The sequence below is a fragment of the Pectobacterium atrosepticum genome, from assembly GCF_000740965.1.
GTDB lineage: Bacteria > Pseudomonadota > Gammaproteobacteria > Enterobacterales > Enterobacteriaceae > Pectobacterium > Pectobacterium atrosepticum.
Genome location: NZ_CP009125.1, coordinates 864463 through 922133 on the forward strand (window position 1 = coordinate 864463; position 57671 = coordinate 922133).

The 57671-nt window shown below is 51.8% G+C and carries 46 protein-coding genes and 1 riboswitch (1 of these 47 running past the window's edge); of the genes, 23 read left to right on the forward strand and 23 right to left on the reverse strand.

Translation table 11 applies throughout. The annotated features are described in order from the left end of the window. The 3 genes from GZ59_RS03885 to mtr all read left to right on the forward strand — a co-directional run. Positions 1-209, forward strand: the 3' end of a protein-coding gene (locus GZ59_RS03885) for a sugar-binding transcriptional regulator (protein ID WP_011092473.1). Its footprint begins 754 nt before the window's first position; the window shows 209 of its 963 coding nt (coding positions 755-963); its start codon lies off the left edge, out of view; its stop codon occupies positions 207-209. Positions 210-463: 254 nt separating this feature from the next. Further along, entirely contained in the window at positions 464-2743 is a 2280-nt protein-coding gene (gene maeB / locus GZ59_RS03890; protein WP_039290262.1) for an NADP-dependent oxaloacetate-decarboxylating malate dehydrogenase, read from the forward strand. A gap of 397 nt (positions 2744-3140) precedes the next feature. Then, entirely contained in the window at positions 3141-4415 is a 1275-nt protein-coding gene (gene mtr / locus GZ59_RS03895) for a tryptophan permease (protein ID WP_039290264.1), read from the forward strand. A gap of 78 nt (positions 4416-4493) precedes the next feature. On the opposite strand, the gene GZ59_RS03900 is transcribed toward mtr, so the two are convergent. Together GZ59_RS03900 and hemF are read right to left on the reverse strand one after the other, a co-directional pair. After that, complete coding sequence (locus tag GZ59_RS03900) at positions 4494-4946, reverse strand: YaiI/YqxD family protein (protein WP_039290266.1); 453 nt, start codon at positions 4944-4946, stop codon at positions 4494-4496. A gap of 3 nt (positions 4947-4949) precedes the next feature. Next, on the reverse strand, positions 4950-5882 hold the full coding sequence (gene hemF / locus GZ59_RS03905) for an oxygen-dependent coproporphyrinogen oxidase (protein WP_039290268.1): 933 nt from the start codon (positions 5880-5882) through the stop codon (positions 4950-4952). Positions 5883-6063: 181 nt separating this feature from the next. Between hemF and GZ59_RS03910 the strand changes: the two genes are divergently transcribed. Further along, positions 6064-6489, forward strand: a complete 426-nt coding sequence (locus GZ59_RS03910) for a GNAT family acetyltransferase (RefSeq protein WP_011092478.1) — start codon at positions 6064-6066, stop codon at positions 6487-6489. 106 nt (positions 6490-6595) lie between these two features. Here the strand turns inward: GZ59_RS03910 and GZ59_RS03915 are convergent, their stop codons facing one another. Continuing rightward, complete coding sequence (locus tag GZ59_RS03915) at positions 6596-8794, reverse strand: TonB-dependent receptor (RefSeq protein ID WP_039290271.1); 2199 nt, start codon at positions 8792-8794, stop codon at positions 6596-6598. Between the two features lie 650 nt (positions 8795-9444). On the opposite strand from GZ59_RS03915, the gene GZ59_RS03920 reads away from it, so the two are divergent. From GZ59_RS03920 to cysM, 10 genes are all read left to right on the forward strand, one after another. Beyond that, positions 9445-10407, forward strand: coding sequence for a TonB family protein (locus GZ59_RS03920; protein WP_039290274.1), 963 nt, complete (start codon positions 9445-9447; stop codon positions 10405-10407). A 76-nt stretch (positions 10408-10483) separates the two neighbouring features. After that, a complete protein-coding gene (locus tag GZ59_RS03925; protein WP_039290276.1) occupies positions 10484-13075 on the forward strand; it encodes a TonB-dependent receptor plug domain-containing protein in 2592 nt (863 codons plus the stop codon). Between the two features lie 105 nt (positions 13076-13180). After that, the gene (locus GZ59_RS03930) at positions 13181-15955 is read left to right on the forward strand and encodes a M16 family metallopeptidase (protein ID WP_011092482.1); all 2775 of its coding nucleotides are present in this window, start codon (positions 13181-13183) and stop codon (positions 15953-15955) included. Beyond that, positions 15952-17625, forward strand: coding sequence for an ABC transporter ATP-binding protein/permease (locus GZ59_RS03935; RefSeq protein ID WP_039290280.1), 1674 nt, complete (start codon positions 15952-15954; stop codon positions 17623-17625). Before GZ59_RS03930 ends, GZ59_RS03935 begins: the two co-directional genes overlap by 4 nt. Positions 17626-17813: 188 nt before the next feature. Continuing rightward, positions 17814-18413: an RpoE-regulated lipoprotein gene (locus GZ59_RS03940; protein WP_011092484.1), complete on the forward strand. Its 600-nt coding sequence runs from the start codon at positions 17814-17816 to the stop codon at positions 18411-18413. A gap of 166 nt (positions 18414-18579) precedes the next feature. Next, positions 18580-19479, forward strand: coding sequence for a Dyp-type peroxidase (locus GZ59_RS03945; protein ID WP_011092485.1), 900 nt, complete (start codon positions 18580-18582; stop codon positions 19477-19479). A 282-nt stretch (positions 19480-19761) separates the two neighbouring features. Then, a complete protein-coding gene (locus GZ59_RS03950; protein WP_011092486.1) occupies positions 19762-20790 on the forward strand; it encodes a sulfate ABC transporter substrate-binding protein in 1029 nt (342 codons plus the stop codon). Then, positions 20790-21644, forward strand: a complete 855-nt coding sequence (cysT, locus tag GZ59_RS03955) for a sulfate/thiosulfate ABC transporter permease CysT (protein ID WP_011092487.1) — start codon at positions 20790-20792, stop codon at positions 21642-21644. The genes GZ59_RS03950 and cysT overlap by 1 nt, the downstream gene beginning before the upstream one ends. Then, positions 21644-22537, forward strand: a complete 894-nt coding sequence (cysW, locus tag GZ59_RS03960; RefSeq protein WP_011092488.1) for a sulfate/thiosulfate ABC transporter permease CysW — start codon at positions 21644-21646, stop codon at positions 22535-22537. Before cysT ends, cysW begins: the two co-directional genes overlap by 1 nt. 174 nt (positions 22538-22711) lie before the next feature. Continuing rightward, a complete protein-coding gene (gene cysM, locus GZ59_RS03965) occupies positions 22712-23593 on the forward strand; it encodes a cysteine synthase CysM (protein ID WP_011092489.1) in 882 nt (293 codons plus the stop codon). Positions 23594-23635: 42 nt separating this feature from the next. Here the strand turns inward: cysM and GZ59_RS03970 are convergent, their stop codons facing one another. Continuing rightward, a complete protein-coding gene (locus tag GZ59_RS03970) occupies positions 23636-25588 on the reverse strand; it encodes a MacB family efflux pump subunit (RefSeq protein ID WP_039290286.1) in 1953 nt (650 codons plus the stop codon). Between the two features lie 3 nt (positions 25589-25591). Beyond that, the gene (locus GZ59_RS03975; protein ID WP_039290289.1) at positions 25592-26788 is read right to left on the reverse strand and encodes an efflux RND transporter periplasmic adaptor subunit; all 1197 of its coding nucleotides are present in this window, start codon (positions 26786-26788) and stop codon (positions 25592-25594) included. 250 nt (positions 26789-27038) lie between these two features. On the opposite strand from GZ59_RS03975, the gene GZ59_RS03980 reads away from it, so the two are divergent. Then, on the forward strand, positions 27039-27719 hold the full coding sequence (locus GZ59_RS03980; protein WP_039290292.1) for a response regulator transcription factor: 681 nt from the start codon (positions 27039-27041) through the stop codon (positions 27717-27719). After that, positions 27719-29086: an ATP-binding protein gene (locus GZ59_RS03985; RefSeq protein ID WP_039290295.1), complete on the forward strand. Its 1368-nt coding sequence runs from the start codon at positions 27719-27721 to the stop codon at positions 29084-29086. Before GZ59_RS03980 ends, GZ59_RS03985 begins: the two co-directional genes overlap by 1 nt. A 66-nt stretch (positions 29087-29152) precedes the next feature. Here GZ59_RS03985 and crr read toward each other — a convergent pair whose 3' ends face one another. From crr to cysZ, 5 genes are all read right to left on the reverse strand, one after another. Then, entirely contained in the window at positions 29153-29662 is a 510-nt protein-coding gene (gene crr, locus GZ59_RS03990; protein WP_011092494.1) for a PTS glucose transporter subunit IIA, read from the reverse strand. A 149-nt stretch (positions 29663-29811) separates the two neighbouring features. Further along, positions 29812-31539, reverse strand: coding sequence for a phosphoenolpyruvate-protein phosphotransferase PtsI (gene ptsI, locus GZ59_RS03995; RefSeq protein WP_039290298.1), 1728 nt, complete (start codon positions 31537-31539; stop codon positions 29812-29814). 45 nt (positions 31540-31584) lie between these two features. Next, entirely contained in the window at positions 31585-31842 is a 258-nt protein-coding gene (ptsH, locus tag GZ59_RS04000) for a phosphocarrier protein Hpr (RefSeq protein WP_002441228.1), read from the reverse strand. A 453-nt stretch (positions 31843-32295) separates the two neighbouring features. Beyond that, positions 32296-33264 (reverse strand): cysteine synthase A, encoded by a 969-nt coding sequence (gene cysK, locus GZ59_RS04005; protein ID WP_011092496.1) that lies wholly within the window; start codon positions 33262-33264, stop codon positions 32296-32298. Between the two features lie 162 nt (positions 33265-33426). Then, positions 33427-34254, reverse strand: coding sequence for a sulfate transporter CysZ (gene cysZ, locus GZ59_RS04010; protein WP_011092497.1), 828 nt, complete (start codon positions 34252-34254; stop codon positions 33427-33429). A gap of 225 nt (positions 34255-34479) precedes the next feature. Here cysZ and zipA point away from each other — a divergent pair, with 225 nt between their 5' ends. Together zipA and yjeH are read left to right on the forward strand one after the other, a co-directional pair. Next, on the forward strand, positions 34480-35478 hold the full coding sequence (gene zipA / locus GZ59_RS04015) for a cell division protein ZipA (protein ID WP_181023444.1): 999 nt from the start codon (positions 34480-34482) through the stop codon (positions 35476-35478). Positions 35479-35606: 128 nt separating this feature from the next. Beyond that, entirely contained in the window at positions 35607-36860 is a 1254-nt protein-coding gene (gene yjeH, locus GZ59_RS04020; protein WP_039290307.1) for an L-methionine/branched-chain amino acid transporter, read from the forward strand. Positions 36861-36933: 73 nt separating this feature from the next. On the opposite strand, the gene ubiK is transcribed toward yjeH, so the two are convergent. Further along, positions 36934-37227 (reverse strand): ubiquinone biosynthesis accessory factor UbiK, encoded by a 294-nt coding sequence (gene ubiK / locus GZ59_RS04025; protein ID WP_039290308.1) that lies wholly within the window; start codon positions 37225-37227, stop codon positions 36934-36936. 311 nt (positions 37228-37538) lie between these two features. Continuing rightward, a riboswitch (FMN riboswitch) is annotated at positions 37539-37739 on the forward strand. 127 nt (positions 37740-37866) lie between these two features. Between ubiK and ribB the strand changes: the two genes are divergently transcribed. After that, positions 37867-38520, forward strand: coding sequence for a 3,4-dihydroxy-2-butanone-4-phosphate synthase (ribB, locus tag GZ59_RS04030; protein ID WP_039290310.1), 654 nt, complete (start codon positions 37867-37869; stop codon positions 38518-38520). Positions 38521-38604: 84 nt separating this feature from the next. Here the strand turns inward: ribB and tehB are convergent, their stop codons facing one another. From tehB to norV, 3 genes are all read right to left on the reverse strand, one after another. Beyond that, positions 38605-39465, reverse strand: coding sequence for an SAM-dependent methyltransferase TehB (gene tehB, locus GZ59_RS04035; protein WP_039290314.1), 861 nt, complete (start codon positions 39463-39465; stop codon positions 38605-38607). A gap of 371 nt (positions 39466-39836) precedes the next feature. Beyond that, a complete protein-coding gene (norW, locus tag GZ59_RS04040; protein WP_039290317.1) occupies positions 39837-40973 on the reverse strand; it encodes an NADH:flavorubredoxin reductase NorW in 1137 nt (378 codons plus the stop codon). 10 nt (positions 40974-40983) lie between these two features. Continuing rightward, positions 40984-42501, reverse strand: coding sequence for an anaerobic nitric oxide reductase flavorubredoxin (gene norV, locus GZ59_RS04045; protein WP_039290319.1), 1518 nt, complete (start codon positions 42499-42501; stop codon positions 40984-40986). A gap of 167 nt (positions 42502-42668) precedes the next feature. On the opposite strand from norV, the gene norR reads away from it, so the two are divergent. After that, complete coding sequence (gene norR, locus GZ59_RS04050) at positions 42669-44207, forward strand: nitric oxide reductase transcriptional regulator NorR (RefSeq protein ID WP_039290323.1); 1539 nt, start codon at positions 42669-42671, stop codon at positions 44205-44207. A 258-nt stretch (positions 44208-44465) separates the two neighbouring features. Here the strand turns inward: norR and fumA are convergent, their stop codons facing one another. Together fumA and GZ59_RS04060 are read right to left on the reverse strand one after the other, a co-directional pair. Then, positions 44466-46109 (reverse strand): class I fumarate hydratase FumA, encoded by a 1644-nt coding sequence (gene fumA / locus GZ59_RS04055; protein ID WP_039290325.1) that lies wholly within the window; start codon positions 46107-46109, stop codon positions 44466-44468. Between the two features lie 448 nt (positions 46110-46557). Next, positions 46558-47436: a LysR family transcriptional regulator gene (locus tag GZ59_RS04060; RefSeq protein ID WP_011092507.1), complete on the reverse strand. Its 879-nt coding sequence runs from the start codon at positions 47434-47436 to the stop codon at positions 46558-46560. Positions 47437-47700: 264 nt separating this feature from the next. Here GZ59_RS04060 and GZ59_RS04065 point away from each other — a divergent pair, with 264 nt between their 5' ends. After that, positions 47701-48171 (forward strand): multidrug/biocide efflux PACE transporter, encoded by a 471-nt coding sequence (locus GZ59_RS04065; protein ID WP_039290329.1) that lies wholly within the window; start codon positions 47701-47703, stop codon positions 48169-48171. 9 nt (positions 48172-48180) lie between these two features. On the opposite strand, the gene GZ59_RS04070 is transcribed toward GZ59_RS04065, so the two are convergent. Then, complete coding sequence (locus GZ59_RS04070; RefSeq protein WP_039290333.1) at positions 48181-48843, reverse strand: DNA-3-methyladenine glycosylase family protein; 663 nt, start codon at positions 48841-48843, stop codon at positions 48181-48183. 223 nt (positions 48844-49066) lie between these two features. Between GZ59_RS04070 and ada the strand changes: the two genes are divergently transcribed. Both ada and alkB read left to right on the forward strand, forming a co-directional pair. Then, complete coding sequence (gene ada, locus GZ59_RS04075; protein WP_039290337.1) at positions 49067-50182, forward strand: bifunctional DNA-binding transcriptional regulator/O6-methylguanine-DNA methyltransferase Ada; 1116 nt, start codon at positions 49067-49069, stop codon at positions 50180-50182. Beyond that, a complete protein-coding gene (gene alkB, locus GZ59_RS04080) occupies positions 50179-50835 on the forward strand; it encodes a DNA oxidative demethylase AlkB (protein ID WP_039290340.1) in 657 nt (218 codons plus the stop codon). The genes ada and alkB overlap by 4 nt, the downstream gene beginning before the upstream one ends. Before the next feature lie 229 nt (positions 50836-51064). On the opposite strand, the gene GZ59_RS04085 is transcribed toward alkB, so the two are convergent. The 6 genes from GZ59_RS04085 to GZ59_RS04110 all read right to left on the reverse strand — a co-directional run bounded on the left by GZ59_RS04085 (position 51065) and on the right by GZ59_RS04110 (position 57639). Then, positions 51065-52594 carry an FAD-dependent oxidoreductase gene (locus GZ59_RS04085; protein ID WP_039290343.1) on the reverse strand — a complete coding sequence of 510 codons (1530 nt, stop codon included), beginning with the start codon at positions 52592-52594 and terminating at the stop codon, positions 51065-51067. Positions 52595-52704: 110 nt separating this feature from the next. After that, positions 52705-53052, reverse strand: coding sequence for an FMN-binding protein (locus GZ59_RS04090; RefSeq protein WP_039294719.1), 348 nt, complete (start codon positions 53050-53052; stop codon positions 52705-52707). Positions 53053-53109: 57 nt separating this feature from the next. Continuing rightward, on the reverse strand, positions 53110-54486 hold the full coding sequence (locus GZ59_RS04095; RefSeq protein ID WP_039290346.1) for an MFS transporter: 1377 nt from the start codon (positions 54484-54486) through the stop codon (positions 53110-53112). Next, on the reverse strand, positions 54487-55449 hold the full coding sequence (gene nrfD, locus GZ59_RS04100) for a cytochrome c nitrite reductase subunit NrfD (RefSeq protein WP_039290349.1): 963 nt from the start codon (positions 55447-55449) through the stop codon (positions 54487-54489). After that, a complete protein-coding gene (locus GZ59_RS04105; RefSeq protein WP_011092516.1) occupies positions 55442-56140 on the reverse strand; it encodes a 4Fe-4S dicluster domain-containing protein in 699 nt (232 codons plus the stop codon). Before GZ59_RS04105 ends, nrfD begins: the two co-directional genes overlap by 8 nt. A 533-nt stretch (positions 56141-56673) precedes the next feature. Continuing rightward, positions 56674-57639 carry an alpha/beta hydrolase gene (locus GZ59_RS04110; RefSeq protein ID WP_011092517.1) on the reverse strand — a complete coding sequence of 322 codons (966 nt, stop codon included), beginning with the start codon at positions 57637-57639 and terminating at the stop codon, positions 56674-56676. Positions 57640-57671: the final 32 nt, after the last annotated feature.

The window sequence follows — 57671 nt, forward strand, 5'->3', positions numbered from 1 at the left end:
ACGCGCAGGGCCTGCATGTCGATACGGTGATGAACGAACGGGTGATTGGTGTGAGTATTGAAGAGTTACATAAAATCCCCTGTGTGATTGCGATTGCCTCTGAAAACACCAAAGCCTTAGCGATTCTCGGCGCGCTGCGCACGGGAGCCATCGATATTGTCGCCACCAGCGCAGGTAACATTCGTACTATTCTGAATATGACGCAGTAACCTCTCTTTCTCCGTTGCGTGGTGTGTTCACATCACGCGACGATCTTCCCCGTTTTCTCTGTATCTCTCCCGATTATCCTGCTCGGCGTATCTGACACTGACTGCAAGCTGAACAAAAAATCGTCAAATAAAATAACTATATTAACCAGCATTGCCCCTCAGTTTTTGCCATCCTCGGTAGTTTAGCCATTGGCAAACACTATACTGGGTACTCTTTACCCTACAGACACAACAAAACCGAAAAGGTACATAAAATGGATGAACAGCTAAAGCAAAGCGCCCTTGATTTCCATCAGTATCCGATTCCCGGCAAAATTCAGGTTTCCCCAACGAAGCCGCTGGCAACGCAGCGCGATCTGGCGCTGGCGTATTCCCCAGGTGTCGCTGCACCCTGTCTGGAAATTGCGGCGGATCCGCTGGCCGCTTACAAATACACCGCGCGCGGCAATCTGGTCGCTGTTATTTCTAACGGAACCGCCGTTCTGGGTCTCGGCAATATCGGTGCACTGGCCGGTAAACCGGTAATGGAAGGCAAGGGCGTTCTGTTTAAAAAATTCTCCGGCATTGATGTTTTCGATATCGAAGTCGACGAGCTGGATCCTGACAAGCTGATCGATGTGATCGCCTCTCTGGAGCCGACGTTCGGCGGTATCAATCTGGAAGACATCAAGGCACCTGAGTGTTTCTACATCGAGAAGAAACTGCGCGAGCGGATGAAGATTCCCGTCTTCCACGACGATCAGCACGGTACTGCGATCATCTGTACCGCCGCCGTTCTGAACGGTCTGCGCGTCGTAGAGAAGAATATTTCTGATGTGCGTCTGGTGGTGTCCGGTGCGGGCGCGGCGTCTATCGCTTGTCTGAATCTGCTGGTGGCGCTGGGTCTTCAGAAGCACAACATCGTGGTGTGTGATTCGCGCGGCGTAATTTTCCATGGTCGTGATGAAAATATGGAAGAAACCAAGGCCGCTTACGCGATTGAAGACAATGGCGCACGCAAGCTGGCTGACGTAATCCCTGATGCGGATATCTTCCTTGGCTGTTCCGGCCCCGGCGTACTGACGCCAGACATGGTGAAAACCATGGCACCACGCCCGTTGATCATGGCGCTGGCTAACCCGGAACCGGAGATTCTGCCGCCGCTGGCGAAAGCAGTACGCCCGGATGCGATTATCTGTACTGGTCGTTCAGACTATCCAAATCAGGTGAACAACGTACTGTGCTTCCCGTTCATCTTCCGTGGCGCACTGGATGTCGGCGCGACCACGATTAACGAAGAGATGAAGCTGGCCTGCGTGCACGCGATTGCCGATCTGGCGCTGGCAGAGCAGAGTGAAGTTGTCGCCTCTGCCTATGGCGATCAGGAGCTGTCATTTGGCCCGGATTATCTGATTCCAAAACCGTTCGATCCGCGTCTGATCATCAAGATCGCACCAGCGGTAGCGAAAGCGGCGATGGATTCCGGTGTGGCGACGCGTCCGATCGAAGATTTCGATGCCTATGTCGAAAAACTGACTCAGTTCGTCTACAAAACTAACCTGTTCATGAAGCCGGTCTTCGCACAGGCACGTCAGCAGCCGAAACGCGTGGTATTCGCCGAAGGTGAAGATGCTCGCGTATTGCACGCCACGCAGGAACTGGTGACGCTGGGGCTGGCGTTCCCGATTCTGATTGGTCGTCCGAGCGTCATTGAAATGCGTCTGCAAAAGCTAGGGCTGCAACTGACCATCGGTAAAGATTTCGAAGTGGTTAATAACGAATCCGATCCGCGCTTCAAAGAGTACTGGAGCGAGTATTTCGAACTCATGAAGCGTCGCGGCGTGTCGCAGGAAAAAGCGCAGCGTGCGGTGATCGGCAATCCAACGCTGATTGGTTCGATCATGGTTCACCGTGGTGAAGCGGATGCGCTGATTTGTGGCACGATTGGCACGTATGAAGAGCACTTCGACGTCGTCGAGAAAGTGTTCGGCTACCGCGAGGGCGTACATACGGCGGGGGCGATGAACGCGCTGATGCTGCCGAGCGGCAACACCTTTATCGCCGATACCTACGTCAATGCGGATCCGACACCGGAACAACTGGCGGAAATTACCCTGATGGCGGCAGAAAGCGTACGTCGTTTCGGTATTGAACCGAAAGTCGCGCTGCTGTCTCACTCCAGCTTCGGCACCTCTGATTCTCCGACGGCGCAGAAAATGCGTGCAACGCTGGCGCTGGTGAACAAGCTGGCACCGGAACTGGAAATCGACGGTGAAATGCACGGCGACGCCGCGCTGGTGGAAGCGATCCGCCGCGAGCAAATGCCGGACAGCCCGCTGAAAGGCTCTGCCAACATTCTGATCATGCCGAACATGGAGTCTGCGCGTATCAGCTATAACCTGCTGCGCGTGTCGTCTTCAGAAGGTGTGACGGTTGGGCCGGTGCTGATGGGGATCTCGAAACCGGTACATATCCTGACGCCGATTGCTTCGGTACGCCGGATTGTGAACATGGTCGCGCTGGCGGTGGTGGAAGCACAAACTCAGCCGCTGTAAGTTATTGCCATTAATACAGACAAACCCAGTCGATTGTTGGCTGGGTTTTTTATTTACCGCAGTTTAGACCCTAAATAATTCGAGTTTCAGGCAGGCGGCAAGAGAAGGAATCCCGATGAGCTTACTCAGGTAAGTGATTCGGGTGAGTGACAAATCTGTTAAAAGCAGATTTGAACGCTGCTTGCAGCGGCCCCTACGGGGCGAGGCTCACGTCAGTGTGCCGAGTATCGTAGCCAACGCACATGCAACTTGAAGTATGACGGGTATATCGACCAAATAATCGTCTAACCTGTACGAATCAATGGAATAATTTTCGTTTTATGCCATGATCCCGCCTCGTCTGTAGGAGCCCCTTTTCCCCAGACTTGATAAAAAAACCAACGAGCGAATATCGGCTATGGCAACACGTGCAGTGAAAAAAAATACAGTAGAAAAAAACGGTACAGAAAAGCGTCTTCCTTCGCTGTTTGGCGGGTCGATGATTATTGCAGGGACGATTATTGGCGCTGGGATGTTTTCCCTGCCGGTGGTGATGTCGGGCGCCTGGTTTTTTTGGTCATTTGCCGTGTTGGTCTTCACCTGGTTTTGCATGTATCACTCGGGATTAATGATTCTGGAGGCTAACCTTAATTATCAGGCGGGTGCCAGCTTCGATACGTTGACCAAAGATCTGTTGGGTAAGGGTTGGAATGTAATTAACGGCATATCGATTGCCTTTGTTCTCTACATTCTGACCTACGCCTACATCTCGGCGAGCGGTTCAATTATCCATCACACGCTTACTGAGATGTCGATCGATTTCTCTGCCCGCGTCGGCGGCTGCCTGTTCGCACTGTTTGTTGCGTTTACCGTATGGCTGAGCACGGCGGCGGTGAGCCGCATGACCGCCTTTTTTCTGGCAGCAAAGGTACTGACCTTTTTCATGACGTTTGGCAGCCTGCTGTGGAATGTGAAGCCGGTTGTTTTACTCAATGTCGCGGAAGAAGCACCCAGCTACCTTCCGTATGTGTTGATGACATTGCCATTTTGTCTGGCCTCTTTCGGTTTTCATGGCAACGTTCCCAGTTTGGTGAAGCATTACGGTCACAAGCCACAGGTAATCAAGCGTTGTCTGTTTATTGGCAGCGCGCTGGCGCTGGTGATGTATGCCATCTGGCTGATTGGTACGATGGGAAATATTGCTCGTCCAGATTTTATCGGGATTGCAGAGCGGGGCGGTAATATTGACGTTCTGGTACAGACGTTGGCCGGCGTGCTGAATAGCCCTTATCTGGACGTGTTGCTCACGGTCTTTTCCAACTTCGCCGTCGCCTGTTCGTTTCTTGGGGTAACGCTGGGGCTGTTTGATTATCTGGCAGATTTGCTGAAATTTGACGATAGCCGAATGGGTAGAGCTAAAACGGCGCTGGTAACCTTTCTGCCGCCTATTATTGGCGGGCTGGTCTATCCGAACGGTTTTATTTACGCGATTGGGTTTGCTGGATTAGCCGCTACCATATGGGCGGTGATTACGCCTGCGCTGCTGGCGCTTGCATCGCGTCGCCGCTTCGGTAGCCCGATGTTCCGCGTGCGGGGTGGTAATGCGATGGTGGCGCTGGTGCTGCTATTTGGCGTCGGCACCGCGCTGATACATATTCTTTCCAGCCTCGACTTGCTGCCGGTTTATCGCTAGTCGATATCGCCATCCCAGTTACCTGCGAAAGCAGAAGAGACAGGATGGCGAACGTTCCAGGTAACGACTCTCGGATAGCTATGACTTCCGCACCTGCTGCAACCACTTATCCAGTTCATTGGCAAACTGCTGACGATCCCGCTGGTTCAAGGTACTGGGGCCGCCGGTCTGTATCCCGCTGGCACGCATGGTATCCATAAAATCCCGCATATTCAGCCGTTCCCGAATGGTATCCGGCGTATAGCGCTCGCCGCGTGGATTCAACGCGATGCCACCCTTTTCTATCACTTCTGATGCCAGCGGAATATCTGCGGTGATCACCAGATCGCCTGATTCAACGCGGCGTACAATCTCATTGTCGGCGACATCAAAGCCTGCCGAGACGCGTAGCGTGCTAATAAAGCGTGATGGCGGCACTTTTATGGTCTGGTTGGCGACCAGCGTGACCTGCATTTGTGTGCGATCCGCCGCGCGAAATAACACTTCTTTAATAACGTTAGGACAGGCGTCGGCGTCGACCCAAATCTGCATGACTTATGCTTCCTTGTTGTGCGTATTACTTTCTGCCAGCCAGTCTCTGGCGGGCAGGAAATCTCGATAAAGTGCGGCTTCCGGGCTATCCGGTTCAGGCTGATGCTGGTATTCCCAGCGTGCCAGCGGCGGCATGGACATTAAAATGGACTCGGTGCGTCCGCCGCTTTGCAGGCCAAACAGCGTACCGCGATCCCAAATCAGGTTGAATTCCACATAGCGGCCACGGCGATAGAGCTGGAAGTCGCGTTCGCGCTCTCCCCACGCCAGATCTTTACGCCGTTCGACGATGGGCAGATAACCATCGAGAAATCCATTACCCACGGCACGGATGAAAGCAAAGCTGGTAGCAAAATTTGGCTCGTTCAGATCGTCAAAAAAGAGCCCGCCGATGCCGCGTGCTTCGTTACGATGCTTTAGAAAGAAGTAATCGTCGCACCACTTTTTGTAGCGCGGATACACATCGTCGCCGAACGGTTGGCACAGGTCGTGAGCAGTCTGATGCCAGTGCACCGCGTCTTCTTTAAAACCATAATAGGGCGTCAGATCGAACCCACCACCAAACCACCAAACCGGCTCTTCTCCCGGTTTTTCGGCGACGAACAGGCGCACGTTGGCGTGGCTGGTGGGAATATAAGGACTTAGCGGGTGAATCACCAGCGACACGCCCATCGCCTGAAAACTACGACCTGCTAGATCCGGTCGATGTGTGCTGGCGGAAGGGGGTAATGACTTGCCGGTCACGTGGGAAAAGTTTACGCCAGCGCGTTCAAAAATGCGCCCGCCCGACAGCACGCGACTGCATCCACCGCCGCCTTCTGCACGTTGCCATTCATCCTCGGCGAAATCGGCTCCGCCATCGGTCGCCGCAAGCTGCTGACAGATATCTTTCTGTAAGCTAAGCAGAAAATGTTTTACCGCGTTGATGTCAGACATAGTGGGTATCTCGTTTCCATAGCGATGGTGGCACAGCAATAAGGCGCGCAGTATACCATCAATAAAATCGATTCCCGGACACTCGTTGTGTGATTCCTGATGGCGGCGCGCAATTTGAGATTGCGTCTAATAAAAATCACGCGATAATCACGATTTACCTTATTGCAAAATGGCGACTGTGATGGAAATCCGCATATTCAGGCAGGATGACTTTGAAGCCGTGATCACCCTCTGGGAACGCTGCGATTTGCTGCGCCCGTGGAACGATCCTGAAATGGACATCGAACGTAAGCTCAATCACGATCCCGATCTATTTCTGGTCGCAGAGGTGAACGGTGAAATCGTGGGATCGGTAATGGGTGGTTACGATGGCCACCGCGGTTCGGCGTACTATCTGGGCGTACACCCTGATTTTCGCGGGCGCGGCATTGCGAATGCATTGATTAGCCGGTTGGAGAAAAAGCTGATTGCCCGCGGCTGTCCGAAGATCCACCTGATGGTGCGTGAAGACAACGACGCCGTGATCGGCATGTATGAAAAACTCGAGTATGAGACCGTCGATTGCATCACGCTGGGAAAGCGTCTGATTGAAGATCGGGAATATTGATCTCGGTTTGCTTTTTGTTGCTGTTTAACGGCACTACATTTCGTGAGCCTTGTGAGATCATGGTCAGGAAGGATTGCCCGACGCCCGCCGGACAATCAGGACTGGTTTAAAAAATCACTGAATAGTTAACGCCAAACGTTCGTCCACGGCCTTTGTAGTCGTACAGTGAGGTAGAACCGTAGGTTGGGCTATAAAGTAGCGGTGCTCGCTGACCCCAAACGGTGGTGTATTCTTTGTCCAATAGGTTTTCGATGCTGAAGCTCAATGTACCCACAGGGAGTTGGTAGCTACCGATAAAATCAACAGTGTTGTAACCGTTGATTTTATTGCCTTTTGCGTCAGTTAAGTCAAAGGATTGGGTGCTTTGTACGCGTAGGTTCCACGGATCGGGCGCCCAGCCGATATAGGCAGTTGCTTTGGACGGGCTGGCGTAAATCACATCCCATTTCTGCCATTTCCCGCTTACTTTGGTTTCAGATTTCAGCACGTTGAAGTTGACGCCTGTGCTCCAGACCGTATCTGGAATAATGTAATCCACCGCACCTTCCAATCCATAAATACGGCGCTTATCGTCATTGACGTTAATAGTCATATCACTGCGGTTAATCGAAATGGACTTATCAGAGAGCGAGTAGTATGCGGCAAGCTGCGTACGCAGCGCATCACCGGTGTAGCGCCAGCCTAGCTCGTAGGAGTCAACTTTGATTCCCTGTAGTTTGGACTGTCCTACATTGACGCTGTTAACCAACTGATAGTGGCCGTTGACCAGACGATAGGTACCGTTGCCATAGTATTTACCGGGATCCGGCAACTCCACGCCCTGAGAGAAGTTAAGCCACGTTTGTTGACGGTCGGTTATGTGCATCAATATACCGGCGTTATACAGAACGTTGTCATAATCGGTTGACCCGCCAGGAATTGTATCTGCGGAGGTCGCTTGACCGTTAGCGATGGCCTGTTGTTGCGCGTAGCCAACGAAATCATCAATTTTGTTCTGAGTATGCTGGTAACGTACGCCACCGCTCAGGGTTATGGTGTCGTTAATGTCATAGTTTGACTGGAGGAAGGCAGCCAGATTGGTCATTTCATAACCCGGATAACGCCCCGTAGTGTAGATGCTTTGATTGTTCAGGCCTCCAGACGCGTTAGCTTTTGCTAAATCGAAGAACATCTGGTTTGAGGTAAAGCGTTCGTGATCGGCATCCAGACCGTAGGTAAGCTGTAGACTGTCCAATGGCTTACTGTTTAGCGTCAATTTAGCGCCATATTGGTCGGTATCTTGTTGAGAAGAGGAAAGGCTACTGACTCTATTGCTGGATACAGTAGGGAACGGATAGAACGACAGAGACTCATCGCGGTAATAGAATTGGCTTACCAATTCTTGCCCGAAGAAATCCGTGTTGGAGTATTGCATGCTGATCAAGTGACGCTCTGTACCTGGAACCCGGTCAGAATTTAGTCCTTTACTGGCGTAGGCGGTTCCGTTACCCGTCACCGCAGAGAAATTGTTGCCGAGAAACAGGCCGTAGTTATCGTCACCTTGGCTCTTGTAGTATTGCGTTACCAGTTGCAGTTGCTGAGTTTCATCAATATTCAGCGTACCGGTGCCCATCAGATCGAGACGATCGGAATACTGAAGGCCGGTTTGTGTGTTATCAAGTAGTGTGGCGTTACCATTGCCGTCGTACCAACCGCCAAACTTCTGGTAAGCAATAGACATTCGTCCGGAAATACGTTCGTTACCGCCGGAGAAGGCGCTGGCAATACGCTCATCATGATCTTTGTTTCTATTGAAACCGCTTTTGGTTCCGACCTCAAATTCTGTCTCAATTTCCGGTTGGCCTTTTTTGGTGACGATGTTGATTAAGCCTCCCGTACTGCCTCCTCCGTAAAGTGAAGTGGCGCCGGAGATGACTTCGATATGCGCAATATTGAACGGATCAATAGCGTCCAACTGACGGCTATCGGTACGGGATGAGTTCAGCCGCACACCGTCAATCAGCACGACAATCGCGCGCCCACGCATATTCATACCGTAGTTGGTACGGCTCTGGCTGCTGACATCGAGGCCGGGAATCAATTGCGCTAATGCATCTTTTAACTCTTTGCCACCATGGATTTGTTGCTCCAGTTCAGTGCCTTCGATTACCCAGGTGGTTTGTGCCATTTCTGTGACAGTTCGGTGGGTTCTGCTTGCGGAAACTACCATTTCATCTTCACCTGTTTGCTGTGCAGTGACAGGGGCGATCATGACTAGAAATAACGGATTAAGTGTCCAACGCGTGTATTTTTTTATGTTCATCATTCTTCCTTTAATCAGGTGAAACATTTACCCCAGAGGCGCGATAATGCTGAGCAGGCAATAAGTTACGTCGAGTTGAATTGCCTGTGATACGTACAGGAGAACCATCAAATCAATTTGCCAGTATTGGTGAATCTGCAATTGTGGAATCACGGGAACGTAAAGTCAGAATACCCACACTACTTGTCAGTGTTTTATGCGGCAAAGTCATCATCAAACAGCGTTTATGTGGTGTGATAATGCGAATTATGTCGATAATGACTCTTATCATCAATCTCGGTTTTTCGACTAGACATAATAGATGTTGAAAATAGCCAAGCTAAATTAGCGGCTTACTGCGCTGTGAGAGGGCAAACCTCAACCTCGATACCCGTTTCATCGTGATAAGGAATGTGCTGGTTTCTTATAATTCTTAACTGATATCAATGAATTACATCTTGTTGTAATGATATTACTGAAATTTTGTCAATCTTTATTAGTAATAGTTTTCATTTGTAAAACGATTATCATTTGTATTATTATTTATTAATGTTGCTCGACCGACCTTGACACGTTTTTTGGTGTTCCGATCTTGCTTACATTTTTATCGCCTGGAAGATTGTGATTGCACGACTGACACCAGGAAGTTGACGTTCAAGAGACGGAGTTGGATTGTGAGTCGTGAAAATCTTCATGGGGCTTTATTGGGTGCGAATCGCACCGGCAGCAGTGTATTGCTGGCTCCTCTTACTCATTCCTATTCAACAACAGCGCTAACCTCCGATGTGCCTAACTGGCGCTCGCTGGCCTTTTTTGTTTTGTCCTGCGTGGCGCATGCGGCGCTGGCAGTTTTCTTTTTATTGCACTATTCCCCGAAAGAAAGCATTGAAGAGATGGCGGGAAACGCAGGCGGAAGCATGCAGGTGACGATGATGGCTGCGGCGATGTCACAGGCTGCTGATACGTCGCCACCTGTAGCCGACCCTCCCGTTGCTCAACCGACTCCCGTCGTGATGCCGATTTTAACGCCATTGCCAGAACACCCCAATCCTGTCATTAAACAGCCAGTCATCGAGCGTAAGCCTGTCACTCCCGTTACGGAAAAAAAGCCTCCCGTGCGTGAGAGAAAGCCGCTTGAAAAGAAACCGGAAGATAAACCGAAAGAACAGCAGCAGGCCCGATCGCAGCAGACACAGCAAACACAGCAGGCAGAGAAGAAAAGTGAGTCTCCGGTAGCGACAGCTCAAACCGGTGACGCACCGTCTCCAATGCCATCTTCTGTTGGCATGCCGGGTAGTGCGTCAACGGCCAAAGCAGGAGAAAGCGATAGCGGTCAGGCGGTTCGTGGTGCAGGGAAAAGCAATAGTCAAAATTTCAAAGCGCTGCATCGCCGCGTGAATTATCCCTCTCGGGCAAAAGCGCTGGGCGTGGAAGGAAACGTGCGCGTCAAATTCGATATTACCGGTAGCGGCACAGTCACTAATGTAAAAATTCTGTCTGAAACGCCAGACGGCGTATTTGGCGATGACGTGATGAAGGACATGGCACGTTGGCGCTATCGGACGGAGGCACCGGTTGAGAATCAGGTGGTTTCCATCGTTTTCAAGCTTAATGGGCACATTCAGGTTGACGATTAGTCGTAAGCATTACATGCAGTACATACAACAATAATTTTATTTCTTAATAATTGGGTTCATTGGGGATTTTGAATAAATGAATAAGAACGTCTATTTAATGATGCTACTGTCATTATTATCAGGGCCTGCACTCGCACAGCAAAATGACACCTCTGCCGATGAAAATCAGCAGAAAAACAATGCAGAAACCGAAGAAGAACAGCAAAGCGATTCATCTTCGGGAAATAGTGAAGATACCATTTTAGTTCGCTCAACCCCGACCAGCCAGTCGATGGGGACGCAGATCATTAATGCAGAGCAGATTAAAAAAATGCCTACCGGAAACGGTTCAGTGCCGGAGTTATTAAAAAATAACCCAGCAGTACAATTCTCTAATACGGCGAATAGCAGCAATACGCCAGGTGAATTAGCGCCGGAAAATGTCTCGTTCCACGGCGAGAAGTTTTACAACAATAACTTTATGATTGATGGGTTATCGAACAATAGTAATATCAATCCCGGAGCCAATAAGGGTGAATTGGGCTCGAATCCTGATGGATACAGCCCGACCGATTTACCTGCTGGTGGCACGCAATCGTTCTGGATTAACTCGGAGCTGATTGAATCACTGGAGGTTTTTGATAGTAATATTTCGGCTAAGTACGGTGATTTTACCGGTGGTGTGGTGGATGCCAGACTAATGGATCCCAAGCTGGATAAAGCCTCTGGTAAGATTTCTTATCGCACCTCGCGTGACAGTTGGACCAGCTATCACGTCGATGAGAGTATTAGCGACGAATTTTATTCTGGTACCAACTTGTACTACCAACCAAAATTTAAGAAGCAGTTTTATTCGGCCACTTTTAATCAACCGTTGAGTGATAAAGCCGGCTTTATTTTTGCCTATAACCGCCAGCAGTCAGATATCCCCCATTATCAGGAGTTCTTGCGGCAGTGGAGCGATCAGGAACGGATTAGCGAAACCTACCTGCTCAAAGGCTCCTATCTGGCGGACAACGGCGATATTGTCCGCATGACGGGCATGTATTCCCCGCATGAATCTAAATATTACAAAAAAAATGTGAAGAACGGGTCTTATACCAATAACGGCGGTGGCCATCGCTTTAATATGGAATGGGAACACAATGCCCGTTGGGGGAAAATGACCAGTCTGGCGGGATATCAGTTTGAACAAAATAAAATTGAGCATGAATCTAATGAGTTTATTAGCTGGTTCCACACTGTTCCTGGGTTAAATTTTACTTCCCCATCACTGGGGTGGCAGACTACAAACAGAAATTCACAGGTTGGTGGCTATGGAACGTTTACGACAGAAAAAAAGACTACCACGCTGAAGCAGGATTATGAACTTAACCCCGTCTTCTTGCTAGGGATGACCCATCAGGTCGATTTTGGCTGGCAGACTGACTTTGCTAGTGCGCAGTATATCCGTTCTCAAAATGCCAATTTTGCCAGCGTTGCGGCGAATGCTATCTACATTAATCCCAATGTTGTATGCCTACCCGGTGACACGACGTGTATTCCCGGTGAGCAGTTTGCTGGCACTAACATAGTTTACCCAGCCCGTTCCGTACAGGTTAGTAATATTAACTATGCAGTTTATTTGCAAGACAGCATGGCATGGGGGCGTTTAGAAGTGACTCCAGGCGTGCGTGTCACATATGATGACTTCTTGGAAAATCTGAACGTTGCCCCTCGTTTTGCCGCCTCTTATGATGTATTCGGTGATCGATCAACTCGCGTATTCGGCGGAGCCAACCGCTACTATGCGACAAATCTGCTGACATATAAGTTGCGTCAGGGGATTGGTACAAATACTGTGCAAAACCGCAGGTCACCTACTGCACCATGGACTGCAGCTTCGGAAAGAACGGGAACCAATTACGCCGTTTCTGATTTAAATACGCCTTATAGCGATGAAGTGACGCTAGGGTTATCACAGCGCGTGATGGATACAGTTTGGACGGCAAAATGGGTTAACCGTCAGGGGAAGGATCAGTTTGGTCGCGAAACGACCACGATTGATGGCCAAAGTTACCGCGTGATGAATAATGATGGTCGGACAGAGGGGAATACACTGTCTTTAGAAGTGGAGCCAATTAGCCCGCACCGTTTTAGCTTTGCTGAAGTGAACTGGAAATTGGGTGCTAGCATCACGAAAAATAAAGCTAATTCGATCGCTTACTACGAGGATACGAATACAGACGAGAGTCGGGTGATTGTTGACGGTAAGTTGATGTATAAGGGCGATATGGATGCGATGGATTTCAATACTCCATGGCGGGCCTTCCTGAGTGTGGATACTTACTTCCCTGCGGCTCGTCTCAACTGGGGGCAGAGCGTGGGCTATATCGCGGGTTACAAAGGCTATACAACCTTGTCATCCGCGACGGTGTGCCCCGGCGGTAGCCCTGCGTGTAATGCTGAACCTAGCTTTACAGGAAGCGCTATAGAATATATCTCGACCCAATATGACGACTTTATCTCCTACGACTGGCGTTTCTCCTACTCGCAGCCGGTATACAAAACTCAGACGCTGGATATCACTCTGGATGTACTGAACGTTTTAGATAACGTGGTCGAAACATCGCAAAAAACTGCTTCTGGTAGTGCCGTCACCTACAAACCCGGCCGTCAGTTCTGGCTTGGCGTCGCTTACACCTGGTAAATCCTATGCCCTGTCATTCGTCACATGCTGACGTATGACGGGGCATTTTGCATTGATGCACTCAAAGAATTGCCTTACGGCAAAAATAAAAACGAAAAGGTTGTTATGAACTGGAAGAAATGTTGCTGGTTATCGCTAACGGCTGTCGGTCTGTTAGCGGGAAGCGTTGTAAGCCAGGCTGAAGAAATAAAAAGTCCGTTGCCGGTTTTTAAAGAAGGAACGCTGGCGAATGGATTTCGTTACACCCTCGTGCAGCTGGAAGGGCCGAAGACGCGAGTGGATATTCGCCTGATTGTTGATGTCGGGTCGATTGATGAGAAAGACAATGAATCCGGCGTGGCGCACATGGTGGAGCATATGGTGTTCCGCGCCAGCGACGCGTTTCCTCAAGGTGTGAGTACGGAACTGCATAAACAAGGCTGGGGACGCGGTCAGAGCTATAACGCCGTAACCAACTATGAACGCACCATGTACATGATGAGCCCGCCGAAAGGTAACCTCGATCTGGGAGCGACTTTGCAGGCGCTGAGCCAGATGACGGGCCATGCCAAGCTGTTGCAAAGCGATCTCGACGACGAGCGCAAAATCATTCTGGAAGAGTGGCGCGGCAAGCTGGGTGTAGCGGAACGCATGAACCAGCAGCGCGTACAGGCTATTCGGCATGACTCCCGTTATCCTTCCCGCCCGGTAATTGGCACGGAAGAGTCGATTAACGATACGCCGGCCAGCGTGCTGCAGGATTTCTATCAGCGTTGGTATCACCCGTCGAATATGCGTTTGATGATTATTGGTGATATCACGCCTGCGGATGCGGAGCGCGAAATTCAACGCTATTTTGCAGCGCTGCCGAATGTCGCGGTGCCTACACGTGATTACTACGAACCGTTACTGAAACCGCAGCTCAAAGTGGCGCGTTTGCAGGATAGCCAAAGCGGCAGCAGTCAGGTGTCGTTTGTCTACCGTTTCAATGATAAAGACGCATTCGGCCAATCAGAGTACCGTCACCGTTTACTTACGCAAATCACGATGTCTGCGGTAACGCGTCAGGTTCGTCGACAAAAAGCGGAACTGCCGCAAGACGCTAGTAGTCTGGTGGTGCGTAAATCGGATATTGGCAAAACCACCGCAGCACTGGGCTTTTTCGCCAATGTGATGCCGGGTGGTCATGACGCCGCTATTTCCGCCGTACTGAAAGAAATTGAGCGATTTAAACGCTATCCGTTAAATGAGCAGGACATCACGGAGATCACCTCCGACATTCGTGAAGTCGCGCAGCGTATGAGCGTTACCCCTGAAACGCGCGAGTTTGCGGATTGGGTTCAGCAGTTGACCATCGTATGGCAACAGGATCGCCCTTATGTCGGCAGCCAGCAGCGTGGTAAAGACGCGCTGGAAGCGCTGGACACGATTAAGGGGGAAGATGTGAACCGCCATTGGCAACGCTGGTTAGCTTCGCCGGATACGCTGGCGCAGTTTAGCGTGCCGGGCGCGACACCTTTCACGTTGCCTAAGCCGGATGCGATTAGCAAATTGCAGAAGCAGTGGGCGCTGGCGACACTGGCACCGCTGCGATTGGAAGAGAAGAAAATCATCCCTGAGCTTCCTTCTGTGACACAAAGCGGAAAACGCACGGCGGTGAAGACCTTTGCTGCACAGAAAGTAGAGCAGTGGCAACTGAGCAACGGCGATCGCGTGGTATGGCTACGTGCGCCAGAAGCGGGTAAGAAAGTGTATCTTACCGCGACGAGTCAGGCTGGGTTCATGGCAACTGCGATGAATCCGTGGCAGGCACAGTTGGCGAGTCAACTGGTCAATCAAAGCGGCCCCGCGACGTGGAGTGGAGAATCGTTAAGTAACTGGAAAAAAGAAAAAACGCTGTCGCTGAGCATCGATCAGGAAGCGGATCAACTGACGTTGAGTGGAACCGCGCCAACGGAGCAGCTAGCAAGTCTATTTGGGCTATACCGTGAGCTGAATGTGGCGCCGGGCATCGATCCTGATGTGATGAAAGAGAGCATGATGAGTCTGGCGCGTCAGAAGGCCAATGACGATCAGTCCGTCGGTGGAAAACGTGCTAGCGAAATGACTAAACTGCGCTTTGGCGAACCCGCCTGGCAGCAGCCTGAAATTGCAGAACTGAAGAAAATTTCTGCGCCAGCATTACTGTCACAGTGGCATAAAGCCGCTTCTGCACCAGTGACTTACTATCTGATCGCAGATATGCCCGCTACACAGCTGTTGCCACAGGTTGAACGCTATCTTGCGACCATTCCGCGTCAGCCTGCCAGCGAGGTAAAACAGCATCTGGCGCTGTCGGGTAAACGCGAAGCAACTTCTGCTATCAATGTCGAACCGCGTGCCGATATCCTGACCTGGAGTTTCACGCCACATGCGTGGACGCCGCAGGCAGCGGTGCAGGTGAGCATTGCCCGTAACATTGCGAGTAAATATCTCAAGACGAGCCTACGTGATGATGCTCTCGGTATTTACCGCATGCGTGTCGATAGCGAGCTGGAAGATAAGAAACAGCGTATCGAGACGGAGGTGAGCTTCACCAGCGCGCCTGAGCGTGCGCAGGAGCTGTGGACGCTGGCTGAGCAAGCCTTCTCTGAACTGCCGACGAAGATTACTCAGCAGGATGTGGATGAGCAGAAAGCACAGTTCATCCGTGCTGAAAAAGGGCGTCAGGGTGATCTGACCACGATACAGCGCCGCCTGATTCTGAGCTATCGCCATTACAACGATCCGCGTTATCTGAGTAATGCATCCAAACTGGCGGACAGCATCACATTGGAAAGCGTACGCGCGATGTCAGCGAAGCTGTATAACCCGGATAACCGCGTGCTTTACATCACCTTGCCGCAAGAGGTGAAAGAGTGAAGAAGATGGCGGCACAGTTTGTCGATCTCTGCCGTCCTTTTTGGCGGGGAAAACAAGGTTGGTTAGCGCTGTTACTTCTCATTACCGCGACCAGCATGGGATGGGCAATCGTCTATCTCAACGTATTGCTCAATGATTGGAGTAAAACGTTTTACGATGCGCTCGGTTCGTTTGATAGCAGCGTGCTGCTATCTCTGATGAAAGAGTACGGCATCTATATCCTGATTTATATCGTGGTATTTGTGCATCAGGACTGGTTCACCCGCTGGTTGATCATTCGTTGGCGTAGTGCTCTAACGGAAGAGCTAGTGAATAGCTGGCTGGCAAAGCGGGCGTTTTATCGGATGTCGTTAGCGGGAAAAATCGACAATCCCGATCAACGCATCGCCGAGGATATCAGCTTATTTGTTGATAAAACGGTGAGTCTGGTGGTGTCGTTCTTGGTTGTGACTGCCCAGTTGTCGTCTTTCGTCATCATTCTCTGGGAATTATCGGGAGTGCAGCGCTTTACGTTGTTCGGTGAAGAGTGGGTAATCAAAGGTTATCTGGTCTGGGCGGTTATTCTCTATACCGTGTTCGGAACCTTGATTACGCATCTGATCGGTAAACGGCTGCACGGTATTAACTATGAAAAACAACGCGCTGAAGCAGATTTTCGTGCTTCGCTGTTGCGTAAGCATGATAATGCCGAGCAAATTGCACTATATGGTGGTGAACAGCAGGAAAAAAGCCATCTTCAGCGCCAATTTTCTGTGATTGTCTCTAACTGGTGGCGTTCAATGAATACGGAACGTAACCTGGGCTTTTTCACCACGGGTTACATGCGTATTAGCTTGATCGTCCCTATTTTTGCTGCATTACCTGCTTTTCTCAGCAAAACGGTGACACTCGGTGGGTTGATGCAAATCCGCGGAGCGTTTGCACAGGTACATAGTGCATTGAGCTGGTTTATCCGTATGTACAAAGAGCTGGTGGAATTATCAGCCAGCATGGAGCGTCTCAGCCAGTTCAAACAGGAAATCAAACGTCACCAGTCAGAACAGGAAGTGGCTCCCGTTGGTGAGCGTTTGCAGGTGGATCAGCTTTCTTTCACCACTCCGCAAGGTTCTCCGCTGCTACAAAATGTGGATCTGAGTTGTGACGCAGGTAGCTGGAGTAAACTTTCTGGCCGCAGCGGGTTGGGGAAATCAACGCTGCTGCGTACGCTAAATGGTCTGTGGCCGTATTACGATGGCCGCTGGCAGTCGCTTGAGGGTCATAGCCTGCTGTTACCGCAGCAAAGCTATTTGGGGCAGGGTACGCTGGCAGAAATTCTCTGCTACCCGCATCCGCCGCTGGCCGACAGCGAGATGCTGCGTCAGACGCTGGATAGCGTCGGGCTGGGTGCATGGCGCGATCGTTTGAGTGAACAACTGAACTGGGATCGGGTATTCTCCGGTGGCGAACGGCAGCGTATTGCCTTTGCCCGCGCGTTGATTGCCAAACCTGACACGCTCTATCTGGACGAAGCGACCAGCAATCTGGATCACGATTCAGCCAGACAACTTCTGGCGTTGGTCAAGCTGGCGTTGCCGATGTGTACCGTGGTGGCAATTACGCACCAGACGGAGCTGGACGATCTGTTCCCGCATCGTTATGACCTAACAGATTTTGCCTCACAGCGTAGTTGATGTTGTCCGCAGGCCTTCTGACTCTCGGGAGGCCTGCAGTTCTGGTAGGTTTCTTCCCATATGCCCCCTATAATCTTCCGCAGGATTATCCCGTCTTTTACGGCACTTTTCGTCGCTCGCAGACTCAAATCCCCATCTTGCTAGGGTGTCTGACGACAGAAGCCGCTCAATTTTGAGGAGTACATACCATGAATTTTCGCCCGCTGGGTTTATCGCTGGTGCTGGGTTTACCGCTGTTGCTGGCCGGATGTAGCACGCTTTCCAATTTTTCCTGGTCTAGCCTGTCGCCGTTTAACTGGTTCGGCAGTGCATTACAGGTCACCGATGCAGGCGTTGGCGGCATCAATGCGGGTACACCGTTGTCCGAAGGGGCGTTACAGAACGCGCTGGATGGTAGTTATCAACTGCGTAGCGGAATGGGGACATCCAACGGTCAACTGGTCGCGTTTTATCAGGCGCTGGACGGCAAAGACGTGAAGATGATCATCAGCGGTCAGCCGAAAGGCAGCGTGAGTAAAGTTGACGTCATGGATCCGGCGATTGACAGCGCAGGTGGCGTGAAAATCGGTGACGCCTTTAGCAATACTTACAGCAAAGCATTTGAGTCCTGTCAGTTGGGACAAGGTGACGATGCGCAGAGCGTTGAGTGTGCTGCGCCACAGAGTACGCACGTCAGCTATGTCTATTCCGGTGAGTGGAGTGGTCCGGAAGGTTTGATGCCGCCCGACGATATTCTGAAAACCTGGAAAGTGAGCAAAATCGTGTGGCATGCGCAGGCGCGAAATTAATTCATCTTGATGTAAAAGACTAATTTGTTTTTACGCAAGGTAAAAGTCAGGCGGCTTCGGGTATGATACCTGCGCCGCCTGATATTTTTTAGGCAGCCATATTCGCCATAACTACCGTAGTAAACCATAACAACAAAAGAAAAAACTGACGCTTGAGGAAGCAGAAATGACACCAATTCAAAGCGGTATTTTATTGGAACACCGCCGTTTTGCCATTTTTATGGAAGCGATGATTCAGGGAGAGTTTGATGCTATCCGGCAGGGATGCAAAAAATTCTGTCAGACGTTACAAGAATTACAGCAGCAATATCCCGATGCCGGGTTAGGCGCCGTGCTGGCGTTTGGTAACGATGTTTGGCGCGATCTGGACTGCAATCACTGTGCAGCGGAACTCAAGCCATTCACGCCTTTGGGTAAAGGGCTTGCGCCTGCCACGCAGCGCGATTTGTTGATCCATATTCAATCGCTCCGTCATGATGTCAATTTCACGCTGGCACAGGCGGCGCTCGCCGCGTTTGGTAGCGCGATTCGTATCGAAGAAGAAACACACGGTTTCCGTTGGGTGGAAGATCGCGATTTAAGCGGCTTTATCGACGGCACGGAAAACCCGCAGGGCGATGCCCGTCACGCCGTGGCGATTATCCCTGAAGGCCAGCCGGATGCGGGCGGCAGCTACGTGTTTACTCAACGCTGGGAACACAATCTGAAGCAGTTACAGCGTTTTAGCGTGGAACAGCAGGAACAGATGATCGGCCGTACGAAGCAGGATAATGAAGAGCTATCGTCCGATGAGCGCCCTGTCACCTCGCACCTCAGCCGCGTGGATTTAAAGGAAGATGGCAAAGGGCTGAAAATCCTGCGTCAGAGCCTGCCTTATGGCACCGCCAGCGGGAAGAACGGGCTTTACTTCGTCGCTTACTGCGCGCGTTTGCACAACATTGAGCAGCAGTTGCTGAGTATGTTCGGCGGTCGTGACGGTAAACGTGACGACATGCTGCGCTTTACGCGTGCGGTCAGCGGCAGCTATTTCTTCGCGCCGTCTCTGGATCAGCTTTTGTCCCTGTAAGATCCAACGTGTTTTCCTGATGCCTGTCTCCGTGCAGGCATCGGTTCTTTCAGCTTTCTTTCATGGGCTATCCTGCCGTATTTTCCTCTGCTATCTCTCCTCTTTTTTCCTGTTATCTCTCGCCGTGGTGTTATGCCCTTTAGCGCTTAAAAACTCCGAAATGTTATATATAAAGGTTATATGTTAACCACCGCTTCCCCCTACACTGACAAGTGCATGCTATGCAAGCGATAGCCCCTATAACAAGGCCTACCGAATAGGCTAACTCTGGCAGGAAATAAGATGAATCAAGTACAGGTGAAAGGCTGGCTGGTGAAGGGTTCTCTGGCGCTGTCATTGCTGCTGGGTGGGCAGAGCGCGGTCTCTGCTACCGAGTTGCTGAACAGTTCTTATGATGTGTCGCGTGAGCTATTTGTTGCGCTCAATCCCGGCTTTGAAAAGCAGTGGTTGGCGCAGCACCCCAACGATCCGCTGACGATCAAGCAGTCGCACGCGGGCTCGTCTAAACAGGCGCTGGCTATCCTGCAAGGCTTGAAGGCTGATGTTGTCACTTACAATCAGGTGACGGACGTCCAGATCTTACACGATCGCGGTCAGTTGATTCCCGCCGATTGGCAGGCACGTTTACCGAATAACAGTTCTCCGTTCTACTCAACCATGGCTTTTCTGGTTCGCAAAGGTAATCCAAAAGGGATTCACGACTGGAACGATCTGGTACGTGATGACGTTAAGCTGATTTTCCCGAACCCGAAAACGTCCGGTAATGCCCGTTATACCTATCTGGCAGCCTGGGGCGCGACCAGTAAAGCCAACGGTGGCGATGAGGCTAAAACCCGTGCGTGGATAACGCGTTTTCTGGCGAACGTCGAGGTATTTGATACCGGCGGTCGCGGGGCAACGACCACGTTTGTTGAGCGTCAGTTGGGTGATGTGCTGATCAGCTTTGAATCTGAGGTGAATAACATCCGTAACCAGTACGGTGCTGAGAATTACGAGGTGATCGTCCCGAAGGTCAACGTACTGGCGGAATTCCCAGTGGCGTGGATTGATAAGAATGTCGAGAAGAATGGCACCGAGCAGGCGGCAAAAGCCTATCTTAATTACCTTTATACGCCGGAAGCACAGAAGGTGATTACCGATTTTTACTACCGTGTGAATAACCCTGAACTGGCGCAAGCGCTAAAATCCCGCTTCCCAGAGACCACCTTATTTCGGGTAGAAGATCAGTTTGGGTCATGGCCCCAAGTGATGAAAACCCATTTCGATACCGGTGGTGAATTGGATAAACTGCTGGCGGCTGGTCGTCAGTAATGTCTTTTGGTGCGGGTAACCTCTTTTCTGGTTCCAGTAAACGGGTGCTGCCGGGATTCGCGCTGAGTCTGGGCAGCAGCCTGCTGTTTGTCTGTCTGATTCTGTTACTGCCCTTAAGTGCGCTAGTGATGCAACTCTCTGAAATGAGTTGGGCGCAGTACTGGGCGGTGATTACCAATCCACAGGTGGTGGCCGCTTACAAGGTGACGCTCTTGGCTGCCGGATTGGCGACGGTATTTAATGCGGGGTTTGGCCTGTTAATGGCGTGGATTCTGACGCGTTACCGCTTTCCCGGCCGTGCTCTGCTGGATGGGCTGATGGACTTACCCTTTGCGCTCCCCACCGCTGTAGCGGGGCTGACGCTGGCTGCACTGTTTTCAACCACAGGTTGGTACGGCGCATGGCTGGCCGAATACGGTATCAAGGTGTCCTATACCTGGCTTGGCATTACGGTCGCGATGGCATTCACCAGTATTCCTTTTGTGGTGCGCACCGTTCAACCGGTATTGGAAGATCTGGGGCCGGAATACGAAGAAGCGGCGCAGACGCTGGGAGCGAATCGCTGGCAGTGTTTTCGCTACGTTATTTTACCGGAATTAACCCCGGCGCTATTAACGGGCACGGCACTGTCGTTTGCCCGCAGTCTAGGCGAGTTTGGCGCGGTTATCTTTATTGCGGGTAATCTCGCCTGGCAGACGGAAGTTGTTTCGCTAATGATTTTTATCCGCTTGCAGGAGTTTGATTTCCCCGCCGCCAGCGCGATTGCTTCCGTCGTGTTAGCCGTTTCTTTATTGATACTGTTTGCTGTCAATGTGCTGCAAAGCCGTTTTGGTCAACGGACCCGGAGCGTGTAATGGCGGAAATTCGTAACGTGAAGCCGCAGCACCAACCTCATCCTGTTCGGCAAGAGCGCAACTGGGCGAAAGCGGCGTTGATTGCACTGGGCGTCATATTATCGCTCATCATGCTGGTCATCCCCTTGGTGTCAATTTTTGCTGCTGCACTATCGCACGGGCTAGGCGGTGTCTGGCGTAACCTGAGCGATCCTGACATGCTGCACGCGATCGGCCTCACGCTGCTGGTGGTCGCGATTGTCGTACCGGTGAACCTAGTATTTGGCACGCTGCTGGCGTGGCTGGTCACGCGTTTTCAGTTTCCGGGGCGGCAACTGTTACTCACGCTGATCGACATTCCTTTTGCCGTCTCGCCGGTGGTTGCCGGTTTGCTGTATCTGCTCTTTTACAGTACCAATGGCCCGGTTGGCGGCTGGCTGGACGAACAGGGGCTACAGCTGATGTTTGCCTGGCCGGGCATTGCACTGGTGACGATATTCGTGACCTGCCCGTTTGTGGTGAGGGAACTGGTTCCGGTGATGATGAGTCAGGGCAGTCAGGAGGAAGAGGCTGCCGTGCTACTCGGTGCGTCAGGCTGGCAAGTGTTCTACAAGGTGACGTTACCGAATATTCGCTGGGCGCTACTCTATGGCGTTGTGCTCACCAATGCGCGGGCGATTGGCGAGTTTGGCGCGGTATCCGTGGTCTCTGGCTCGATTCGGGGCGAAACCTACACGTTGCCGTTACAGGTCGAATTATTGCATCAGGATTATAACAGTGTGGGGGCGTTTACCGCTGCGGCGCTATTAACCGTGATGGCGATACTGACGCTGTTTATCAAAAGCGCTATACAGTGGCGCGTTAATCGACAGTTGACGCAAGGACGAGAACAGAACCCGCCAGAGAAGCCGTAAATTGAGATTGCCGGCAACATCAGATTTTAGGGGAAACACAGGGATGAGGTTCCCGTAGGGATGCCTCGCCCTGTGGTAGCCCCGTGTATCTCGTATTAACCATGATGGGTTTGTCAGCAACGTTAACTTTATCGTTCACTCCGTAAGTGGGTGAGACATTTTAGGACTCAACTTGTGACAACGCTTGAGCAGTGTATTGGCAATACCCCGCTGGTGAAATTACAGCGCATGACGCAGGGGTTGAAGAGTGAAATCTGGCTGAAGCTGGAAGGGAATAATCCCGCCGGTTCGGTAAAGGATCGCGCTGCATTCTCTATGATCCTGCAGGCGGAAAATCGTGGTGACATTACTCCCGGTGACCGGCTGATCGAGGCGACCAGCGGCAATACCGGTATTGCGCTGGCAATGATTGCTGCGCTAAAAGGCTACCGGCTGCGCTTGCTGATGCCGGACAACATGAGCTATGAACGCCAGACTGCGATGCGTGCATATGGCGCAGAGCTGGTGTTGGTCAATCGCAAGCTGGGGATGGAAGGGGCACGAGATCGGGCGAAACAGATGGTACTGGCGGGGGAAGGGAAGACGCTCGATCAGTTCAATAATCCAGACAACTCGCTGGCGCACTTTCTCACGACGGGTCCAGAAATCTGGCAGCAGACGGCAGGCAAGCTGACGCACTTTATCTCCAGTATGGGAACGACCGGTACGATCTCCGGCGTTAGCCGCTACCTGAAGCAGCAGAATCCGGCAATCTGTACGGTAGGGTTACAGCCTGCGGAAGGGAGCCACATTCCCGGTATTCGCCGTTGGACGCCGGACTATATGCCAGGTATTTTCCGCGCCGATCTGGTCGATCGTATTCTGGATATGACGCAAGTGGATGCCGAGAATACGCTGCGGCAACTGGCGCGTCAGGAAGGTATTTTCTGCGGTGTCAGTACCGGTGGTGCGGTGGCTGGCGCGCTGCGGATTGCGGCGGAAAACCCCGGCAGCGTGATTGTGGCGATCGCCTGCGATCGTGGCGATCGGTATCTGTCCACCGGGGTATTTGATTAAGGTTACTCGAATTATTTAGAGTACTTAATGTATGTGCGTTGGCTATTCCCGCTCCAGCGCATGAATCGGTTCCATTCGCGCCGCACGACGGGCGGGGAAGAAGCCGAAGATAATACCGATTAGGCTGGAGCACAGGAACGCGGCAATAATCGATGAACTGGAATAGATCATCGCAAAATTGCTGCTGAGCTGTGCGAATAGCACGCCGATAGCCAACGACAGCGCCACGCCCGCAATGCCGCCGAACAGACAAACCAACACGGCTTCGATAAGAAACTGCTGCATGATGTCGCTGGTGCGTGCGCCGACCGCCATACGAACGCCGATCTCTCGGGTTCGCTCCGTGACCGACACCAACATGATATTCATCACGCCGATACCGCCGACCAGCAGCGAAATCAGGGCAATCATCGAAACCAGTAGCGTGAGCGTGGTGGTGGTTTTCTCGATCATTTGACGGATGCTATCGGTGTTCATGATAAAGAAATCTTTCGTACCGTGCCGCTGCATCAGTAGATCGGTAATCCTCTGCTCGGCGATGCTCATATCAACATTGTCTTTCACCCGCACCGTGATGCTTTTCAGGTAGGACTGCCCGACCATGCGTTTCATCACCGTAGTGTATGGCACCCAGACGTTCAGGTTTTCATCGCTGCCAAAACCGCCTTGATTCTTGCTGACGACGCCAATAATCCGAACGGGCAACGAGCCCAGCAAAATCACCTGACCAATGGGATCCTCGCCGTGGGGAAAGAGCTTATCGCGCGTGTTTTTGTCAATCACCGCATCCTGCGTCAGTTCATCGACGCTGCTACGAGGGAAAAGCACGCCACGTTCTAACGTATAACCACGTACGGTGAAGAACTGTTCGCCAACCCCAGAAATGCTGGCGGAAACGGCAATATTACCGTAGCGCATCGTTACGCTGGTGGAGACAGAGGGCGTCACGCTATGCACGTAGGGCTGCTGCGTCAGTGGCTGAATATCACTGGCGCGTAGCGTCTGGATAGCACTGGCATCCATGTCGCCGAAACCTTTGCCGGGGAATATTTCCAGCGTACTGGTGCCCATCGAGTTGATATTGGCCAGCACCTGCTCTTGTGATCCTTTTCCCAGTGCGACCACTGAAACGACGGACGCGATACCGATGATAATGCCGAGCATGGTCAAAAAGGTACGCATCCGCTGGGCGTTCATTGCCAGCAGCGCCATTTTAAACGCGTCAATAAAGCGATCTTTGAACTGGTTCAGGGCAGAGGTTGCTGGAGAGCTTGCCGCTTCTGGTGACGATGCTGTGGCTTCTTCTGGGCGCGTCTGTCTATCGGCAATCACTTCGCCATCGCGCAGTTCGATAACGCGCTGTGCGTGTTCAGCAATCGTCATATCGTGCGTGACGATCACGACCGTATTGCCCTGTCTGTGTAGGTCGCGAAGTATGCTCAGAACTTCATTGCCGCTGTGGGTGTCCAGCGCACCGGTCGGTTCATCCGCCAGAATAATGCCGCCAGCGTTCATCAGCGCCCGTGCGATACTCACTCGCTGCTGTTGGCCGCCTGAAAGCTGGCTGGGTCGATAGTGAAGGCGATTTTCCAGCCCCAGTCTGGTCAGCAGATCTGCCGCCCGTTGACGGCGCGCCAGTCGGCTCTTTCCAGCATAAATCGCGGGCACTTCAACATTTCCCAGCGCGGTCAGATCGCCAAGCAGGTGATAGCGCTGGAAAATAAAGCCGAAATGTTCGCGGCGCAGTTCAGCGAGCTGGTCGTTATCCAGTTTACCAACGGCGCGTCCTGCCACCTGATAGTCACCGGCGGACGGTTTATCCAGACAGCCGAGAATATTCATCAGCGTGGATTTTCCCGATCCCGACGCGCCGACAATCGCCACCATTTCGCCCTGATTGATGGTCAGGTTGATGTCCTTGAGAACGGTAACGTCCTGTTCACCGTTGGTGAAGCGGCGGGTAATGCCGGTCAACTTAAGTAAGGATGTAGACATGTGTTACATCCCCGTCTGCGGGCCGGGATGCGCGGAGGCCGCATCGCCGGATGACTGGCTGACAACCACCTGTTCACCGACGCTGATCCCCGAACGGATTTGGGTACGCACGTTATCGTTGAGGCCAAGCGTTACCAGACGGGATTCAACCTTCTTGTTCGCGTTCACGACCTGCACATACCACATGCCATTGCGCAAGGTGAGCGCGGTCGCGGGAACGACGATGGCATTTTTCACCGAAGACAGCAGAATATAGACCTGAGCCGTCATTGAAATACGCAATACGCCGTCGGCGTTTTTCACATCGAACTGACCGTTGTAATAGATTGCGGTACTGGATGATGAACTGGAGCTGCTTGTGCTGGATGACGTCGTTGTCGAGTCAGTGTTGATGGAGTCTGGCGCGGGCTCAATCGAACTCAGCGTGGCTTCGTAGCGTTTATTCGGCTCGCCCAGAATGCTGAACCAGACCGGCATACCGGTTTTTACCTTGACGACATCGGCTTCTGATATTTTGACCTTGATGGTCATGGTGTCCAGATTGGCGACTTTGGCGATGGTTGGCGTCGTCTGGATCGCGTTCACCGTTTGGCCAGCTTCAACCGGAATCGCGACGACGGTGCCATCCATCGGTGAGCGAATCTGCGTATATCCCAGATTAACCTTGGCGGTGTTGACGGTGATCTGCGCCTGAACGATTTGGGCGTCTAGCGCGTCGATATTGGCTTTGGTCGCATCGAGCGTCGCCTTCGCACTATCGTAATCGGCCTGTACGCCAACGCCGCGCTTCATCAGCATTTGCTGACGCTGCCAGCTTAATTCGTTATTACGCAATTCCGCCAGTTTGGCGGCTCGCTGAGCCTGAACGTTTTTTAGCGCGGCCTCGCCATTCTTTAACGTGTCCTGCTGGGTGAGGTCATCAATCTCGGCGATCAATTGCCCTTTTTGCACTTTATCGCCGAGCTTGACGTGCAGTGCTTTGATTTGTCCTGAGGCTTGTGCGCCGACGCTGACCTGCTTCTGTGCCTCAATTTTTCCGTCGGCGAGTACCGTCTGTTCGAGATCCGCAATCTCTGCGGCGGTAGTAAGCGCATTGGGGGCTGGCGAGGGTTTGTTAAAAAACAGATGAATAAGTACGGCAGTGACGATAAGACCAATGGCGATCGTCGTACGGCGACGAGTAAAAAATCGTGATTGCATCAGGGGAAGTCGTCCTTAATGAATGCTCTTAACGGAAGTAAATAACGCAGATGAGTAATTTACCCCGAGTCCGTAAAGGTATCGGTAATCTTTGCTGAAAGAAATGGTAAGGATTAAGTAAATCTGGCTGCGAATATTCACGTCAGGCCTGAGAATACATTATATATACCCGCCATACTTCAAATTGTGCGCGAATGGCTTTCCCGCAACGTGAAGTATGACGGGTATGCCCGATTAATGAGGACAGGATATGAATATTTTACTGGTCGATGACGACGTAGAGCTAGGCGATATGCTCTGTGAGTACCTGAATGCGGAAGGGTTTTCGACATCTCGGGTGCTAACGGGTAGAGAAGGCGTCAATGGCGCGATATCAGGTGACTACACCGCGATGATCTTGGATGTCATGTTGCCGGATATGAGTGGGATTGATGTGCTGCGCCAGATCAGAAAAACCCAGCAGTTGCCCATCATTATGCTGACGGCGAGAGGTGACAATATCGACAGAGTCATCGGTCTGGAAATGGGGGCGGATGACTATATGCCTAAACCTTGCTACCCGCGTGAACTGGTAGCGAGGCTGCGTGCGGTGCTACGTCGCTATGACGATCAGCCGAGTACAAAGCGAGACGAAAGTGTGGCTGCCAGTGGCGATCTGGTATTGAACCCCGCAACGCGCATCAGTGAATGGCGTGGGAAGCCGTTTGATCTAACGGCGTCTGAGTTTAATTTACTGGAGTTGCTGCTCCGTTCCCCTGAGCGGGTTGTGTCAAAAGATGAGCTGTCCGAAAAATGTCTGGGGCGTCGCCGTGAGGCCTATGACCGCAGCGTGGACGTACACATCAGCAATATTCGTCAGAAGCTCGGGGCATTGGCGGGCAACACGATGACGATTGAAACGGTGCGCAGCGTAGGATATCGGATTCGCTGATGATGATTCGTGGAAGACTTTTCTGGAAGATATTGCTGGGGTTCTGGCTGACGTTTCTCGTCATATCTCAGTTGCTATGGCTGGCTTTTTCCTTGGGCGGCGATCGCCATAAGCCGTTGGAAGAAATCGTGGTTTCACGCATTGCGACGATGCAAGCAGAGATGGTGGCCGCAGCGTTGCAACATGGCGGTCTGGGCGAACTCAACGATGTGATGTCGCTGCTACCGGAAAAAGAACAGCAATACATTTCCATCACGGAATCGCCTCTGCCGCTGTCGGAACAGGAATTAGTTTCCTCCCCGCAAAATGCTTTGCTCGACGACGCTTTTACGCCGGACAAACGTGGTGCGCAGCGTGCCACTTACGTGATCAAGCAGGTTAGTGGCCCAGCGGGAAAGTGGTATCAGATACGCTATGACGCCGAATTGCTACGCAGCGAATTTCGTCCTCCTCGTCCCGTCGAATTTCTCAATGTGCCTGCGCCGTTTGTGATCATTGCGGGGTTTGGTGGCTTGCTGTTCAGCTCGGTGCTGGCATGGAGTCTGGCACGCCCGTTGAACCAGATCCGCGCTGGTTTTGATCAGGTGGCGCAGGGCGATCTGAATGTGCGCCTGCTGCCGGTAATGCGTAAACGTCACGATGAAATCAGCGATGTGGCGCGTGATTTCGATTCCATGGTCGAACGGTTGGATAGCTTGGCTAGCGCGCGTGAACAGCTGCTTCATGATGTTTCGCATGAGCTGCGATCCCCACTGGCGCGTTTGCAGCTTGCCATCGGGCTGGTGAGGCAGAACCCGGACAATCTAGAAAACTCTTTGCAGCGTATCGAACGTGAAGCTTTGCTGATGGATAAGATGATTGGCGAACTGCTGACGCTATCGCGCACGGAGAATTCCGGTGTTGAGGAGGCCTATTTTGATTTATTGGGGCTGGTGACGGCAGTGGTAAACGATACGCGTTATGAAGCGCAGGTCACTGGCGTTGAAATCCTGCTCGTGGCGGATGAAGACGACGATTACACGATCAAAGGCAACGCGGAGCTGATGCGCAGGGCTGTCGATAATGTGATGCGCAACGCGCTACGTTTTTCTGCACCCGCACAGCAGGTTGCGGTGTCGTTAATTGGCAATGAGCAGGAGTGGACGATTCAGGTTGCCGATCAGGGGCCAGGCGTGGAGAAAAGTAAGCTCTCCAGTATCTTCGATCCTTTCATTCGTGTTGATTCACCATTGTCCGGCAAGGGCTATGGATTAGGGTTGGCGATTGCTCGCAAAGTAGTGCTGGCACACGGTGGGCATATTGAGGCGGATAACGGTGAGCCGTGTGGGTTAGTGATTCGTCTGTGCGTGCCGCGCTGGAAAGCCTGAAACGAAAACGGCACCATCCGGGTGCCGTTTCGTGCAAACGTAGTAAACCATGCGTAGAATGGCGGCTTACTTTTTGATACGGATAACCGGTGTTTCACCGACAACAACCGTACCACTCAGTTTGGTCAATTCCTTGATTTCATCCATGTTGGAAATAACCACTGGTGTCAGGGTAGACTTCGCTTTTTCTTCTAGCAGAGCCAGGTCAAACTCGATAACGACATCGCCTTTCTTCACGCGTTGACCTTCTTCGGCGATGCGCTTGAAGCCTTCGCCTTTCAGTTCAACGGTATCGATACCAAAGTGCACAAACAGCTCAATGCCGCTGTCAGACTCGATGGAAAACGCATGGTTGGTTTCAAAGATTTTACCGATGGTGCCGTCTACCGGTGCGACCATCTTGTTGCCAGTTGGTTTGATGGCAATGCCGTCGCCGACGATTTTCTCTGCAAATACGACATCAGGAACATCTTCAATATTGACGATTTCACCAGACAGCGGGGCAATGATTTCGATGCTGCCAGTGTCTTTTTTATCGTCAGAAACCAGAGATTTCAATTTATCGAACAAACCCATGATTCTCTCCTAAGCATTAATATTGGGCCAGCGTATACCCTAATCTTTCAAGTCGGTGTGGCATTGGCTTTCTTCGCTACCCCGACTGCGAATGTATCGCCTGTCGGGGGTGCTGATTACCACCTTGAAATCTATTAGGTAAAGCAGAATCAGCAGAGCGTTTTTTCTTTAATAAAGCGGCTCACCAGATTGCTTAACTCTTGTGCTGTCGGTTGAGCTAATGCTTGCTCCGCCAGCGCCTTCGCATCTTCGTAATTTGCATTACGGATGATTTTCTTGATGCTCGGGATAGAGATCGCACTCATGCTGAATTCGTCCAGACCCATTCCCAATAACAGTAGTGTAGCACGTTCGTCACCGGCGAGCTCACCGCACATCCCTGTCCACTTGCCTTCGGCGTGAGACGCGTCGATGACCTGTTTAATCAGGGTAAGGACGGCTGGGGACATCGGATTATAGAGATGAGAAATCAGCTCATTACCGCGATCAACTGCCAGAGTATACTGGGTTAAGTCATTTGTCCCAATACTAAAGAAGTCGACTTCTTTGGCTAAATGTGGCGCGATGACGGCGGCGGCAGGTGTTTCAACCATAACGCCGACTTCAATGCTTTCGTCGAAGACTTTACCTTCTTCTCTCAACTGCGCTTTCAGCATCTCAAGTTCGGCTTTCAGCTCACGTACTTCTTCCACGGAGATGATCATTGGGAACATGATACGCAGTTTGCCAAAGTTGGACGCGCGCAGAATAGCACGCAGCTGAGCGTGCAGGATCTCTTTACGATCCAGACAGATACGGATTGCACGCCAGCCAAGGAACGGGTTCTCTTCCTTCGGCAGATCCATGTAAGGCAGGTCTTTGTCACCGCCGATATCCATGGTGCGGACGATAACTGCCTGAGCGCCAACGGCTTCAGCAACGGCCTTATATGCCTGGAACTGCTCTTCTTCGGTCGGCAGTGAGTCACGATCCATGAATAGGAATTCGGTACGATACAGGCCAACACCTTCTGCGCCGTTACGCTCAGCACCCGCGACATCGCGCACGGTACCGATGTTGGCACAGACTTCAACCTGATGACCGTCCAGCGTGATGGCCGGCAGATCTTTCAGCTTGGCCAGCTCATACTTTTCAGCGTGGTATTGCTGCTGAACGGCTTTTAATTCTTCAATTTTATCCGCAGTCGGATTCTGGTAGATCTTGTTGTTTACTGCATCCAGAATCAGATAGTCGCCGTTTTTGACCTGACGGGTCACATCGGTCGTGCCGACGATCGCAGGCAGTTCCAGAGAACGGGCCATAATGGAGGTGTGAGACGTGCGGCCACCGATATCGGTAATGAAGCCCAGCACTTTGTCCAGATTCAGCTGCGCGGTTTCTGACGGCGTCAGGTCCGTTGCAACCAGAATGACTTCATCCTGAATATCGCCCAGATCGACGATGGTCATATTGAGAATGTTTCGTAGCAAACGCTTCCCAATATCACGCATGTCCGCAGCGCGTTCTTTCAGATATTCATCATCAAGCTCTTCCAGTGCTTTGGCCTGATTTTCGATGACAGAAAACGCGGCGGCGTCGGCGGAAGCATGTTCATCTTTAATCAGGGCTATGATTTCCTGCTCGAACTCTTCATCTTCAAGCAGCATGATGTGCCCTTCGAAGATGGCTTCTTTCTCTGCGCCCAGCGTCTCGCCCGCTTTCTTCTTGATAGCTTCCAACTGTGCGGATGCTTTGGAACGGCCAGTCAGAAAACGTTCAATTTCCTGCTCCACCTGATCCGCAGAGATTTTTTTCCGGTTGATGAGAATTTCATCTTCTTTCAGTAACAGTGCCTTACCAAAAGCAATACCCGGTGATACTAATATGCCTGAAATCATAACCCTACCTTACTCGATTCTGGTGTTCACTAAAAAACTCGTCGGTTATTCGAGCTCAGCCATCAGCTTGACCAGGTGTTCAACCGCCTTTTGTTCGTCTTCGCCTTCCGCAGCGATAGTAACCACAGTTCCTTGTGTTAAGCCGAGTGTTTGTAATTTGAACAGACTTTTGGCGCTAGCGCTCTTGCCGTTGGACGTCACGGTGATGTCTGAAGTGAAGCCTTTGGCTTCTTTGACGAACTGAGCAGCGGGACGAGTGTGCAGGCCATTCGGTGCGGTGATAGTCACTTCTTGCTGGAACATGCTTTTTTCCCCAACTTATGGATTAGATTAATGTTGTGGAACTAAAGTTTAGTTGATTCACTGAACTTTAGCCTGTTTGGTTAGCTCCTGATTTATGTTACAGGGGCAGGCCACGATGCGACAAGAAAACCGTCAAACGTATTTCCTGAATAAAATACCATCAAACACCGCAGATTCCGCCACCCATTATCTTAACCTCAGTCGCAAAACGGCGATGTGGTCTATCGTGCGCAGAGAACAAACCGTCGTGCGCAGGACAAAAACAATGTGATGAGGCATGGTATTTGTCGGATATTAATTTCACGCATCAAAATAATTGTTCGGTTAAATACTAAACCTGATGCAGAAAAGCAATCCGTATGTGGTGGAAAGTTTGAACTGTGCCACAAAAAAGCACCTAAATAGGTGCTTTTTTAACACATTGGTCACTTATTGTCCGAGGATGACCTGGGGCTATTGTTGCAGTTCCTGCTCGGTGAACAGGTCGGCAAAGAGTGCGGTACTGAGGTAGCGCTCGCCGGAAGAGGGCAGAATAACGACGATAGTTTTACCGTCGAACTCTTTCTCTTTGAGTAAATTCAGTGCTGCGGCAACAGCTGCGCCGGAAGAGATACCAGCCAGAATGCCTTCTTCTTCCATCAAACGGCGTGCGGTGCTGATCGCTTCTTCGTTCGTCACTTTTTCTACGCGGTCAATCAGTTCCAGATCCAGGTTTCCAGGAATGAAACCTGCGCCGATGCCCTGAATCTTGTGCGGACCGGGTTTCAGCTCTTCGCCCGCGAGCGCTTGAGAGATCACCGGTGAATCAGTAGGTTCAACCGCCACGCTGATGATGGCCTTGCCTTTGGTGTTCTTGAGGTAGCGGCTCACGCCAGTCAGCGTACCGCCTGTACCGACGCCAGAGATAAAGACATCAACCTCACCGTCAGTATCTTCCCAGATTTCAGGGCCGGTGGTCTTTTCGTGAATCTCTGGGTTAGCTGGGTTGCTGAACTGCTGCAACAGCAAATAACGGCTCGGATCGCTAGCGACAATCTCTTCTGCTTTGGCGATAGCCCCTTTCATGCCTTTGGCGCCTTCGGTCAGCACCAGATTAGCACCCAGCGCTTTCAGTAGCTTACGACGCTCAATACTCATGGTTTCCGGCATGGTGAGAGTGAGCTTGTAGCCGCGAGCCGCCGCGACGTAGGCCAGGGCGATTCCTGTGTTTCCGCTGGTAGGTTCAACCAGTTCGATGCCCGGTTTGAGAACGCCACGCTTTTCTGCATCCCAAATCAGGTTGGAGCCGATACGGCATTTTACGCTGAAGCTGGGGTTGCGGGATTCCACTTTAGCCAGAATGCGTCCGTTGCCGATACGGTTCAGGCGAACCAGCGGCGTATGGCCGATTGTGAAAGAATTGTCTTCGTAGATCTTGCTCATAGCCTGTCCTTATAACTGTATGAAATTTTTGTGAACGTAGAGAGAATACCCGTTCACACTTTTCAGTGAAGTAAAGAATTGCTATATCGTTATGTTCTTAAGAAATATCTTTTCATTACAATAGAAAGCACTGGCCTTTATGAGCCAGTGCACATTGTCTTTTTATGGTGATTTTTTCGGCAGCGTTGCGGATAGATTCCGATAACGATCCACCCACAGCTGCGTTGCGCCGCATACCGCAACGGGCATGATGACCAGATTCAAAAAAGGCACCAGCGTAAACAAGCTGACCAATGCGCCAAACTGCATATTGGCGACTTTATGGCGGCGTAATGCCTGCCGCATCGTAGAAAAGCCTACTTTGTGGTTATCAAAAGGATAATCGCAGTACTGAATCGCCAGCATCCACGCGCTGAACAGGAACCATAAAACCGGAGCGACAGTCTGCCCGATGCCGGGAATAAAATAGAGAAGCAATAGCACAATGGCGCGCGGCAGGTAGTACGCCAGTTTTTGGACCTCACGTTTCATGATGCGTGGGACGTCTTTGGCAATACTCAGTATGCCGCTGTCCGGCAGCGTTTGGCCGGTTAGTTTTGCTTCCAACTGCTCCGCCAGTAAGCCGTTAAACGGTGCGGCAATAAAATTGGCGATAGTACTGAATAGGTAGCTGAATACCAGTAAGATGGAGAGGACGGCGAGTGGCCAAATGAGGTAGCTGAGCCATTGAAGCCAGCTTGGAATGTGGCTCATGATCTGAGGAATCCAATCATTCAATTGGGTGAAAAGCCACCAAAAAGCGCCGCCCATCAGCACGATATTCATGAGTAAAGGAAGAATAACGAAACGCCGGATGCCCGGCAGAGAGATCAAGCGCCATCCGGCAAAAAAATAGTGTACGCCGCTGCGAGTGTGGTCTGCGGTGTTGCTGTGAGACGGTTTTTCGAAAGACGGTGGTTTTTCTGGAAACGATGATTTTTCTGAAGACATGGTGCCGATATACTCAGTCATTTGTTTGTTAAGGCATCATATCGGGATGATCTTATGCTGACTAGCCCATATTTGGATGAAAAAGCAGCAAAAAAGTGCGTTGTACCTATCTTTATTGTCATTAAAGTACCGTGCAGGCTTGCACTTGTGTACTCAGGCAAATAGAGTTAGTAGTATAAGTATTTGTCATATTGGCAATGTATTGTCGGAACAATTGGGATAGCAATGATGCAGGACTTGCGTCTGATATTAATCGTTGTTGGCGCGATCGCTATAATAGCGCTTTTACTTCACGGCTTGTGGACCAGCCGTAAAGAGCGTTCGTCCCTTTTTCGTGACCGCCCGGTTAAACGTGCAAAGAAAGCGCGTGATGAAACGCCGCTTGACGATCTGGATGAAGGCGTTGGCGAAGTTCGCGTTAAGGGGGCTCGCCCGCAGCAGAGTGAGCCTTCATTTGATAGCGCTTCAGTTGATAGCTCTTCATTTGATAACTACGGTAGTGCGCGCGAAGATGTTCGCTCAGAAGCGAAATCGCCGTTCGAGCACATGTCTCCCGTGTCTGCTTACGATCCTTTACTGGACGAAGCGACGCCAGTAGATTCTCCGCGTTCTCAGGTGCGTGGTGATGCCAATCCGCAGGTTGTCGACCCCAGACAAACCTTTATTCCTGAATCGGATATTGACGCTCCGCGTGAACCGTTTGCGTATGATGCGCCGTCATCTGCGCAACAGCAGCCTGTCTCGCATTCGCTGCATGAGAAAGTTCAGCCTGCGCCTCAGCAACCTGCTGAGCCTGCCGCGGCAAAAGAAACCGTTTTGGTGCTGCATGTGGTGGCGCATCAAGGCGGTGTCATCGGCGGTGAACTGCTGTTACAAAGCCTGCTTCAGGCCGGTTTCCAGTTTGGTGAAATGAATATTTTCCATCGTCATGTAAACCCAGCTGGCGCTGGGCCGGTGTTGTTTAGCTTGGCGAATATGGTTAAACCTGGCTCGTTCAATGTGGATACGATGTCCGAATTCTCGACGCCCGGCGTGTCTATTTTCATGATGGTGCCGTCTTATGGTGACGCCGGACAAAACTTTAAACTGATGTTACAGTCTGCGCAGCGTATCGCTGACGATGTTGGCGGTGTGGTGCAGGATGATGAGCGTCGTATGATGACGCCGCAGAAGGTTGAATCCTACAAAGCCCGCATTCGCGATGTGCTGAAAGCCAACGCCTGATAGCATAAAATTTGTGAATGCAGTGGGTGAGAGAAGCCTCCGTTAGTGGAGGCTTTTTTTATTCTTCCATCCGACCGTGATTCTTCGATCCGACATTGATGTAGAAAGGCAGGAAAAGGTGAAACGTTGTGAGTGAAGCCAAAGGGTTAAAACAAGAGCTTGGCCTGATTCAAGGCGTAGGGCTGCTTTCTACTTCGCTACTGGGGACTGGGGTGTTTGCGGTTCCTGCGCTGGTCGCACAGCTGGCACAGCAAGACAGCCTGTGGGCGTGGCCGATATTGATCCTGTTTGTTTTTCCTATCGCAATTGGCTTTGCTGCGCTGGGGCAACATTTTCCTAATGCGGGCGGTGCCGCTCACTTTGTTAATCTCGCCTTTGGGCCGCGCATGGCGCGTGTGACCGGCTGGCTATTCCTTTCCGTTATTCCCCTTGGTCTGCCTGCTGCCTTGCAGATTGCCTCGGGGTTTTGGCAGGCGGCATTTGGCTGGAGCGATCTGGGGCTGCTCTGCGTACAGTTACTGACGCTGGGCGGTATCTGGCTGCTTGGCCTGCGCAGTGCTGGGTCCAGCGCTAACATTCAGATCGTTATTGCGATGTTGGTTGTGGGGCTGGTTGCTGCAATCTGGTGGCAAGGTGACATCACGCCCGCGCATATTCCCTGGCCGTCGGTGAGTGAACTGTCATGGCCTAACACCTTCGGCGCGCTGGCTGTGATGTTTTGGTGCTTCGTTGGCCTTGAAGCGTTTGCTCACATGGCGACGGAATTTCGGGTACCAGAGCGGGATTTTCCACGGGCTTTACTCATCGGCATGCTGGTTGCTGGCGCGGTTTATTGGGGATGCACGGTAGCGGTGTTGCATTTTAAGGCTTACGGAGAAGGGATTGCCGCAACGGCATCGCTGCCAGGTATTGTCGTGCAACTGTTTGGTCAGCACGCTTTGTGGATTGCCTGCTTTGTTGGGTATCTGGCCTGCTTTGCCAGCGTGAATATCTATACGCAGGGTTTTGCCCGTTTAGTCTGGTCGCAGGCACCGAAAGGCAGTGCGCTGGCTAAGCTGTCCGCAGGGCAGGCGCCGGTTAATGCGTTGTCGATTGTTGTTGCCTGTTGTCTGGTGTGCTGCCTGTTGATCTACTGGCTCAGGCTGCCGCTGGATATGCTGATTGTGTACGCTAATGGCATTTTTGTGCTGATTTATCTGCTGTGTATGCTGGCAGGATGGCGTTTGCTGAAAGGGCGCGCCAGAGTGATGGCGGCAATTGGCGGAGTACTCTGTTGTGCGCTGTTGCTGATGATAGGCTGGAAATCGCTGTACGCGTTAGTCATGCTGGCGGTGCTATGGTTGTTCCTACCGCGCAAGTCGGTTGAACTGGTTTCCCACTGATCGGACGATCGCTGCTGTTACGGTGTAGATAATCGAGCAACGCCCTGAGCAGGGCGTTGCATCGCGATGATGATTAGTCGTTTTCCGGCGCGACTTCCTGCACTACGGCTGGCTTTTCTTCCGCAGACAATTTCGCTTCTAGCTCGGTCAGGCGCTGTTCCAGGCGCGCAATCTTCTCGCGCGTGCGGAGTAGAACCTGCGTCTGAATATCGAACTCTTCACGATTTACCAAATCCAGTCGTGTCAGCTGTGCTTGCAAGACCTGACGGATCTTTTTCTCCACATCATCACCCAATTCCCGGATACCTTTTGGCATGGATTCATGCACTTGACGGGCGATTTGCTCAATCTTCTTTGGGTCAATCATGTCGCTTTCCTGATTAGGTTATTTAAGTAAATATTATATACCCGTAATACTTCAAGCTGCATGTGCGTTGGCTGCGCTCACTCACCCGAATCACTTACCTGAGTAAGCTCATCGGGATTCCTTCCCTTGCCGCCTTCCTGCAACTCGAATTATTTGGGGTATAGCAAGAGTAAGTGTAATGCCTATAAACGAAATCCGACATCTGCTTTGCACATATTCAGCATAATTTTACTGTAATTCAGCATACGTTTTGCCCTATTTCCTGCGGTGGATCAATTGCCCTATCGAGGTATTAGCGTTATAGTAAACCCGCTTATTCTCAGGGCGGGGTGTAATTCCCCACCGGCGGTAAACCAGTGAACGTATGAACGAATAAGGTTCTGCGCACTGGAAGCCCGCGAGCGCTCAGGCTGTGTTTTCCGATATTAATCGTCGGTTTTCGCAACATGAGGTCAGCAGACCCGGTGTAATTCCGGGGCCGACGGTTAAAGTCCGGATGGGAGAGAGTAACGGTATCTGTCGGGCTGCATGCCCGCTCGCGTTATTTTTGTTAGCTATTGCTATGCAATCTGTAGTAGTGGTTACTCCTCAAGCTCGCCCTGATTCTGGTAATCCATAATAACATTGAGGTTTTTTACCATGAATCAGACATTACTTTCTGAATTTGGCAATCCTACCGAACGCGTAGAACGCGCACTTGATGCATTGCGTCATGGCCGCGGCGTACTGGTACTGGATGATGAAGATCGTGAAAACGAAGGTGACATGATCTTTTCCGCTGAAAGCATGACCGTTGAACAAATGGCGCTGACGATTCGTCACGGCAGTGGCATTGTGTGCCTGTGCCTGACGGAAGAGCGTCGCCAGCAACTGGAACTGCCTATGATGGTGGAGAAAAACTCCAGCCATTACCAAACGGCGTTCACCGTAACTATCGAAGCCGCCGAAGGCGTGACGACAGGCGTTTCTGCCGCTGACCGCTTGACTACCATTCGTGCTGCGATTGCGGATAACGCTAGGCCGAGCGATCTGAATCACCCTGGCCACGTATTCCCGTTGCGCGCCCAGCCGGGTGGCGTATTAACACGCGGTGGTCACACTGAGGCAACGGTTGACCTGATGACGTTGGCGGGCCTGAAGCCATCTGGCGTACTGTGTGAACTGACGAACGATGATGGCTCAATGGCGCATGCGCCGGAAGTGATCGCGTTTGCCAAACAGCACGATATGCTGGTGCTGACGATTGAAGATCTGGTCGCTTACCGCATTGCGGCAGAGCGCAAAGCCAGCTGATTCACGCGGATACGATGCATACAAAAAGGGCCGATTAATCGGCCCTTTCGTTTTATGACAAATACAGCAACAACTCACTCGTGCTTAGGGCTTTCTTGCCAGCAGCGTAGCGAAACGCAGCTTGATGCGATTACCCTGTGCATCTGTCTTGTGTAGTTCGCCCATATCCTCGTTATATTTGAGGATCTCCCAATCGGCGTAATAGTTCTTCAGCTCGTCTTCTTTAAAGGTAAACGAGAAGGGCATCGGACACGGACAATCTTCCGTCGACATCGCCGCGATAATCAGGTTATAGCCACCGTCAACGGTGCTGTCTTGCATATTGCTGATGATGTGCGGAATACGGTCACGTTCCAGGAACATCAGCACAACGGTCGACAGGATGAAATCGTACTGCTCTTTGATTTCTGCCAGATTGATGTTGTAAACGCCCGCCCGGATGTTTTCCAGTGCTTCGCTCTGGATGATGTTATTCAGCGAATCAATGCTTTGCTCGTGCTTGTCACAGGCAGTTACGTCAAACCCGCGCAGGTTCAGATACAGCGAGTTGCGCCCGCCACCGCAGCCTAAATCCAGCGTTTTGCCCGGCTTAATGTGCTGTACTGCGTTGATCACTTCGGAATGGGTTTGCGTCAGACCGTATTTTTTATGGTAGAAATCTTCCGCCGAACAGAAAAAGCTAAGCTGACATTCCAGATCGTCAGAGAACGAGACGATGCGATGCCACGCCTGTGGCTCCACAAACGGTGGCTGGTTCTGCTCGGAGAAGTGAAACGTCTCCAACGTATCACCGTCTTCGGTCAGCATGGAAAAGGTCATTTCCCCTTTCAACACGGTCAGTTTTGCCCAAGTGCCTTCTTGTGTGTTGTGCTTTTCCTGGAACGCGGCAGGCAGCGTCTGGCTGTTCCACTGTGGCATCTTCTTATAACAAATGAGATCTTGCATCGTTACCTCGGTCTGTAAATTCTACAATCTATATACCCGTCATACTTCACGTTGCATGTGCGTTGGCTGCGTTCACTCACCCGAATCACTTACCTTAGTAAGCTCATCGGGATGAAATGAGAGACATCCTGTCTCTCACCGGAGGCCAGCCGTTGGCTGGTCAAATTCGTTCCCGACGAATTTGACCCTCTCTTGCCGCGTTACAAGGCTTACAAATAAGCCTTGCCCTAGCGGGCCAACGCTTTGCGTTGTTCAAAACGCTAACGTTTTGTCCTGAAACTCGAATTATTTAGGGTATAGCCGTATTCTATTAATCCGCACGCGGGCTTACCAGAAATATGTATTTTAAATGCATTATTTATTTTGCTGCATCAGATGGTAGCTGAAAGCTGTCGTAGCAGCGGAAATGCCTCTTTCATCCGCTCGCCGCCGACCACAAAGGCACGCAGCCTTTGCTGACTATCTAACGCTTTGGCCACCATACCCTGTTCGTTCCATTCCTGCTGCCAGTGCAAATCGCTGCCGGTGGTATCGCCTGCCATCTGTAAGGGAAACAGCGGCGTTTTGATTTTAACCAGCATCGGCGGCAGGGTCAGCGCCTCACTGGCACCCAGCAGGTTTTTCGCCAGCGTGATGGCACTGAGTTGAATCGGTTGCAGGAAAGGTAAGAGCTTACCGCCAATTTCCGCGCAGTCGCCCAACGCATAAATCTGCGGATCGGGGGTCTGTAATTGCGCATTGGTCTGAATGCCTTTCTGCACCGACAAACCTGCCGCTTTCGCCAGTTGCATGTTGGCCTGCAAACCGACAGCGGAGATGATTTCGTCTACTTCCACCGTGCGCCCATCAGTAAACCTAGCCTGCACGCCCGTTTCGGTTTTCTCCAGTTGCTGCACAGTCGTGTTTAGCAACAGTGAAACGCCCTGCTGCGTCAGCGTGAATTGCAGGCGTGCGCTGACTTCAGGCGGCATCAACGCAGGCAGAATGCTGCTGGCGCAGTCAACCAGCGTGACGCGTTTTCCGGCGCGGCTCAGATCCATCGCCAGTTCGGTGCCGATGAGTCCGGCACCGAGCACCAGCACGCGTTCGGCCTGCCAGAGCCGAGCTTCGTGGGTGCGGTATTCCTGCTGACTATTGAGCGTCAGCATGTGTTCGCGCCCCGGAATTGGCGGCACTATTGCGCTGGCCCCGGTTGCGAACACCAGCTTGTGGTAATCGTAACGATCCGTTCCGCAGACGACCTCTTGCGCGTTGCGGTCAATGGCGGTAACGCGGGTGTTTGCCAGTAGCGCAATACAGTTTTCTTCAGCAAACGCGGTTGCCTGCATTTTGGTTAGATCGTCGGCGTGCTGCTGCAGGCTCATCACATGGCTTAAACCCGGCTTGTTGTACTCATCACCGCTGTCGGCGGTGATGAGGCGGATAGGGCAGTGAGCATCCAGCTTACGTAGCTGCCGGATAAGCTGACGGGCTGCAAAGCCTGCGCCAATAATAACGATATCTTTCATCATCCTCTCCTTAGCGAATTGGATTGAAAACGTCTTTACCCAGCCCGCATTCTGGGCAAAGGAAGCTGTCGGGTACGTCCGACCACATGGTGCCAGGTGTGACATCCTGCATGGGTTCGCCGAGTGCCGGATCGTAGATCCACTGGCAGACGGTGCACTGCATACAGCCGCTTTCTGACTGTACCGCTGACTGTGTAGCAGCGACTTCGTTGCATCCGCAGGCGCTCTCAGCAGAAGCGCTCATCGGCTGTGCCGCAGTGGTAACTTGCGGTGCGGTAGCCGCCGGTTTCATTGGCGAGATGACACGGCGGGCAGGCGTATTATCCAGCGGATGCAGCGCCCACTGACGTGCAATTTCGCGACCGTGCTCGCGGCAAACTTCCAACGCTGAACCGTCAGGACGCCACTTGGTTTTCAACGCCAGCGTGGTTTCAAAACCGGCGTCCATCAGGCGGGTTTGAACGCGGTCTACCGCACCGCCGTTCCAGCCGTAGCTACCGAACGCAGAGGCTTTCTTGTTTTGGAAACGCAGTCCGGTGATCTCTTCCAACATGGCAGCGACTTTTGGCATCATCACGTTATTCATGGTGGATGAACCGACTAACACGCCTTTTGAGCGGAAGACTTGCGTCAGGATTTCGTTCTTGTCGTGGCGGGCGACATTATAGATTTTCACCGCGACACCGGGATCGACATCGTTGATGCCTTGCGCAATGGCGTCGGCCATCATGCGGGTGTTATTGGACATGGTGTCGTAAAACAGCGTAATGCGATCTTCCTGATAGCTGTCCGCCCACTTCAGATACAGGTGGATGATTTGTGCAGGATCGTCGCGCCACACCACGCCGTGCGAGGTCGCGACCATCGACAGCGGCAGGTTGAAGCCGAGCACTTCGTGGATTTTGGCCGTCACTAAGCGGCTGAACGGTGTCAGAATATTGGCGAAATAGCGCTGGCACTGCTCGAACAGTTCGGTTTGATCCACATCGTCATTAAACAGGTGTTCATCGCAGTAGTGCTGACCGAACGCATCGTTACTGAACAGCACGGCATCCTCGGTCATGTAGGTCATCATGCTGTCCGGCCAGTGCAGCATCGGCGTTTCAATAAAAATCAACTGCTTGCCGTTCCCGATATCCAACGTGTCGCCGGTTTTGACCGTGTGGAAATTCCACTCAGGGTGATGGTGATGGCCGGTAATCGAATCGATCGCGTTATAGGTGCAGTAAATCGGGGTGTTGGGAATACGCGCCATCAGCTCGCTCAGCGCCCCAGCGTGATCCTCTTCGGCATGGTTGATCACGATGTAATCAATCGTGTTCAGATCCACTTCCGCCATGAGATTCTGCACAAATTCACGGCTGAATTTGTGATCGACGGTATCGATCAGCACGGTTTTCTCTTCGCGGATCAGGTAGCTGTTGTAGCTGCTACCTTGCAGCGTCTTGTATTCTGTGCCGTGAAAATCACGGACTTCCCAATCGCGTTGTCCAACCCAGTGGATGTTGTTCTTTACGTGAATAGTCATGTTCTGAAACCTCAATAAGCATATGCGAGAAAATATGCTGTAAAGATTGCAGGAAGCGTGCCAGTTTTTAATATGTTGATTTATAAGGTTTTGATAAATATAGATTGTCAAATTGACACATATTAACTATTGTCCTAATGACACAGGTTATGTCATTAGGACACACCATGACGCTTTCTATTAACGCCCTTGCCCATATCGCTATCGAGCTGCAAATGGGGCTATCGAATCAGGATCGTTTTCAGCGATTGATTAACAGCCTGCGCCAACTGCTGCGCTGTGATGCGTCGGCGTTGCTGCGTTACGAAAATCAGCTATTCCGCCCGCTGGCGATAGATGGCCTGGCACCGGACGTGCTGGGGCGACGTTTTCGCCTGTCCGATCATCCTCGTCTAGAGGCGATTGCCCGTGCTGGGGATGTCGTGCGTTTTCCGGCGGACAGTCAGCTTCCCGATCCGTATGACGGCCTGATCCCCAGTCAAGAGGATCTTAAGGTGCACGCCTGCGTTGGCCTGCCGCTGTTTGCCAATCAGAACCTGATCGGTGCGCTGACCGTAGACGGCATGGATCCGTGCCAGTTCGATCATTTTAGCGATGAGGAACTGCGGCTGGTGGGGGCGATGGCGGCGGCGGCGCTGAGTAATGCGCTGCTGATGGAACGCCTTGAACGGCAGCTGCCCGCGCCGGTGCGTGCCGAAAGTCCGGCAGCGGAAAGCGTGGAAGAAATGGTTGGATTATCAGAACCGATGCAGCGGTTGAAGAAAGAGGTCGATATTGTCGCGGGTTCCGATCTGAACGTGCTGATTATGGGAGAGACTGGCGTCGGTAAAGAACTGGTGGCGCAGGCGATTCATCATGGTTCCGGTCGTGCAAATCATCCTCTGGTGTATCTGAACTGCGCTGCGCTGCCGGAATCGGTAGCAGAGAGCGAGCTGTTTGGTCATGTGAAGGGCGCGTTTACTGGTGCGATTCATCATCGAACCGGCAAGTTTGAAATGGCGGACAACGGTACGCTGTTTCTGGATGAGATTGGCGAGCTGTCGCTGACGCTACAGGCGAAGTTGCTCCGCGTATTGCAATATGGCGACCTACAGCGCGTGGGGGATGACAGCAGCCTGAAAGTAAACGTGCGCGTGCTGGCAGCAACTAACCGCGATTTGCGGCAGGCGGTGCTGGATGGGGCTTTCCGTGCCGATTTATTCCACCGTTTGAGTGTGTTCCCGCTGTCTGTGCCGCCGCTGCGTGAGCGTAGTCAGGATGTAGCGCTGTTAGCTGGTTTCTTCTGTGAGCGCAGCCGTGCGCAGCTCGGGCTGGTACGTCTGGCGTTAACCGCGGAAGCGGGCGCGTTACTGGAACAGTACGATTGGCCGGGGAACGTGCGCGAACTGGAGCATGCAATTTACCGCGCTACTGTGCTGGCGCGTGCCGGACAAGAATCGGGAGAGGTACTTTTAGGCCCTGAGCATTTCAATCTCGAACTTCCCTCCCAACCGGTTCATTCCAGAGCAGGATCGTCGAATGCTATTGAGACCGCGTCCGCGTATTTCATCAGCGGCGGCCTGCGAGAGGCAACGGATGATTATCAGCGTCGGATTATCCAACAAACGCTGGCGCGCCATGAGGGCAACTGGTCATCCTGCGCGAGAGAATTGGAAATGGACAGCGGCAACCTGCACCGTCTGGCGAAGCGGTTGGGCATCAAATGAAAAACGCCCAAAAATCGGGGAGCCGAGGTTGTTGACAAAGCTTGCAGAGCGGGGGTAACGGATAGATCGTAAAGACGCTGCAAGTACGTCCATGTAAGCTCGGCTTGCGCCATCCTTGGCGCAAACGCTTTACTCTTCTATTCCGTTACTCCCGTTTTCATTCGGCAAATAGGTTTGTCAACGGTCTGAACACTCCCCGAAACTCGGGGGAGTTGGCACACGAAATATCCCCTAACCTCTAATCACGCAAAAGCTTCTTTAACCGCATTTCACGCATTTGGCGCTCTGAATCACCTGGAAGAAATCGTTGCCTTTATCATCGACCAGAATAAAGGCAGGGAAATCTTCTACTTCGATTTTCCAGATGGCTTCCATACCCAGTTCTGGGTACTCGATGCAGGTCAGGCTCTTGATGCTGTTTTGCGCCAGAATCGCTGCCGGGCCGCCGATGCTGCCGAGGTAGAAACCGCCATGTTTATGGCATGCGTCGGTGACTTGTTGGCTACGGTTGCCTTTTGCCAGCATGACCATGCTGCCGCCGTTGGCTTGCAGTAAATCGACATAGGAATCCATGCGGCCAGCGGTGGTTGGGCCTAATGAACCCGATGGATAACCTTCCGGTGTTTTCGCTGGGCCTGCGTAGTAGATCGGGTGATCTTTAATGTATTGCGGCAGACCTTCACCGTTATCCAGACGCTCTTTCAGCTTGGCGTGAGCAATATCACGACCCACGATGATAGTGCCAGTCAGGGAAAGGCGGGTGGACACCGGATACTGCGACAGCGTCTTCAGGATCTCGGTCATTGGGCGGTTCAGGTCGATTTTAACCGCATCGCCTTCGCCTGTTTCACGCAGATGCTCAGGGATATATTTGCCCGGATTCTGCTCTAACTGCTCCAGCCAGACGCCCTTGCGGTTGATCTTGCCTTTGATGTTACGGTCAGCGGAACAGGATACGCCCATCCCGACCGGACAAGATGCGCCGTGGCGCGGCAAGCGGATAATCCGCACATCGTGCGCGAAATATTTACCGCCGAACTGCGCCCCCAGACCCAGATCGCGTGCCGCTTCCAGAATCTCCTGCTCCAGTGCGACATCGCGGAACGCCTGACCGTGCTCGTTGCCTTCGGTCGGCAGTTCGTCATAGTACTTGGTCGAAGCCAATTTAACGGTTTTCAGCGTGGTTTCTGCCGAGGTACCGCCAATAGCAAACGCGATGTGGTATGGCGGGCAGGCCGCCGTGCCCAATGAACGCATTTTCTCGATCAGGAAGCTCTTCAGTTTACCCGGCGTCAGCAGCGCTTTGGTTTCCTGATACAAGTAGGTCTTGTTAGCAGAACCGCCGCCTTTGGTGACGAACAGGAATTTATAATCTTCGCCCTCGGTACTGTAGAGATCAATCTGCGCAGGCAGGTTGGTGCCAGTGTTGACCTCTTGGTACATATCCAGCGCAGCGTTCTGCGAGTAACGCAAGTTGTCTTCAATGAACGTGTTGTACACACCCTGAGACAGCGCTTCGGCATCGTTACCGCCGGTCCACACGTTCTGGCCTTTTTTACCCACGATAATCGCGGTACCGGTATCCTGACAGGTCGGCAGAATGCCCTTGGCGGAAATTTCTGAGTTGCGCAGGAATTGCAGAGCAACGTATTTATCGTTTTCGCTGGCTTCTGGGTCATGGAGAATATCGGCAACTTGCTGCTGATGAGCGGGGCGGAGCATGAAAGAAGCATCGTGGAAGGCTTGCTGGGCCAGAAGGGTCAACGCCGCTGGCTCGACTTTCAGGATGTCCTGACCTTCAAATTGCGCGACAGAGACAAAGTCGCTGCTCAGCAGGCGATATTCGGTGTCATCTTTACTGAGTGGAAAAGGATCTTGGTAATAGAAGGGTTTATTCGACATTTTTTTCTCACTTGCAATTGCATTAATTAGTAAATTCCGACCTTTATAGGATTTAACGTCTTATTATTAAGGTAAGGCGTATTACCGCAGCACCACAGGGATGTCTCGAATACAAAAGTAGTAATCCCTATAATAGTATGGTTTTTTGTCGGGAAGTACTACTTTGGTACATCACAATAATAATGATGATGTGCATTATTTTTCCCTGCGGCAGGCGAGAGAAGCCGCCGCGCGGTACAGGATAATGTGCACGGTATAACGTGCACATTATCCTCTTTTAATTGGCTTAATTAAGTAAAGTAAACGGTGAAATTAAAAATAATAACCATTTTATCGTTAATGTTATTCGTTAACGATATAAAGGAATTGTTATCGGCTTTTTATCTCTTTATGAAAAGCGAGCTCATCATAAAAGCCACCGGCTGTGGCCCGTATGATTTTGCCAGCGTTATGGCGGCGTACTCTCTTGTTGAGCAAGGAGATTGTCGATCATCCACAGTCCTGCTGGGCCGGGCGGATGGGGTTTAGACCAGACAACATCTACGTCAATCCACTGCGGCCAGCCTGACACAGGCAGCTCCACCAGCTTCTGTCTGTCGTATTGCGCCACCAGCCAGCGCGGTAGGCTGCTCCAGCCGTGCCCCTGCTGTGCCATCTCTAAGAGCATAAGGTAGGACGGCGCAGACCAGACGATCCCTTCCGGTTGCAGCCGGTCGCTACGTTTATAGGTATTGAGATAGAGCTGGCGGACTGTCGCCAATTGGCTACGTGTTACGGTTTTTTCAGTCGCGAGCGGGTGAGCAACCGACACGAAGACTGCCATTTCAGTCTTAACCTGCAAACGCGCAGCGGCAATATCGGGCGGGTAATCTGTCTGAGCACGTAATAGCCCGACATGCGCGCGGTCCATTTGCAGCAGGTCGATGACGTCGTCGCCTTCCGCAACCAGACATTCAAATTCAATATCGGGAAAGTTGTGTGCGAAACGCTGAATCACGGGTTCGTAATGGGTGGCTTGCCAGATATCGGACAGTACAAACGTCAGGCGGGGTTCGATATGGTCTGCCAGACGGATCGCCAGCTCATCCAGCTCTTCGCTGGCGGACAAGATCGCCTGTACGTGAGAAAGTACTTTTCTGCCTGCCAGCGTCAGTACCGGTTGATGGCCGGCTCGATCAAACAGCGTCAGCCCCAGATCGGCTTCCAGATTGGCAATGGCGGCGCTGATGGTGGACTGGCTTTTATGCAAGCGCCGGGCGGCGGCGGAAAACGAACCTGCATCAACGGTGGTGATAAAAGCCAGCAATGATTCTGGTGAATAACGCATCTTTATCTATACCCTAAATAATTCGAGTTTCAGGAAGGCGGCGACGCAGTGAATCCCCAGGAGCTTACATCAGTAAGTGACTGGGGTGAGCGAGGAAAGCCAACGCACATGCAACTTGAAGTATGACGAGTATATCGTTTTTATCGATGGAATCTAACTGTACTCTACCAGCTTATGCGATGAAAATAAGGCCGTAATACGATGCCATCCATGGTCATGGCAAAAACTGACCAGTAACTTGCAATAAATAAAAGTGAATGTGGTATGCAGAACAAGACTAGCAAAACCTTACGTGAACGCCTGTGCCATGCCGTGGGCTTTGAGCTGATTGCGTTGATGATCTGTGCGCCTGCGGGTGCCTGGCTGCTGAATAAATCCCTTTTCGATATGGGCGCACTGGCCATTATGTTGTCCAGCGTCGCGATGATCTGGAATATGATCTACAACTCGATATTCGATCGCTTATGGCCTGCGGAACGCGTTAAGCGTCGGCTGCCGATCCGCGTCGCTCACGCCTTGGGGTTTGAAGGCGGTTTTATCTTGATTGGTTTGCCGCTGGCGGCATGGATGCTGAACGTCACGCTGTGGCAGGCGCTGATGGTGGAGATCGGTTTCTTCTTGTTCTTCCTGCCGTATACCGTGCTGTATAACTGGGCTTACGACACGTTACGTGAACGCATTGTGAATCGTCGCAATCATGTCCAACACGTATCGGCTGGCTCCCGCCTGCGCTAGTCCCGCCCTTTACCGGTGTGTCAGTTTGAAGCTTTGATACGCCGGTAGCTCAAGCGATCGCCATAAATACCATGACGCCACGGTGCGGTAAGGCTGACAGGGCAGGCTGAGCACCTGTAACTCGCGCGGCTTCGGCATATCCGATAAATCGTAGATGTAGCGCAATCCCTGACGAATGCCCAAATCGTCGAGCGGCATGATGTCGGTGCGTTCCAGCGAATAAATCAAAAACATTTCTACCGTCCAGCGCCCGATCCCCTTTATCGAGGTGAGCTGCTGAATGAGCGTGCCATCATCCCTCTCTGCGGCCTGTTCGAGGCTCGGTACCAGCCCACTTACTGCACCCTGTGCGATGCCATGTAGCGTATCCGCTTTGCGGGCGGAAAAGCCGCACTGCCGCAGCGTGTCGGTGGAACAGGCCAGCATTTGTTGCGGGCTGGGAAAGACATCATCATGTACCCGCAAGAGCTTCGCGACCATCGCATCTCCGGCACGCGTCGTCAGTTGCTGATAGGCAACCGCACGCATCAGCGCCTCATAGGGTTCCCGGTGTGGTGCAGTTTGATGACGACAGTCACCGACCTGCTCGATCACGCTTGCCCAGCGTGTATTAATCGCACTGAGATGTGCTTTGGCGTGCTGCGTCAAATCCGACGATGGGTGGGATGGCATAAACGGCTTCCGTGATGCGAACGCAAAGGACAGGAAACGAGCATAGGTGATTGCCGCGCGACACGCCATCTGGGAAGGGCTATTCGTATGAAAAAGAACATCCGAATGAAAAAGCAAGAATTGAACGTGTGCGCAGGGTGACTTCGGTTTAGCGTTAGCTCATGACGTGACTTTCAGTAATAGTAAGATTAGCAGTAATACTGAATTGAAATGAGGTGCATAAATGCGTAACGACACGATGCTTAACGATACACCGTTTCAGGATGACGACTCGCGCTGGCAGGCGGTAGTAACACGCAATAAGGCGGCTGACGGTTGTTTTATCTATGCGGTGAAGACGACGAGTATCTACTGTGCGCCATCCTGTGCATCACGCCAGCCTCAGCGTGAAAATGTAGTGTTCTTCGCGACGGCTGATGAGGCGCAGGCGGCGGGCTTCCGCCCGTGTAAACGATGTCGTCAGGGGATGCTTTCGCGGCAGGAACAGCAGGCGCAGCAGATTGCCCGCGCGTGCCGGATGATAGAGCAGTCGGATCGTCCGCCGACGCTAGCGGTGCTGGCTCAAGCTGTAGGGATAAGCGCTTTCCATTTTCATCGCGTGTTCAAAACCACAACGGGTCTGACGCCAAAACAGTATGCCAGCGCCTATCGTCACCGGCAGTTACGTGAACATCTGGCAGACAACGGCGAGGTGACCGCAGCGATTGTCGCTGCGGGCTATGACGCCAGCGGGCGCTTTTATGCCGAAGCCGGTACGCATTTAGGAATGACGCCGACGGCGTTTCAGAACAGAGGAAAGGGGATGACGATCCACTTTGCGATTGGCCGCTGCTCACTTGGCGACGTGCTGGTGGCGGAAAGCGAGAAAGGGATCTGTGCGATCCTGCTGGGAGACGATCCTGAGCCTCTGCTCAATACACTTCAGGAGATGTTTGCTCACGCGCATTTAGTTGGCGGTGATGCAACGTTTGAACAACGGATGGCGCAGGTCGTCGGGTTTGTCGACGATCCATCCATCGGCCTGACGCTGCCGCTCGATATTCGCGGTACGGCATTCCAGCAGCGTGTCTGGCAGGCACTGCGGGCCATTCCGGTAGGAGAAACGTTGAGCTATCGTGAGGTTGCTGAGCGAATCGGATCGCCCGCTGCCGTGCGCGCTGTCGCGGGTGCCTGTGCGGCGAACCGGCTGGCGGTTGCGATTCCTTGTCATCGCGTGGTGCGGCATGATGGGGCGCTGTCAGGTTATCGCTGGGGCGTTGAGCGTAAACGTGCTCTGCTGGAGAAAGAGCAAGTGGAGAAAAAACAGATTGTGCATCAGCCAGAGGAATCGCCGCCGTGAACTTTGATTTATTTGCCGATGAAGCACCGCGTCGCTGGACGGAAACGCTGGCTTCGGGCGCGGTCATCCTGCGTGGTCGCGCCTACGACGATGCGGCGGCATTGCTGGCGGCGCTGCAAACCGTCATTGCGTGTGCGCCGCTGCGTAACATGATCACGCCGGGCGGCTTTGTGATGTCGGTGGCGATGAGCAACTGTGGACAACTTGGCTGGGTGACGGATGAACAGGGCTATCGCTACACCTCACACGATCCGCTGAGCGGAGAAGCATGGCCCGCCATGCCGGAGGCCTTTTCCCGACTGGCGAAGCTGGCGGCGAGCGAAGCCGGTTTTGTTGATTTTGAACCGGATGCCTGCCTGATCAATCGCTATGATGTTGGTACGAGAATGTCTCTGCATCAGGATAAAAACGAACGGGATTTTCACCAGCCCATCGTGTCTGTCTCGCTGGGGCTCAGTGCGACGTTCCTGTTTGGCGGTATGGTGCGTAGTGATAAAGCACGTCGTGTTCCGCTGACGCATGGCGATGTGGTGGTCTGGGGTGGTGAATCGCGGCTCTATTTCCACGGTATTCTGCCGTTGAAAAGTGGCGCGGTACCAGAAGGGATGCCTGATGAATGCCGTTTTAATCTGACGTTTCGTAAAGCCGGATAAGAGAACGCTATTCTGCTTACCGTGAATTTTGTTTGCACTTGAGTGAATTCCTTTTAAATAGATAGCCAGCCCGCATCGGTATACAGGCTGGCTTAGGGGAATAATGCTGATCGCTTAAGCCCGTTGTTAGAGGAAACACAGGGGGAGGTTCCCGCAGGGACGCCTCACCCCTGTGGTCGCCCCGTGTATCTCGATGCTTAAACGGTCGGTATTAGGCGTAGAGTCGAGCTTATTTCTTGCTGAACTTCATATAATCAAGGGCGCTTTCTGCCGCAATACGACCTGAGTTGAGCGCAAAGCCAAACGTGCCGCCGCCTAACAGCAGGTCATAGGTGTCGCCATACATGCCAGCGGCATCATTACCTGTGACGTACAGGCCCGGAATGACCTCGCCGGATTTATCTATCGCCTGCATTTTTTCGTTGATCTTCACGCCGCCTAATGTGCCCAGCGCGGCGGGCTGCATTCTCACCGCATAGAACGGGCCGGTTTTTATCGGACGCAGGTAATCCATATTTTTGTTGAACACGTCATCCCGTTTTTGCGTCGCAAACTTGTTGTTTTCTTCCAGCGTATTCTTCAGCACGCTGGCATCCACGCCCATCTCTTTCGCCAGCCCGTCAATGGTGGCGGATTTGAAGACGAAGCCGCGATTTTTCTGACTTTCCTTCGTAAATTCGCTATCGAATTTTGTCAGCTTGGTATTGGCAATAACCCATTCGCCAATCGGCACATCAATGCCGTCTTCGACGTAATGTTTACGGGATGTCTCGTCAAAAATGGAGTACATGATGCCGCCCGCTTTTGACAACGCGTTGCCGGAGTGTGGCCAGATGATGACGTTAGATTCATCGGTAAAGCGGCGGCCGTGTTGATCAATCCACAGATAGGGCTGACGCGCGGCGGCCAGCAGGTGAGAGTTAGGCGCATAGTCTGGTAGGCCGGGGCGATAGGCTTGCAGCAGACCCATGCCGTCCGGTTTGGCACCGGCTTTCCAGGCCATATTAATCCCGTCGCCGTCTTTACCGACGTTGCCAACCATAATGGTGTCGGGGAAGGCGGCATATTTTTGCAGCATCTCTTTATTGTTGGCGTAGCCGCCAGTGGCGATGATGACGGCCTTGGCGTCTATCTGGAAGGTGTTGCCGTCGCTATCTTGTGCGATGACGCCCGTGACTTTGCCGTCTTTCACGACCAGATCTTTACCCGCCGTTTTCACCAACGTGGTGACATCCATACTTTTAAACTGCTCATGGAATGTCTTAATCAGGTGGCGTCCGTGGCCGGGGCCGTCGATCACATGCCAGGTCAACATACCGCCGGGGCCGCCGGGGCCGATGTATTCAAACTTGATGCCTTTCGATTTCACCCACTCAATTGTATCCGCTGAGCGATTCACGAAGGCGCGAACCACAAAGGGGTTTGCCATCCAGTGGCTATAATCCATGATGGTTTTAAACGCCATATCAGGCGTCACTATAATCCCCTGACGTTTCTGCATGCTGCTGTTGGCGGCGAAGATGCCTTCGGCAAAGTTACCCGTGCCACCGACGATCGGCTGTTTTTCCAGTAAGACGATTTTCGCCCCTTTTTCTGCGGAGGCCATGGTTGCCGAGGTACCAGCCGCGCCTGCACCGATAATAACGATGTCGGCACTTTTCGGGATTTCCGGCTTTGCTGCGTCCGCTGCCTGTGCGGTAGACCAGCTCATCATCGAGAGACAGAGCGTCGCGAGTACACTTTTTCTGAAGCGTTTCATGATGTTTTCCTTGATGTTATTAATATTTTTACAACACGGTGTGTTACCGCCGCGTTCCCACTGCCGTATTTCGCGCATGGAGAGCGTCGCACGTGGAAAACCCAACGGGATTAATTCGCTTTAGCCTGCGAGTACGCATCTTCCGCCGCTTCATGCACTGCACCACTGGTCATCGTGGCACCCGACACGCCATCAACCTGTATGCTCTGCTTTTCGGTCATAGTTTTTGCGAGTTCGATTGCCGCTTCCCCGCCGACTTCTGGTGTCTCTTCAGGTGCATCAATGGTCGATTTGAGGACTTTCCCCTGTGCATCGATATCGAGCGTGACGGTGACATCGCCGCCGATACCCTGTCTGGCGGCAGAATAGGTACCAGCTTTAAAATTCCCTTCTTGTGCGACTGCGGTTTCTACTGCGAATAAAAAGCAAAGTGGCAAAATGGCTGAGAATGTTTTCATATAACTTTTCATATAAGTAAGAGAGTCCCGTTGGTTTGAATGAGGTGAATAACTACGCTATCTCCCATGAATCAAGTGATAGCCGTCGTCGTTATTGAGAGGCCTGAATATCAGGCAGCAAATCGGTAAGCCAATGCCGAGTAATAAAAATAACAGGCTGAAATGGTTAAGATTGAAGATGATTTCGAACTGAGAGAGAAAACGTAATAGTGGAAACGTCAGCGTCATACTGAGCATGACGGAAAGTAGTTGGCTAATGGTCAAAAGGTTATTACCGCTGTGATACGTGCTGTTATTCAGATTACTGAAAGCCAGCGTACTTTCAGCTGAATATAACGTCGAAATCAGCACGCCTAACAGCATGGCGATAATGCCGATGAGGTGCATCGATCTCTCTTGCACCGCCGCGCTCAACGCGAGCACGCATAGCGACGTTACGCTGGTTGTCAGCATCAACAGCCGCCGATAGCCAATACGCTTGACCAGCGGCTCAAACAGCAGCTTTGACAACAGCGCACCACTGGAAAAGAGCAGCAGAATCAGGCTGGTTTCTGCTGGCTTACAGGCCAGCGTCGTTTGCAGCATGAGTGAGAGCACAACGGGTATTGATGCCAGTAGCGTTCGCGTCACGATGCCGCCAATGACGCCGACAGAAAAGGTTCTGATGCCAAACAGTGCGCGCGGGAATAATGCTGTCTCTGCAATGAGATGTTGTCGGTAGTAAAGAAAAACCAAACCCAATGTGCTGCAAGACAGAAATAACATGACGAACGTTGGCAGTATATTTCTCGTGGCGGTGGTTAGCATGAACGCCACAAGGAATAACATCAAAATGGGAAAGGCAACTTCATAGGCACCCGTGCGTGACGACTCTTTAGTCGTCGCAACAGGAATATATTTGGTTGCCAGAAAAAAGCAGAGTAAAGCCAGCGGGATATTAACGAAAAAAATAGCCTGCCAGGATAGAAAATTAACCAGAATATTACCGAACACGGGGCCGATTAGGGGGCCGAGTAATCCCAACAAGGTCACCCGATTAAGAAAGCGTAATTTCAGACTCTGCGGCGTGGTACGTAATATCACAGTTCTGATGATGGGCAGCATGAGCGCACCGCCTATGCCTTGAATAAAGCGGTAAAGGCTTAAACTGCCGAGCGTGGTGGCCGTCATACACAGCAGCGAGCCGAGCGTGAAAATGGCAATCGCTATCTGGTAGGTTTTTCTATCTCCTAGCCGTTCCGCCAGCCAGCTATTAGCCGGCGTAAACGCGACAACCGTGACAATGTAGGAAATCACGATCGTTTCCATATTCAATACCGGCTGGTGCAGCGACTGCGCAATAGCGGGAATGGCGATATACACCATGGTGGTATCCAGGGATTGCATGAAAAAGGTGGCTGAAGCAATCCAGAATAAGACCCATGACGTATTCATTTAGGCCACCGTCATTTGTCCGGCATAAAGCACGAACAGTCGTAGCAGGAACACGCCGAACAGACTCATGACGGCTAAGGTAATCACTTGCCCTTTGCCGGAATGGGCAGAAGGTTTGCGTACCCGATTGGCAATGGATGGGATCACAATGCCGATGCCGATAATGCCAATCCAGAATACGCTTCCCCAGAAGCCTGACAGCGCGGTCTGGGCGGCGACAACTTTTTGCCCGCCGCCAAGCAGCAGCCCGACAAAAAACGCCAGCAGCAGGAACAATTCGGCATACACCACTGGGGTTTCTACACGATGGATGAAATGCAGGGAGAGTGAATTCCCTGAAGTATGACGCCCCCACGCGCTGGCCAGCAGTATGACGGCAATACCGGATGTCGTACCGGATACTAAAAACAGGACGGGCAAGATGGGATTGTTCAGCAGCGGGAACGATTTCAGCGCGGACAGCAGAAAGCCGGTATAGCAGCCGAGTAGGATTGCCAAGACCAGCAGCAGGTTTTCAATCACCGCGGCGTTTTTGACGATAATTGCGGTTAATCTACGCGCTCGTGCAGCCAGTGCGGGCCGGTGCCAGACGGTCTCAAGCTGAGTCAGCCATACGTCATGATAAAGCGTGATGAGCCACAGCAGCATGACAACGAAATACACCTGAAAGAGCATCACGCCAAGCGACATGATGGAGGTGGGATTGTAAAAGACCATCAAATACCAAAAGGTCAGCGGCTTAGTCAGGTGAAAAATCAGAATCACGAGCCCGAGGATCACGGCAAGCGGTGCCACGATGGCCGTGGCTTTGATAACGCGATTACTGCCGTGGTATTCGGTAGGAACGTAGTGCCTAAGGAGCAGAGACAGCGACACCATCCCCGACGAGATACCAACCAGAAGAAGATAAACGGCGATGGGCCAATCCCAGACCAGCGTGTCGAACGTGAAGGCGTTATGCATTGTCGATTACTCCTCGTTTCCCAGGCATACGATAGAGTTGAGGTTCGGTGCCCAAATAAACCTTGGAGCGGTAGGTCGCGTTGCTCTCGATCATCTTGGCAATGTTGCTTTCAGGGTCGTTGAGATCGCCAAATACCAACGCTTTAGTGGGGCAGATTTCGACGCAGGCGGGCTGTTTCCCTGCCGCCAGATTGGTTTCCCGACAAAAATTGCATTTGTCTGCTGTTTTCGTGACGGGGTTGATGAAACGCACATGATAAGGGCACGCGGCAATACAGTAGCGACAACCCACGCAGCGTTTATCGTTGACGTCAACAATGCCGGTGAGCGCATCTTTAAAGGACGCCCCCGTTGGGCAGACGGCAACGCAGGGCGGATTCTCACAGTGCTGGCAGGACTTACGGAAAAATTGCTTGATGGCGCGCGTTTTCTCGACGGCGGGAATGTCGACGGTTTGCAGTATGTCCAGCCGGGTTACGCCATCAGGGACGTTATTCGTCTCTTTGCAGGCCTTGATACAGGCTTTGCATCCGATACAACGCATTTCGTTATGTAATAAGCCATATTTAACGGCTAATTTACCCTGCGTTTTTTCTGGCTCATTTTGAGCTTGTACGAGACCGATATTTCCACTAACGGCAATCGCACTTCCCATATAGGCAATAAAACGACGGCGAGATAATTCTTCCATATCATAAATCTTCACATTGAGGTGATAGCCGCGCGAACACCCAATTTTTCATGGATGTTATTAACCCAGCGATAGCGTTAATATTTCGCAGTTTGACGCTAATAGAAAAACAGTGGTCAATCATTATGATGAAAATAATAAATAGGCCATGTTGTTATTGTGGTTTTATTGGAGCATGGCGATAAAAGGCTAAGTGTGCGTTTGGTCACATTTATTTTTTTGTAGTTACCTATATAACAAACATCGATTTGTTATATATGGAATTAAATTGGTCGTTTATTTATTTCTTAGAAGGGTTGTTTTTAGGAGGCAGCGTTTCCATTGTCGTGGTTTGTTTTTTTATCTTTCTGCTTGCGATTATAGTGAGTAATTGATGTATATCAGATTATACGTTTTTTTATCCGCTAATGATGGCGTTTAAATTGATGGTGGTATTTTCTTTGCAACAAATAAAAAACGTTAGTGCTTATTTGGCACTAACGTTTATGTAACATAAGTAATTAAGAATAGAAAATCTTAATGGTAGGTTGGCATCAGGGTTTTAAGTGTTTATCAAGAAAGCGGACGGTAATTTTCATGATGTCCGGTTGCAGCCAATGTTGCCCGCCGTGCTCTGCGTCCTTAACGCTGTAATAGGTCGATTCGATATTTTTCTCTCTAAGAGCCTGATGCAGTCTCTCGGTCTGACGTGGAGAAACCACCGTATCGTTCGTGCCGTGCATGATCAGAAATGGGGGCGTTGCACTGCTGATAAAGTTAATAGGGTTAGCGGCGGCTGCTTTTTCAGGATAGCGGGTGATTGCGCCTCCTTCATTAAATACAGAGGTACCGTTGACCCAAATAGCTTCTGTCGCAGAAGGTGAAGCGTGCCTCTGGACGACATCATCAGGGAAACCTTCTCCCACCAGCGTCAGGTCGGATAGCCCATAAAAATCAATCGCGGCTTGAACATCACTGCTTTGGTCGAGGTTATCGCCTTTATCGTAGGTTTTTGAGCCATTTGTCGCTCCGGCAAATGCTGCCAGATAGCCTCCCGCAGAGGCACCGAAAACCGCAGCGTGTTGGCCGTCAATGCCGAATTTTTTCGCATTGGCGCGCAGATAACGAATAGCGGATTTTACATCTTCCAGCGGCGCGGGGAAAAGAACGGTAGGGGCGACACGATATTCCATACTGGCAACCACATAACCCGCTTCGGCAAGGTTAAGACGCTGTTGCAGATAATTATCTTTATTGGCATTAACGAATCCGCCACCGGTAATGAATAATACGACGGGAAGCGCTGTTTTCGCTTCGGGCTGAAGAATATCCATTTTTAATGCAACATTCGGATAGCCACGCACCGATACCTGAGAATAAACGACATCAGAGATTAATTTCACCGACGTTGTTTCCTGCTTTACGCTAATGTCATGCTGAGTCTGTGCTGCACTTATTGCTGTTGCCCCCATCATTGCCAATGATGCTAATCCTATTTTTGTTGTTTTCGGATAATTCATGTTTTAAGTCCTTTTGTTAGGGGTTTGTAAAC

Bases quoted from the DNA above. Each gene is read 5' to 3' on its own strand.
- GZ59_RS04095 (WP_039290346.1), bottom strand. From the start codon at position 54,486: ATGAATACGTCATGGGTCTTATTCTGGATTGCTTCAGCCACCTTTTTC.
- GZ59_RS03910 (WP_011092478.1), top strand. From the start codon at position 6,064: ATGGAAATCCGCATATTCAGGCAGGATGACTTTGAAGCCGTGATCACC.
- GZ59_RS03900 (WP_039290266.1), bottom strand. From the start codon at position 4,946: ATGCAGATTTGGGTCGACGCCGACGCCTGTCCTAACGTTATTAAAGAA.
- hemF (WP_039290268.1), bottom strand. From the start codon at position 5,882: ATGTCTGACATCAACGCGGTAAAACATTTTCTGCTTAGCTTACAGAAA.
- GZ59_RS04090 (WP_039294719.1), bottom strand. From the start codon at position 53,052: ATGAAAACATTCTCAGCCATTTTGCCACTTTGCTTTTTATTCGCAGTA.
- norV (WP_039290319.1), bottom strand. From the start codon at position 42,501: ATGACTATTCACGTAAAGAACAACATCCACTGGGTTGGACAACGCGAT.
- norW (WP_039290317.1), bottom strand. From the start codon at position 40,973: ATGAAAGATATCGTTATTATTGGCGCAGGCTTTGCAGCCCGTCAGCTT.
- zipA (WP_181023444.1), top strand. From the start codon at position 34,480: ATGATGCAGGACTTGCGTCTGATATTAATCGTTGTTGGCGCGATCGCT.
- ptsI (WP_039290298.1), bottom strand. From the start codon at position 31,539: ATGATTTCAGGCATATTAGTATCACCGGGTATTGCTTTTGGTAAGGCA.
- GZ59_RS03980 (WP_039290292.1), top strand. From the start codon at position 27,039: ATGAATATTTTACTGGTCGATGACGACGTAGAGCTAGGCGATATGCTC.
- maeB (WP_039290262.1), top strand. From the start codon at position 464: ATGGATGAACAGCTAAAGCAAAGCGCCCTTGATTTCCATCAGTATCCG.
- GZ59_RS03940 (WP_011092484.1), top strand. From the start codon at position 17,814: ATGAATTTTCGCCCGCTGGGTTTATCGCTGGTGCTGGGTTTACCGCTG.
- ada (WP_039290337.1), top strand. From the start codon at position 49,067: ATGCGTAACGACACGATGCTTAACGATACACCGTTTCAGGATGACGAC.
- GZ59_RS04060 (WP_011092507.1), bottom strand. From the start codon at position 47,436: ATGCGTTATTCACCAGAATCATTGCTGGCTTTTATCACCACCGTTGAT.
- cysT (WP_011092487.1), top strand. From the start codon at position 20,790: ATGTCTTTTGGTGCGGGTAACCTCTTTTCTGGTTCCAGTAAACGGGTG.
- GZ59_RS04110 (WP_011092517.1), bottom strand. From the start codon at position 57,639: ATGAATTATCCGAAAACAACAAAAATAGGATTAGCATCATTGGCAATG.
- cysW (WP_011092488.1), top strand. From the start codon at position 21,644: ATGGCGGAAATTCGTAACGTGAAGCCGCAGCACCAACCTCATCCTGTT.
- cysZ (WP_011092497.1), bottom strand. From the start codon at position 34,254: ATGTCTTCAGAAAAATCATCGTTTCCAGAAAAACCACCGTCTTTCGAA.
- fumA (WP_039290325.1), bottom strand. From the start codon at position 46,109: ATGTCGAATAAACCCTTCTATTACCAAGATCCTTTTCCACTCAGTAAA.
- GZ59_RS03970 (WP_039290286.1), bottom strand. From the start codon at position 25,588: ATGTCTACATCCTTACTTAAGTTGACCGGCATTACCCGCCGCTTCACC.
- nrfD (WP_039290349.1), bottom strand. From the start codon at position 55,449: ATGCATAACGCCTTCACGTTCGACACGCTGGTCTGGGATTGGCCCATC.
- GZ59_RS03950 (WP_011092486.1), top strand. From the start codon at position 19,762: ATGAATCAAGTACAGGTGAAAGGCTGGCTGGTGAAGGGTTCTCTGGCG.
- GZ59_RS03975 (WP_039290289.1), bottom strand. From the start codon at position 26,788: ATGCAATCACGATTTTTTACTCGTCGCCGTACGACGATCGCCATTGGT.
- GZ59_RS03930 (WP_011092482.1), top strand. From the start codon at position 13,181: ATGAACTGGAAGAAATGTTGCTGGTTATCGCTAACGGCTGTCGGTCTG.
- norR (WP_039290323.1), top strand. From the start codon at position 42,669: ATGACGCTTTCTATTAACGCCCTTGCCCATATCGCTATCGAGCTGCAA.
- GZ59_RS04070 (WP_039290333.1), bottom strand. From the start codon at position 48,843: ATGCCATCCCACCCATCGTCGGATTTGACGCAGCACGCCAAAGCACAT.
- GZ59_RS03985 (WP_039290295.1), top strand. From the start codon at position 27,719: ATGATGATTCGTGGAAGACTTTTCTGGAAGATATTGCTGGGGTTCTGG.
- GZ59_RS04085 (WP_039290343.1), bottom strand. From the start codon at position 52,594: ATGAAACGCTTCAGAAAAAGTGTACTCGCGACGCTCTGTCTCTCGATG.
- ubiK (WP_039290308.1), bottom strand. From the start codon at position 37,227: ATGATTGACCCAAAGAAGATTGAGCAAATCGCCCGTCAAGTGCATGAA.
- GZ59_RS03915 (WP_039290271.1), bottom strand. From the start codon at position 8,794: ATGATGAACATAAAAAAATACACGCGTTGGACACTTAATCCGTTATTT.
- GZ59_RS03945 (WP_011092485.1), top strand. From the start codon at position 18,580: ATGACACCAATTCAAAGCGGTATTTTATTGGAACACCGCCGTTTTGCC.
- GZ59_RS04105 (WP_011092516.1), bottom strand. From the start codon at position 56,140: ATGGAAGAATTATCTCGCCGTCGTTTTATTGCCTATATGGGAAGTGCG.
- GZ59_RS04065 (WP_039290329.1), top strand. From the start codon at position 47,701: ATGCAGAACAAGACTAGCAAAACCTTACGTGAACGCCTGTGCCATGCC.
- ribB (WP_039290310.1), top strand. From the start codon at position 37,867: ATGAATCAGACATTACTTTCTGAATTTGGCAATCCTACCGAACGCGTA.
- GZ59_RS03925 (WP_039290276.1), top strand. From the start codon at position 10,484: ATGAATAAGAACGTCTATTTAATGATGCTACTGTCATTATTATCAGGG.
- mtr (WP_039290264.1), top strand. From the start codon at position 3,141: ATGGCAACACGTGCAGTGAAAAAAAATACAGTAGAAAAAAACGGTACA.
- tehB (WP_039290314.1), bottom strand. From the start codon at position 39,465: ATGCAAGATCTCATTTGTTATAAGAAGATGCCACAGTGGAACAGCCAG.
- cysK (WP_011092496.1), bottom strand. From the start codon at position 33,264: ATGAGCAAGATCTACGAAGACAATTCTTTCACAATCGGCCATACGCCG.
- ptsH (WP_002441228.1), bottom strand. From the start codon at position 31,842: ATGTTCCAGCAAGAAGTGACTATCACCGCACCGAATGGCCTGCACACT.
- crr (WP_011092494.1), bottom strand. From the start codon at position 29,662: ATGGGTTTGTTCGATAAATTGAAATCTCTGGTTTCTGACGATAAAAAA.